The organism is Octadecabacter sp. R77987 (assembly GCF_042466115.1).
In the GTDB taxonomy this organism is placed as follows: Bacteria; Pseudomonadota; Alphaproteobacteria; order Rhodobacterales; family Rhodobacteraceae; genus SW4.
Genome location: NZ_JAXHBQ010000001.1, coordinates 1700450 through 1755615 on the forward strand (window position 1 = coordinate 1700450; position 55166 = coordinate 1755615).

Genomic DNA, 55166 nt, shown 5'->3' on the forward strand with positions numbered 1-55166 from the left:
GTCATATGTTCCGCCCATGGCTTCGATTGTGCGCCTCTTTGTAAACGCCCCGCTGGATAGGGGGCAAGGCATCACGCTGACGGATCAGGCGCATTACCTCGCCAACGTCATGCGGCTGGGTGCTGGCGATGTCATTCATGTCTTTAACGGGCGTGACGGCGAATGGGCGGCGCGCATAGATGCCGCCAGCCGCAAGCGGGTTGAACTGACGGTCGAGGCGCAGACCAAGCCGCTGCAAATGCCCCCCGATCTTTGGCTGCTGTTTGCCCCGATCAAGAAAGCGCGCACCGATTTCATCGTCGAAAAGGCGGCGGAAATGGGCGCGGCGCGCATCTGCCCGGTGCAGACCGATTTCACCAATTCCGAGCGCATCCGGCAGGACCGCCTTCAGGCCCACGCGATCGAGGCGGCGGAACAATGCGGCGGCACCTATGTCCCCGAAGTCACTAAGTTGCAGAAACTGGGCAAGCTGCTGGATGATTGGCCCGCTGATCGTCAGTTGATGTTTTGCGACGAAAGGATGGTGGGTCAAAGCCCCGCCCTACCGGAAAACGGCGGCCCTTGGGCGATCCTGATTGGTCCCGAGGGCGGCTTTTCCGATACGGAACGCAAGCGCCTGCATGCCCTGCCCTATGCGCACGCGGTCAGCCTTGGCCCACGCATCCTGCGCGCCGATACGGCTGCGGTGGCCGCGCTGACCGTGTGGCAACAACAGTTGGGCGACTGGTGATGCGCCCCGCCAAGCAGGCCGAACTGCCCGCGATCACCGCGTTTCTGACAGATCACATCGCCACCGCGATGTTCCCGCTGTCCAACCTTGCTCGGTATGGCTGGGGCAGTGCTGCCCCGCGCGGGCCGCGGTTCTGGGTCGCTGAACACAACGGGCAAATCACCGATGTCCTGACGATCACCAACGAAGGTATGGTCATGCCCAACTGCCCGTCGGGCGACTGGTCCGAAATTGCGCAAATCTGCGCGGATCGCCCGCTGATCGGGCTTACGGGTGGCAGTGACCAATGCGATGCCGTCCTCGTGGCGCTCAAGCTTACGGAGGCTCCTGCGGGCATCAACGGGCGCGAACCGCTGATGCAGCTTGATCTGGCCGATCTTGTCACGCCTGACGGTAACGGACAGCTTGAGCCGCTGGCGGAAACTAACAAATCACAAATGGCTGACTGGCGCGCCGCATTTGTCACCGAGGCGATGGGCGCTGACCCTGACAAGGCCGCCTCAATCGGCGCGCGTGACGTAGCGACCTATATCACCAACGACAGCCACCGTGTGCTGGTTGTCAATGACGCCCCTGTCGCACTGACCGGTTTCAATGCGACCCTGCCCGACACCGTGCAAATCGGTGGCGTTTATACCCCGCCCGACTTGCGGGGGCGTGGATATGCACGCCGCGCGGTTGCCTTGCATCTGGCCGAGGCGCGCGATGACGGCGCGCGCAACGCCATCCTTGCTGCTGCCAACCCTGCTGCACGGCGCGCCTATGCAGCTTTGGGGTTTCAGCGCACCGGCGATTTCACGCTTCATATCTTCAAGACCCCACAGGTGGCGCATGGCTGATTTTATCCGCCCCGAAGCCCGCGCAGGTCTGCTGCGCTGGGCCGAAACCGCGGTCTGGATCGGTATCACCCTGTTCGGCGTCTGGCTGTTCCTGCGCGGCGGGTTGTTCTGGCAAGTCATCGGCGCGCTGGTCACGGTAACGGGCATCGCCCTGACCCTGATCGCGGCACGCAACGCCCGTTTCCCCCAAGGGCACGATGGCCCCGGCGTTGTCGAAGTTGACGAACGCCAGATCACCTATTTCGGACCGTCTGGCGGCGGCTCGGTGTCGATTGATCACCTGACCCGCGTTGAAATCGAAACCACGGATCAGGGACCGTTGGGCAGTGACCTGATCTGGACTTTCTTTATGGATGGCGCGGCGCCGCTGATGATTCCCGGCAATGCGGCAGGGGCGGATACGCTATTTGATGCATTGGCGGCCTTGCAGGGCGTAAACTATGAAAAAGCGATCAGCGCCGCGCAATCGACCGAAAACGCGCGCTTTACCATCTGGCAAAAACCGCACCGCCAGTTGCATTAAGTTGACCCGCGCCGCATTGACACTGGCGCGCGTTACGATCACCCCTAGAAACCTGAAACACCCCAAAGCGAGGCCAAACCCATGTCCATTCCACAGTCCGGCGGCGGCCCCATTGAAAGCCATGATCAACTTGCCGAACTGCTGGCCAAGGGCTGCAAGCCCAAGGACAAATGGCGCATCGGAACCGAGCATGAAAAGTTTGGCTATTGCAAAGACACACTCAAGCCCCTGCCCTATGAAGGTGATCGGTCCGTCAAGGCGGTGCTGACAGCCCTGCGCGACACTTACAACTGGGCCGAGGTGCTGGAAGGCGGCAATATCATCGGCCTTGAAAAGGACGGCGCAAATGTCAGCCTTGAACCGGGCGGGCAGCTGGAGCTGTCAGGCGCACCACTGGAAACCATCCACCAGACTTGCGACGAGGTGAACGAACACCTGCGCGAGGTCAAGGATGTGGCCGACAAGATCGGCGTGGGGTTCATCGGCCTTGGGGCAGCCCCGATCTGGACCCATGACCAGATGGATATGATGCCCAAGGGCCGCTACAAACTGATGACCGATTACATGGGCCGTGTCGGCAGCCATGGCACGCAGATGATGTATCGGACCTGCACCGTGCAGGTGAACCTCGACTTTGGCAGCGAGGCGGACATGGTGCAGAAACTGCGCGTCGCGTTGGCCCTGCAACCCGTCGCCACCGCCTTGTTCGCCAACTCGCCGTTTTTCGAGGGCAAGCCGAACGGCCATAAATCATGGCGCAGCCGCATCTGGCGCGATCTTGATCCCGACCGCACCGGCATGCTGCCATGGGTGTTCGAGGACGGCATGGGGTTTGAACGCTGGGCGGAATGGGTGCTGGATGTGCCGATGTATTTTGTTTACCGCGACGGCAAATACATCGACGCGTTGGGCCAGTCATTCCGCGACTTTCTGAAAGGCGAACTGCCCGCCCTGCCCGGCGAAAAGCCGACCCTGTCTGATTGGGCCGACCACCTGACAACCGTCTTCCCCGAAGCGCGGATCAAGCAATTCATCGAAATGCGCGGGGCCGATGGTGGCCCGTGGCGGCGTTTGTGTGCCCTCCCCGCGTTCTGGGTCGGGCTGACCTATGACCAAGAGGCGCTGGATGCCGCTTGGGATCTGGTCAAGGGTTGGGACGCTGAAACCCGCGAGGCCCTGCGCGTGGCCGCATCCGTGGACGGGTTGCAGGCCAGGGTGGGCAACATTTCCATGCACGACCTTGCCCGCGAGGCCGTGGCGATTTCCGAAACCGGGTTGCGCAATCGCGCCAAACCGGGCGCGGGCGGGATGCTACCCGATGAAACCCACTTTCTGAATGCGCTTCACGAAACTATCGAGACAGGCAAGACGCCCGCCGATGAACTGTTGGACCGCTACAATGGCGATTGGAACGGCGATCTGACGCGGATTTACGGCGAATACAGCTACTGACGCAAAAGGCGCGCCAAATGGGCGCGCCTTTAAATAATCCTGCGGACCGGATCAGGCCAGCGGGTCTTCGCCAAACCGGTTCGGGCCTTTTGTGCCTTCGGTCACGAACCAGACCAGCAGCAAGATGATACCCACGATTGGCACCAGACCTATCAGGAACCACCAGCCGGACTTGTCCTTGTCGTGCAGACGACGAATGCCCGCAGTGATGATCGGGATTATCAGTGCAAGCGAAATCAGCCCGCCGATGATCATGATCACATTGGATTGCATGGCCGCGCCAAGCTGGGTCGGAAGTGTCCCGACCAGAACAACAAACAGATAAAACCACCAATACTCCGCGCGCCGCGCGCGCCCCTGAATTGTGAAATACTTGTTAAGGCAGGTGCGAATTGCGTCCCCAAACCCCATAATACTTTCCTTTCAAATCAAATAGACATACTTACGTGCGCGCAGCATCGTCTATTTTGTTATGAAAGCAAAAGACTTTTTCAGGTCAGGATTTCGCGCCGATCTTGGTCTCGGTTCCGGCACGCAACCGGGCGATGTTGCCCCAATGACGTGCATAGACCAGCACGGCCAGCCCGATCCCAAGGAAAAAGAAATCGCCGTGTCCTAGCAGGCTGGCCCAAAGTGGCCCCAAGCCCGCAGCCATGAGGGCGGCAAGCGACGAATACCGCAGCAAAATTGCGATAAACAACCACGTGGCGCAAACCGCCAGACCAACCGGCCAAGCCAGCGCTAGCACAATGCCGATATAGGTCGCGACACCCTTGCCGCCACGAAAGCCCAGCCAGATGGGAAAACAGTGGCCGACAAAAGCCGCAAGGGCTGCAATCTGCGCTGCGTCCTCGCCAGCCATGGCCCGCGCCAGCAATACGACAACCGCGCCCTTGCCCGCATCAAACAGCAGGGTCAGCGCGGCCGCTTTCTTGTTGCCCGTGCGCAGAACGTTGGTTGCACCAATGTTGCCTGACCCGATCTCGCGCAGGTTGCCCAGCCCCATAACCCGTGCAAGAATCACACCAAACGGCACCGACCCGAGCAGATAGCCAATCGTCGCCCAAAGGGTCAGCACGATCGCGGTGTTTTCGATCAATGGCATCTAGGCCTCCTCGGTCACGTCTTGGCCCGCGACCCATGTTCCCAGCACCCGCCCCTGAAGGCGCGCGCCGTCAAAGGGAGTGTTCTTGGATTTGGAGCGCAGCTTAGCACGATCCAGCAGAAACGGCGCATCCGGATCGAACAGCACCAGATCAGCAGGCGCGCCGACAGCCAGCCGCCCCGTATCAAGGCCCAAGCGGCGCGACGGGTTCAGCGACATGGCGCGGAACAGCGTCGGCAGGTCCAACTGCCCCGCATGATAAAGGCGCAAGGCAGCGGGCAGCAAAGTTTCAAGGGCGACCGCCCCGCTCGCCGCTTCCTCGTAGGGCAGGCGTTTGCTTTCCTCGTCTTGCGGCGTGTGCATGGAACTGATGATGTCGATCAACCCGCTGGCAACTGCCGCCACCACGGCCAGCCGGTCATCCTCGCTGCGCAGGGGCGGTTTGAGTTTGAAAAAGGTCCGGTAATCGGCCACGTCCAATTCGTTCAGCGTCAGGTGGTGGATGCCCACACCGGCGGTAATATCCAGCCCGTTCGCCTTGGCCCGTTCCAGCGCAGGCAGGGCGCGGGCGGTGGTGATCTGGTCCGCGTGATAGCGCGCGCCGGTCATTTCCAGCAGGGCGATATCGCGGTCCAATCCCATGCGTTCGGCCATCGGGCTGACGCCGGGAAGGCCGCGCAGGGAGGCAAACTTGCCGCTTGTCACGGCGGCACCATGCGACAGGTTCGGTTCCTGCACATGGGCGATCACCAGTGCACCCAGACTGCGCGCATAGGTCAGTGCGCGGGTGTAAACCTTGGTGTCGGTGACAACGCGGTCGCAATCGGTAAACGCCACCGCGCCCGCGTCTTTCAGAAAGCCGATCTCGACCATCTCGCGGCCCTCGCGCCCTTTGGTGAGCGCCGACATGGGCAGCACCCGCACGGGGCTGTCGGCAAGCGCGCGCTTGGCGACGAATTCCAACACCTCGGGTGTGTCAATCGCGGGGGCCGTATCAGGACGCGTGACCATCGTCGTGACACCACCCGCCGCCGCCGCGCGCCCTGCACTGCGGAAACTTTCCTTGTGGCGTTCACCCGGTTCGCTGACCTTGACGCCGATATCGACGATACCGGGGGCAAGGCATTTCCCGCCACAATCAAGGCCGGCCTTGGGCGCGTCACCGGCTCCGACCTCGGCAATCACGCCTTCACTGACACGCAGCCAGCCGATGCTGTCGGTGCCCGCTTCGGGATCAATCAACCGTGCGTTGGTGAAATACTGATCAGCCATCCCTAGCCCCCTTGCCGCATCGCCGCGCGAATGTCCGCGATCACCGCCTGTTTGTCCGCCTGAAACTTGAGCAAGTGTTTGTCGCCTGCGCTGGTGACAACCTGCACGGCACTCCCAAACGTCTTGAGGGCGGTAATCTGGTCCAGCCGCGCGATCCTCTGCCCCGGTCCCAACAGGCGGCGGTTCGTCAAATCCCAGCGCACCTGCATCTCGTCCGAGGCCACATAGAATGCCCGCACCGCCACAGCCGCCAGGCCACCCACAGCCCCCGTCCAGATATGCGGATTGCCCATGAAAAACAGCACGGCCATGCCAATCGCCATGGCCACAGCGGCCAGCACGATATGGTCTTTCCAATAAGTGCCACGGTCAGGGTGGAAACTGGTGATGACGGTCTCGCCCTCATCCAGTGCGGCGGTCGGGGTCAGGTCATACATCGCTAGCCCCCGATCCAGATCATCGCCACGACCAGCAAGGCCAGCACGATCAAAACAATCGTCGCAACGCGCCCTGACATAGCCGCGTCAGACGGTTTTGGCCGCCCGCCCGCCATGACGCCTGTCGCGCTTTCGGCGCGCAGGGGGATCATCTGCGGGATGTCGACATTGTCTTGGTATGTTGCAACCCAACGCAAGGGCGCGCGCGGCGTGAGCGTTTGTTCAAACCCGCCAAAGGCAGCGGAAAAGACGATCACGACCGTGCCTTTGATGCCGTCCAGCAAGGCGCGGTCCTGTTGCACCGCCGCGCTTGGCATGCCCAACCCTTCTTCGACGTATCCGGCCAGCCCGACCCCATCCAGTTCGTCAACGTCGATCACTTCAACGAAGTCTTCATCAAATAAAGTCGCGCCCAACGCCGACTTGAGCAACCAATGCGCATCGCCGTCAACATCGTGGGTCTGCCGTGCAAACGCGTCCACCTCATCCGCAGGGAGATCGAGGGCGAAAATCCGTACGACCCCGTGTTCCGTCGCGGTGATGTTCATGGTGTCACTCACACCATCACCCCGCCCGTTTTGGCCTGCCGCGCGGCGCGCAGATTGCGGGCCAGAAGGTCCATCGCGGCCATGCGCACAGCGACACCCATTTCTACCTGTTTCTGGATAACCGAGCGGTTGATGTTGTCTGCAATCGTTCCATCAATTTCCACACCACGGTTCATCGGGCCGGGGTGCATGACGATGGCGTCATCCTTGGCAAAGCCCAGTTTTTCAGCGTCCAGCCCATAGCGGTGATAATACTCGCGTTCGGACGGGATGAAACCGCCATCCATGCGTTCCTTTTGCAGACGTAGCATCATGACCACATCCACATCAGCCAACCCTTCGCGCATGTCCTCGTAAACCTCGACACCGAATTCACTGATCCCCGATGGCATCAGGGTCGGTGGGCCGATCAGGCGGATGCGGTTTTCCATCTTGCCCAAAAGCAGGATGTTGGACCGTGCCACGCGCGAATGGGCGATATCGCCGCAAATCGCGATATTCAGCCGGTGCAGCCGCTTTTTCTCGCGCCGGATCGTCAAGGCGTCAAGCAAGGCCTGCGTCGGGTGTTCGTGCCGCCCGTCACCGGCGTTCAGCACGGCGCAATTCACCTTTTGCGCCAGCAGGTCCACAGCCCCGGAATGCGGATGGCGCACGACCAGCAGGTCAGGGTGCATCGCGTTCAGGGTCAGGGCGGTATCAATCAGGGTCTCGCCCTTTTTGATGCTGGACGCCTGCATGCCCATGTTCATCACATCTGCGCCAAGGCGTTTGCCCGCCAGTTCGAAACTGGCCTGCGTGCGGGTCGAGTTTTCAAAGAACATGTTGATCTGGGTCAGGCCTGCCAGCACATCGGAATGTTTGTTTTCGTTCCGGTTCAGATCAACATATTGATCCGCCAGATCCAGCAATGTGGTGATTTCATCGGGGGCAAGGTTTTCGATGCCCAGCAGATGCGTCGCGCGGAATGTCATGTGGCCTCCTGCCCGAATTTGATGGGTTATAGGAAGGCTGGGGCGCGGCGGCAAGGCGTGAGCGCAGAATCCGCTGCACATTCCGGCGCGGCGCACTTAAACTTGGCGCATGGATTCGCAGCAATCATATTGGACGAACCGCGCCCTTCTGGAATGGCAGGTTGAAATGGGCGCGACCGAGGCGATGCTTGACGCGCCTGTGAACCGCTATGACCTGCCCGATCAGGTTGCCAAACCCGTGGCAAAACCTGCGGAAACGTCAAAGTCAGGCGTGCCTGACCTGCCCGTCGCACCCAAGGTCGATACGGTGGCCGAAGCCTTGCGCGTGACCCATGCCGCACCTGACATCCCCGCGTTGCAAGCGGCCCTCGCGGCGTTTGATCACTGTGGCCTGAAGAAGGGTGCGCGCAATCTTGTCTTTGCCGATGGTGATCCGACCGCGCGTGTGATGATCATCACCGATCCGCCCGAAAAAGACGAAGATCGCGCCGGATTGCCCTTTGCGGGTTGCAACAAGGCGCTGCTGGACAAGATGCTGGCGGCGATTGACCTTGGGTTTGCTGATGCAGTGACACCGGTTTACGCAACATCCGTCATCCCGTGGCGCCCCGCCCAAGACCGCCCGCCCGATGACGTCGACCGCGAGATGCTGCTGCCCTTCCTGCACCGCCACATCACGCTGGCCGATCCCGATGTGCTGGTGCTGATGGGTAGCGTGGCCTGTCATGCCCTTCTGGGCGAATCCGGCATAACGCGTTTGCGCGGCCACTGGGCCGAAGTGCTGGGCCGCCCCGCCTTGCCCATGTTCCACCCCGCCCACCTGCTGCGCACGCCCGCCGCCAAGCGCGAGGCCTGGGCGGATTTATTGGCGTTGAAGGCGCGGCTGGATGGTTGATCCGCTGACACTGGTGGCCTTTGTGCCCGCCGCGCTGGCACTGAACCTCACGCCGGGCGCGGATATGATGTTTTGCCTTGGTCAGGGGGTGCGATCCGGGCCACGCGCCGCAATTGCCGCAAGTGCGGGTATTTCGGTTGGCGGGATGGTCCATGTGACGCTTGCGGGCGTGGGCTTGGGGGCCGTGATTGCCGCCGTGCCGTGGTCCTTTGATGTAATCCGCTGGATCGGCGTGGCCTATCTGCTGTTTCTGGCCTATCGCGCACTGCACCAGACGGGTGCTGACCGCGATACGACCCCGCCAATGACAATCGCGCGTGCCTTCTCGACCGGTTTCATCGTCAACCTGACCAACCCCAAGGTAATTCTGTTCGTGTTGGCCTTTGTGCCGCAGTTTGTTGCCCCCGAGGCGGGGCCGGTCTTGGCCCAGTTCCTGATTTTCGGCGCGGTGCTGGCGATTGGCGGTTTCCTCGTCAACGGGGCAGTTGGCGTCTTTGCCGGTGGGATTGGACGCCGCTTTGCCCGTGGCGCGCGCGCGCTGGGCTGGATAACATCCGCTATCTTCATCACACTAGCCGCCCGCTTGGCCATACTGGAGCGCACATGAGCCGTATCGACGAAACCCTTGAATTCCACCCCGTCCGCATCGCCATCCTGACGGTCAGCGATACCCGCACCTTGGCCGAAGATAAATCGGGCCAAACGCTGGTGGATCGCCTGACCGGTGCTGGTCATACCCTTGCCGCGCGCATGATCCTTCGGGATGAACGGGCCGAGATCGCCGCACAACTGCGCGCTTGGTGCGACAACCCTGATATCGACGTGATCATTTCCACCGGCGGCACCGGCCTGACGGGGCGTGACGTCACCGTCGAAGCACACCGCGACGTCTATGAAAAAGAGATCGACGCATTCGGCACGGTGTTCACCATCGTGTCATTGCAAAAGATCGGCACGAGTGCTGTGCAAAGCCGCGCAACGGGGGGCGTTGCCAATGGCACATATCTGTTTGCCCTGCCCGGTAGCACAGGCGCTTGCAAGGACGCGTGGGATGACATCCTGTCGCTGCAACTGGATTACCGGCACCGGCCATGCAACTTTGTCGAAATTTTCCCGCGATTGGACGAACACAAGCGACGGAAATAGATTGCAGGGCCGTAATATGGCCGGGATTGCATCCAAAACATGTGAAACCACGTATATTTATCGTGAACACAAAACGCGCGGAGACGGCACCACATGAGATTTTTGCGCCGAAGCATGATTGGCATCTTTCTGTTGTCCATGACACTCGCCCTGTTCGCATGGGCGGGACAGATGGTTTACAGCGCCGTGCAAACCCGCATCAACGCCGAGCCGCGCAGTTTTCCGCAGCGCGAAAGGGTGCTTTCCGTCAATGTCGCCACAATCACGCCAGAAACCATCACGCCGGAACTGACCGTGTTTGGCGAATTGCGCAGCCGGAAAACCCTTGATCTGCGCCCGTCTGTTGGCGGCACCGTGCTTGAAACGGCAGATGCCTTTGTCGAAGGTGGCGCTGTGCAGGCGGGCGACATGCTGTTGCGGATTGATCCGGTTGATGCGCAAGCCGCACTTGACCGTCTTGCCGCCGACCTAAGTGACGCCGAAGCCGAAAGCCGTGATGCGGCCCGCGCCCTGACTCTGGCCCGCGACGAACTTGCCGCCGCCGAGCAACAAACCGCATTGCGCGAAACCGCCCTGACCCGCCAGCGTGACCTGCTGCAACGGGGTGTCGGTTCGACCGCCGCCGTGGAAGCCGCCGAACTGGCCGTGTCGTCCGCACGGCAGGCGGTATTGTCGCGCCGCCAGGCCATTGCAAGTGCCGAGGCGCGCATTGACCTTGCAGCGACCCGTCTGGCGCGCGTCCGCATTAACCTTGCCGAGGCCGAGCGCGCGCTGGCTGACACCGAAATTCGTGCCGCATTTGACGGCACATTGGCAGATGTCACTGTCACTGATGGTGGCCGCGTCACCGCAAACGAACGGATCGCGCAACTGATCGACCCCTCCCAACTTGAGGTCACGTTTCGCGTGTCCACCTCGCAATACGCGCGTCTGTTGAATGCCGATGGCACATTGATGCGCGCACCGGTTCGCGTGACCTTGGATGTGTCGGGCGTTGACCTCTCTGCGACGGGCACAATCACCCGCGAAGGGGCCGCCGTGGGTGACGGGCTTACAGGGCGGATCATCTTTGCGACGCTTGACACCGCATTGGGCTTTCGCCCCGGCGATTTTGTGACTGTCGCGATTGATGAACCCGCGCTTGAGAACGTAGCGCGGCTGCCCGCCACGGCGCTTGCTGCGGACGGATCACTGCTGTTGGTTGGCGAAGAAAACCGCCTCCAACAGGTGCCGGTCACATTGCTGCGCCGTCAGGGAAACGATGTGATCGTCAGCGCGCCGCAGTTGACCGGACAGTCTGTTGTTGCTGAACGCTCGCCACTTTTGGGCGCTGGAATTCGTGTGAACCCGATTGTTCCCGGTGGCGCAACCGCGGCCCCTGCTCTGCCCGAAACCATCGCCCTGGATGCGGATCGTCGCGCGCGACTTGTTGCCTTTGTTACCGAAAGCCGCATGCCCGACGAGGCAAAGACACGCATCCTGTCGCAACTTGAACAAGACGAAGTGCCCTCTGAAGTCGTCACCCGTCTTGAAAGCCGGATGGGAAGCTGACGATGGCACGCGCTGGCGGCATTCTATCCTATTTCACGCGTCACCGCACGGCGGCCAACCTGCTGCTTGTGGTGCTGATCGCCGCAGGAATCGCCGCGATGCCAAAGATGCGCGCGCAGTTCTTTCCCGATGTGATCATCGACACGGTCAGCGTATCAGTCACCTGGTCGGGCGCGGGGGCCGAGGACGTGGACGCCGCGATCGTGCAGGTCCTGGAACCGGCTTTGCTATCGGTTGACGGGGTTACGGCCAGTTCAGCGCGCTCCAGCGAAGGGCGCGCCTCGGTCACGCTTGAGTTCGAGCCGGGCTATGACATGGCGCAGGCCGCTGAAGACGTGCAAATCGCAGTCGATGCAACCAGCAATCTGCCCGAAGAATCCGAAGATCCCATCGTGCGCCGTGGTGCCTGGAGCGACCGTGTCACCGATGTGATCATCACTGGCCCCGTGGGCACAGAACAACTGGGCCGCTTTGCCGATGAACTGGTAACGCGCCTGTTTGCGGCAGGTGTCACACGATCCACGATCCAAGGTGTCGCCGCCCCCAGCACCGTGATCGAAGTGCCATCGCTTTCGCTGATCCGTCATGACGTCACCATGTCAGAGATCGCCACCGCCATCGGCCAGGAAGTCAACGCCGATCCAGCCGGTGACGTCAGTGGCGCATCGCGTGTGCGCACGGGTGTCGAGAAACGTTCGGCTGATGAAATCGCAGGGATCGTGCTGCGCACCAATGCCGATGGGTCAACGCTGACGGTCGGCGATGTCGCACGTATCACTGTTGAAGGGGTCGACCGCGAACGCGCCTATTATGTGGGCGACGACCCGGCCATTTCCATCCGTGTTGACCGGTCCGACAAGGGCGATGCGATTGACCTGCAAGCGCGCGTCGAAGACGTCGCCGCCGCCATGCAGGCGACCCTACCCGCAGGCGTTACCGTTGAACTGATCCGCACGCGCGCCGACTATATCACCGGGCGCTTGAACATCTTGCTTGAGAACGGCGCGATGGGCCTTGCACTGGTGGTTGGCCTGCTGTTCTTGTTCCTGAATGCGCGCACCGCGTTCTGGGTCGCCGCCGGTATTCCAGTGGCGATGTTTGCTGCGATTGCGCTGATGTATCTGGCGGGGCTGACGATCAACATGATCAGCCTTTTCGCGCTGATCATCACGCTTGGGATTGTGGTGGATGATGCGATCGTTGTCGGCGAACACGCCGATTACAGGGTCAGGCGATTGGGCGAACACCCCGTCGAAGCTGCTGAAAACGCCGCGCGCCGCATGTTCAGCCCTGTCTTTTCCGCCACGATCACCACCGTGATTGCCTTTTTCGGGCTGGTGGTGATTGGCGGGCGCTTTGGCGATCTGATTTCCGACATTCCCTTTACGGTGATCGTGGTTCTGATTGCCTCGCTGGTGGAATGTTTTTTGATCCTGCCACACCACATGTCCCATGCCCTGTCGCCCGGCGCGCGTGGCAAGTGGTATGACGCGCCTTCGCGCTTTGTGAACCGCCGCTTTGACTGGGTGCGTGAAAACTTGTTCCGGCCGATGATGGCAGGTGTCATTTGGGCGCGTTATCCAGTGATGGCGGGCGTCTTCGTGGTCCTTGCCAGCCAAGTGTCCCTGTTCGTCAAAGGTGACGTTCAATGGCGGTTCTTCAACTCGCCCGAACAGGGTTCGGTGACAGGCAATTTCGCGATGCTTCCCGGAGCGACGCGCGAGGACACGCTGGCAATGATGCGCGAACTGCAGCGCGCCGCAACCGATCTGGGCGTCGAATACGAGGCCGAGTATGGCACCAACCCAATCGACTACGTGATTGCCGAAATCGGTGGCAATTCGGGCCGTGGCCTTTCGGGCGCCGATACCAAGGACGCCGACCAGCTTGGCGCCATTTCCATCGAACTGATCGACGCCGATCTGCGCCCCTATTCCAGTTTTGCATTTGTCGCGGCCCTGCAAGACGCGGTTGTGCAACACCCGATGGCCGAAACTGTCAGCTTTCGCAGTTGGGCAAGCGGGCCGGGTGGCGACGATATCGACATCCAGCTTTACGGCGCGACGGCCGAAACCCTGAAATCCGCCTCCGAGGCCTTGAAAACCGCGCTTGCGCAATTCCCCGAAGTATCCGCCGTCGAAGACACGCTGGCCTATGACAAAGAAGAGCTGATCCTTGACCTGACAGCGCAGGGACAGGCGCTTGGTTTCACGATTGACGGCTTGGGCCGCGTGTTGCGCGATCACCTGAACGGGATCGAGGCGGCAACCTATCCCGATGGCCCACGCAGCGCGACAATCCGCGTCGAACTACCTGCAGGCGAACTCACGGCCGATTTTCTGGAACGGACCCAGATGCGCACGCCAGCAGGTGATTATGTGCCGCTGGCCGATATCGTATCTGTGGATCGCCGCACCGGATTTTCCACCGTGCGGCGCGAAAACGGCATCATGTTGATTTCCGTCACGGGTGATCTGACGGATGATGACGCCGACCGCGCCGCCGAGGTTACAAAGCAGATCAACGAAACCATCCTGCCACAGATCGAACAGGATTACGGGGTCAGCACCAACCTGTCGGGTCTGAGCGAGCAGGAAAACGAGTTTCTGAATGACGCGCGCACCGGTCTGATCTTTGTGCTGACAGGGATATTCCTGACGCTCGCCTGGATTTTCTCAAGCTGGACACGTCCGCTGGTGGTCATGGCGATCATTCCCTTTGGTCTGATCGGAACTATCTACGGGCATAACCTGTGGGGCCTGCCGATGAGCATGTTTTCCATTGTCGGCATGATCGGCATGACAGGGATTATCATCAACGATTCCATCGTGCTGGTGACGACAATTGACGACTATGCCAAGACCCGCGGGCTTATACCGGCGATCATCGACGGGGCATGTGACCGTCTGCGCCCTGTCTTGCTGACGACGCTGACAACGGTGCTGGGCCTTGCGCCGCTGCTTTATGAAGGGTCCAGTCAGGCGGAATTTCTGAAACCGACAGTGATCACGCTGGTTTATGGCCTTGGGTTCGGGATGGTGATTGTGCTGCTGGTGGTTCCCGCGCTGATGGCGATGCAACAAGACATCCACAAGCAGATCCGCGCCGCGCGCCGTGCGTTGCGCAGCGGTGATGCCGGTGCGCGATTGCCTGCCGGTGTTGCTGCACTTGGGGCTGCCGCTTTGTTTGCATTTCTGATGGCGCCCATGATCATCACCGGCGCGCCGCTACCAGCCCTTGCCAGCGCACTACCGATGTTGAACGGTGGTATGAGCGTGGCTTTCGGATTGTTCGCGGTCAGTGTCGCGCTTTGGATAGTTTTGGTCTATTTCGCATCAGTCGCGCTTGCGCTGACCCTGCGCAAAACGGCCTAGCCGCCCGCAACGCAACCGCGAATGTCAACGGCACTCCCCCGCGACAGCAGGGTGATCCGCACCGCGGAGCGGTCAAGCGCGAACGCGCCGCCATCCATGTGGATCATATCGGCCTGCGAGACGATCATGCCGCCTTCGCGTGTCATGCTGGGTTCGGATACCCAAACCGCATCATTGCCCGCTTCGATCACCACCGCATCTGCCTGCGCAAATGGCACCCGAGTGGTGATCTGCAATCCATTGGCAAGCGGCGCTATTGCACAGCTGACCGTGCCCACACCTGCTTCGCCCTGCGTTTGCGGGCGATCCGCAAGGGCCGCCAGAATGGCAACATCGCGTGTGCCGTCGACGGGCAAGATCGCATCAAAGTCGAATGTCATCGGCACGCAGATATCTTCGCACACACCGATCTGCACGGCGCCGCGCATCTGCACAGGCGCGCCCGAATCCGGCACCGTAAGTTCAACCGGAATGACAACGTCACCATGATAGCCGATGCTGCGCATCCCGTTCTGGTCCATCACTTCGGGGATCGGCCAGTGAAACTGTGCAGCGGCGATGTTCTGTGACCCGTCCCACTGAAACTGCGGCGGGATCCCCGCATCACCGGGTGCGCGCCAATAGGTCTTCCAACCGGGCGCAAGGCTGATCCGCACCCCCGCCATATGCGTGCCGTGGTCGGTGCGCCAACCGGGCAGGATTTCGAACGCCGCGACGCCATCCATCGGGTCGGCATCAGCAGGCGCGGAAAATGCGACAAGCGCGGCAAGGGTCAGGGCAACGGGTTTCATTATGCCTTAGTTATGCATGATCCATGCAATGGGAAGTCACGTTTGGGCGAGAATGCTGTCACACACCCCTTGCGCGTGGCTGCCCTGCACCACATCATTAGGGGTATGGAACCCGTCACCGATACCCTTACAGGCCAGTTGCTGATTGCCATGCCGGGCATGGGCGATCCGCGTTTTGCCCATAGCGTCATCTATGTCTGCGCCCATTCCGATGATGGCGCGATGGGCTTGATCGTGAACAAACCCGCGCCCGAAGTGCGATTTGCCGACCTTCTGGAACAGTTGAACATCCCCACGGGCCACGGCACCCGCGACATTCGTGTGCATTTCGGCGGCCCCGTGGAAAACGGGCGTGGGTTCGTGCTGCATTCGGGTGATTATCAGTCGGGCGCAGGCACACTCGAAGTAGACGACGCAATCAGCATGACCGCAACACAGGACATTCTGGAAGACATCGCCGCAGGCAACGGACCAGAACGGTCCATGCTCGCGTTGGGGTATTCCGGTTGGGGACCGGGCCAGCTTGAAGGGGAAATTGCCCAGAACGGTTGGCTGACCGCCTCTGCCCCTGCGGACATCCTGTTCGGGCGCGCCAACGAACACAAGTGGAGCGCCGCCCTCAAGGTGTTGGGAATTGATCCGCTACTGCTGTCATCCGAGGCCGGTCACGCCTGATCGCGCGGGGCCGCCGCGCGCGCCAAACGGTCATTGATCGCAGCGCCCAGCCCGTGCATCGGGATCGGCGACACCGCAATCCGCTGCGCGCCCATCGCATCAAGTTCATGCAACATCGCAAAGAGGTTCGCCGCCGCCTCGACCAGATCACCGCTATGCGACAGGTTCAGCGGCGCATCGACAGGGCCAAAGCCCAACAGAACCTCACCATCGTGAACATCGGTCGCGTTCAGCCGCACTTTGCCTTGCGGCGCGTAATGCGACTCCATCTGGCCGGGAGCCGTCAGCACGCCGCCATCCGGCCCTTCGGCCGGATCACCTCCCAAACATGCCGCAATCGCCTCGCGCGGGAGGCCGCCCGCGCGCAGCAGCACTGGTGAACCGTCGCAGCCGACAATCGTGGATTCCACGCCGACACCGCAGTTTCCGCCATCCACAACCGCATCAATACGTCCGTTCAGCCCTGCGATCACGTGATCGGGCGATGTCGGGCTAATACGTCCCGATGGATTGGCGGATGGGGCGGCAACAGGCCCGCCAAATTCATGCAACAACGCTTGGGCCACCGGATGGTCGGGCACACGCACGGCCAGTGTCGACAGACCCGCAATCACGAGCGGGGCAATGCCGGCATCGGCACGGATCGGCAGCACCAAAGTCAGCGCACCTGGCCAGAAGGCCTGCGCAAGCGCGCGCGCCTCATGGGAAAAATCACACAGGGTTTGGGCTGTTTCCAGATCGGCCACATGCACGATCAACGGGTTGAACGTTGGCCGCCCCTTGGCAGCAAAAACCTGCGCCACGGCGCGATCATCGCGCGCATCCGCCCCCAGCCCATAAACGGTTTCCGTCGGAAAGGCGACCAACCCGCCCGCGCGCAATACATCTGCTGCTGCCGCGATGCCGGCAGCGTCTGACGCAAGGATATCGGTCGTTTTCAAAGTCATGACGCTGCGTTCAGGTTGCGGGGCGGGATGTCAGGCGTAGTTTTACCCTATTGCAAACCTCATAGCGGCGCCCGTCGGGATTTCCAAGCTGCGCAAACGTCTCGGAGTATGTCATGGCTTATCAATCCCCCATCAACGATCTGCGCTTCCTGATGGATCATGTGGTTGGTTTTGATGCCGTGGCCGCCACCGACCGTTACGCCGAGGCAACGCCGGATATGGTTGACGCAATCCTGACCGAAGCGGCCAAGATGTGTGACGCGGTTTTGGCCCCCCTGCAGCGCAATGGCGATTTGCATCCCGCCGTGTTGGAAAACGGCGTTGTGCGCACCTCGCCCGGATTTGCGGACGGGTATCGCGCGATCGCCGAAGGGGGTTGGATCGGCATGTCGGCCGATCCTGAAAACGGCGGCATGGGCCTGCCGATGACCCTCACAACCGCCGTCAACGACATGATGTCGGGCGCCTGTCTGTCGCTGCAACTGAACCCGCTGATGTGCCAAGGCCAGATCGAGGCACTGGAACATCACGCCAATGACGCGATCAAGGCACTGTATCTGCCCAAGCTGATCAGCGGTGAATGGTGCGGCACGATGAACCTGACCGAACCGCAGGCGGGCAGCGATGTGGGTGCCCTGCGCAGCAAGGCCGAACCCAACGGTGACGGGTCTTATGCAATCAGCGGCCAGAAGATCTACATCAGCTGGGGCGATAACGATTTTACCGAAAACGTCTGCCACCTTGTGCTGGCCCGCCTGCCTGATGGTGTGCCCGGCACCAAGGGGATCAGCCTGTTCATGGTCCCTAAATTCATTCCCGACGGCGATGGCAACCCCGGCGAACGCAACAGCCTGCGTGTGGTCAGCCTGGAACACAAACTGGGCCTGCACGGATCGCCTACCGCCGTGATGGAATATGACGGCGCAACCGGCTGGCTGGTCGGGCCGGAACATGGCGGCATGGCCGCGATGTTCACGATGATGAACAACGCCCGCCTTGGGGTCGGCGTGCAGGGGATCGGTGTGGCCGAAGGCGCCTATCAACACGCGCTCGCCTATGCCCAGGACCGCAAACAGGGCCGCGCTGGCGGCACAGGTGCAATCATCGAACATGCCGATGTGCGCCGGATGCTGGCGACGATGAAGGCTGACACTTACGCCGCCCGCGCCATCGCGATGGCCTGCGCCGTGGCGATTGATTTGTCTGATGATCCGGCATGGCAGGCGCGCGCGGCCTTCCTGACCCCCATCGCCAAGGCATTTGGCACCGACACAGGCATCGCCGTAGCCGAATCCGGCGTGCAGGTGCATGGCGGCATGGGCTTCATCGAGGAAACGGGCGCGGCGCAATATGCCCGCGATGTCCGTGTCACCGCGATTTACGAAGGCACGAACGGCATTCAGGCGATGGACCTTGTCGCGCGCAAGATGATGGACGGGGGCGATGCGGCTTCGGCGCTGTTGGACGAAATCGAAGCCGGATCAGAGGCCGCCAAGGCCACCCACCCCGCATTGGCCGAGGCCGTCTGGCAAGCCGCCGAAACCCTGCGCGAGACGACCGAATGGCTGACCGCGCAGGATGATCTGAACGACCGTTTTGCCGGCGCCGTGCCCTATTTGCGCGCCTTTGCGCGGGTCTTGGGCGGGCACTACCACCTGGCCGCCGCCATGACAGGTGACACGGCACGCGCGCGCCTTGCCACCTTTTATATCGAACGCCTGTTGCCCGAACATATCGGCCTGCTGGCCCATGTGCGCCAAGGGGCCGGCACGCTGTTGGCGATCACGCCGGATGATCTTGTCGCGTGATCAATTACCCGTGGAATGACCCACCTGCCGAAGGTGACGCGACCGAAGTGGCGAAAGGCATCCTTTGGATGCGCCTGCCCCTGCCAATGGCGCTGGATCATGTGAATGTCTATGCGCTGGACGATGGCGATGGCTGGAGCGTGATCGACACCGGCTTTGCATCGAACCGCAGCCGCGCGATCTGGCAAAAGCTGCTGGATGGGCCACTGGCCGGAAAGCCTGTGACCCGCGTTGTCATCACCCATCACCACCCTGATCATGTGGGCCTTGCCGGTTGGTTCGTCGATCAAGGCGCTGAACTGGTCATGCCGCGCACGCCCTATCTGATGGCACGGATGCTGACACTGGACGAACAGCCCGCCTATCCTGCCCGCACTGTTGATTTCTATCGCCGTGCGGGGATGGCCAGCGACGTTCTGGCCAAGCGGATGACCGAACGCCCCTTCAACTTTGCCGATTGTGTTGCGCCACTGCCGCTGGGTTTCACCCGCCTGCAAGAGGGTGGCACGATCACCATGGGCGGGCGTGACTGGATCGTGCGGATGGGCAACGGCCACGCGCCGGAACATGCGACTTTCTGGTGCGGTGATCTGGTGATCGGCGGCGATCAGCTTCTGCCCTCGATCAGCCCCAATATCGGCGTTTACCCGACCGAGCCAAACGCCGACCCGCTGGCCGAATGGCTTGAGGCTTGCGAACGGCTGGCGCAATTCGCCACACCGGATCAACTGGTGCTGGGCGGGCATAAGTTACCATTCACGGGCCTGCCCACGCGGATGCGCCAGTTGATCGACAATCACCATGGCGCGTTGGATCGGCTGGTCGCGCATATTGCCACGCCGCAGCGCGCAGGCGACTGTTTCGCGCCGCTGTTCAAGCGCAGTATCGGCGCGAGCGAATACGGGTTGGCGCTGGTGGAATCGCTGGCGCATCTGAACCACCTGCATCAGGCGGGGCGCGCAACGCGGTCCCTTGGCGATGACGGGGCATATTGGTTTCAGGCACGATAATAAGGCGTTAAACCCGCGCCCCTAATGTGGCGCTATGTCGTTCACCCGATTCTACCAACGCGACCGGCCCGCGCCTGCTGATCTACGCCTTGCCGATCTGCTGGGGATGCTAAGCCGCGCGCTTGATATCACCGAAGGGCAGCCCGAGGGGCACTGTATCCGTTGCGCCTATATCGGCACGCGACTGGGGCAGAATATCGGCATGAACGGCACCGACCTAGCTGACCTATATTTCACGCTTCTGCTCAAAGATCTGGGCTGTTCCAGCAACGCCGCGCGGATTTGCAGCCTGTATCTGGCCGACGATATTTCCTTCAAGCGCGACTTCAAAACCATCGACGATAGCCTTGGCGCGGCCCTGCGGTTTGTGTTCGCCAAAACGGGGTTGGAAAGCGGGCTGTCGGAACGGTTTCGCGCACTCGTGAACATCTTGCAAAACGGCCAAAAGATCAGCCGCGACCTGATCGAAACGCGCTGCCAGCGCGGTGCGGATATCGCCGGGCAGATGCGGTTTTCAATGGCAGTGCAGGATGGCATTCGCGCGCTGGATGAACACTGGAACGGCGGCGGGAAACCGGACGGGCTGGCCGGTGCCGCGATCCCGCGCAATGCCAACATCGCCCTTCTGGCGCAGGTCGTTGATGTATTCCACACCGAGGCGGGACCGGACGCCGCAATGGCCGAAGTTACCGCGCGGGCGTGCAAATGGTTTGCGCCTGATCTGGCGCAGGCGATGGCCGAACTGGGCGCAGAACCTGCATTCTGGGCCACCCTGTCGCGGCCCGATATTGCCGACATCGTTTTCGCCTTGCCGCCTGCCCACCAAGGCGCACCTGTCACCGAGGACTATCTGGATGATATCGCCCAGGCTTTCGCCGCCGTGATTGATGCCAAAAGCCCGTTCACCGCTGACCATTCCAGTCGCGTCACCCTTTACACCGATATCATCGCCGAGGAATTGGGCCTGAAGCCTGATCACCGCCGCTGGCTGCGCCGCGCGGCGTTGTTGCATGATCTGGGCAAACTGGCAGTCAGTAACCAAATCCTTGATAAGCCCGGAAAACTTGATCCTGATGAATGGGCCGCGATCAAATCCCACTCTCTCCACAGCGAACGCCTGCTGGCGCAAGTCGCCGCCTTTGCCGATATCGCACCGATTGCGGGGGCGCATCACGAGCGGCTGGACGGCAAGGGCTATCCATACGGACTTGTGGGCGATCAAATCTGCCTTGAAACACGCATTGTGACCACGGCAGACGTGTTCGATGCATTATCGGCCGAACGCCCCTATCGCGCGGCGATGCCGCTGGCCAAGGTATTTGAAATCATGGAAGGCGATATCGGCACGGCCTTTGACGGGGCCTGCGTTGTCGCGCTGCAACGTGGCCTTGCGCGGCTTAACGCGCGCGCGGCCTAATGGGCGTGTCGGTTCGCGATCCGGGCGTGCAGGCGTTTCAGGATACGGCTGGCCGTGGTTTCGCACAGGGTCGGAATGATTGCATGGACCAGTGCAGCAGCAGCGGCCAATCCCAGCCAGAACGCGAAGGTGAACGCAAAGCGCATGTGCTGCAAATACGTTTCATCGACAGATGCCGGATGATCAAGAAACACGGCTGCAAAGGCATTGCTTTTCGCGGGGGTCTGGCTGGTGTCTGACATGGGTCACTCCTGTTGTTGACAGGACACTACAGTGAAGGCACGCATGTGCGGTCCCAATAAGCATTGCCAAAACAACAAATATCGGGACATCATCCCAACATGAGCCAGAAACTTGACGAAATTGACAAGCGCATACTGTCACAACTGCAACGTGACACCACGCTTAGTGTGGATGACATCAGTGAACAGGTGGGCCTTTCGCGCAATGCCTGCTGGCGCCGCATCAAGGTGATGGAACAGGCTGGCGTGATACATGGCCGCGTTGCCCTGCTTGACGCGTCCATGATCGGCTGCCCCTTGCATGTGCTGGTCATGATCCGCACCCATAGCCATGATGCGAACTGGCTTGATACCTTTCACCGCACCGTGCGCACGATGCCCGAAGTGGTCAGTGCCTATCGCATGACCGGTGATCTGGACTATGTCCTTCGGGTGCGGGTCGCGGACGTTCCCGCCTATGACGCATTCTACAAACGGCTGACATCACGGATTTCTTTATCGGATGTGTCCGCAAGTTTCGTTATGGAGGAAATCAAGGAAACCACCGCCCTGCCGCTATGACCCGAAAGGACCACCATGGACGACACAATCGCCACCGCCGCCGAAGCCGCTGAAAACCATGCAATGCCCCGCGTGCACGAGGTGCATACCGATCCTGACAAATGCGCGCCGAAAACGGAAAACCTGCCCGACTCGGTCAGATCTTCGGCGAAAAGCAAAAGCGCGGCGCAATGGGCCTATGAACGCCTGATCATCTATATCAAGAATTTCGAAGAACAGCTTGATGCGCAGCACGAGATCGCCATGGGCTTTACAGGCGGCGATGCGGGCGTAATCCGGATCGAGGGCATGGGCTTTTTCGACCCCGATATCGTGACGTTTTATGGCACCGATCCCACCGGCGCGAAAACCCAACTGATCCAGCACGTCAGCCAGTTGAACGTGATGCTGCGCGCCCTTCCCAAACAGGTGGATCAGGCCGAACCCAACCGGATCGGCTTTCGTCTGGCACGTGATCTCGACAAATCGGACCAAGATGCGGGTGAGGCGTGACAGCCCCGCGTGAATCGTCTATCTGATCTCAAACATTTACAAAGGAACAGCACGATGGCTGAACACAAGCACGGTGAAATGGACACGTCGGTCCAGGAAAAAACCTTTGACGGCTTTATGAAAATGGTAACGCGCACGTCGATCGCGATCATTTTGCTGCTGATTTTCATTTATCTGGTTAATGGCTAACCCGCCACGTTTTCGAGGGGCAGAGCCTTATGCGTCGATTTCTGATCGTTTTGTTCTTCCCTGTTTTCTTGGCGGCTTGTGGCGCCGAATCCGTTTGGGCGCCTGATGAACTTGTTGCGCGCAATGTGTATCGCCACCCCGGACCAACGACGCTGACCCTGATCACGATGAAAAACACCGGGTCGGGCAACGGCGCGCACACCGGTCTGATGATCAATGCCAGCCAGCGTGTTCTGTGGGATCCGGCAGGAACCTTCGCCCATTCGTCCATTCCGGAACGTAACGATGTGATCTTTGGTGTCACGCCACGGATTGAACAGTTCTACTTGTCCTATCATTCGCGCGAGACGTATTACACGGTTCAGCAAACCGTCGAAGTATCACCGGACGTCGCGGAAATGGCCCTGCGCGCCGTGATGGCCTATGGTGCCGTGCCCAAGGCAAACTGCACACGCTCTACTGCGGAAATCCTGCGTGGCTTGCCGGGGTTTGAAGGGTTTTCTGTATCGTTTTTCCCCAACAATCTGCACGATCAGTTTGCGGAAATCCCCGGTGTTGTGACAATCGAATACCGCGAAACCGATGCCGATGACAAAGACATCGCCGCCGCCGAGATCGACGCCGCGATCAGAGCTGGCCAGTAAGAAACAAGCCCAGATACAACGTTGCCGCACCGCTGCCGATCGCCGCGAAGAACGACTTGCGCCAATAACCGACCGCAAGCGTCACAAGGCCCGCGATCAGGCGAACCGGTTCGATTTCGCCAGCATTCGCGTTTGGCCATAGCACCAAAGGCGCAACAAGCGCGGGCAACACAGCAACGGGTGTGTAGCGCAGCATCCGCAATATCCAGTCAGGCAAGGGGCGATTGCCAATCAACCCAAGAAACGAAAAGCGGATGATGAACGTGCCGGTCGCAAGCAGTGCTATCAGCATCCAGATTTCGGTGTTCGAATATGTCATAGCACGGCCCGCCCCATGCGCGTTTCGACGACTGCACCTGTGATCATCGCCGACAACGCCGCGATCAGCAGGCCCGCGCCCGAAGGCAAATCGATCAACGCCAGCGCGACCACGACAGACACAACTGCCGCCGCAATATGCGCAGGTGTTTTCAGCGCGGGGCCGACCAACCCCAAAAACGTAATCGGCACCGCAAAATCAAGCGCCCACTCGGGCGGGATCGCTTTGCCGATCAACGCGCCAACCAGCGTGAACACGATCCAGACGGGCACGATGGGTGTCGATAACCCAAAGAAAAACTGCGCCCGTTGGGTTACGTTCCAGTCCGGGCTTGTCTCATACTTGGCGACGCTGGCGGCATAGGTTTGATCGAAATTCATGTAAGATATCAGTGCACGCTGCCACAACGGCGCACTTCCCAGATAGGGGACCAAGGCCGCCGAATACATCGCCATGCGCAAGTTCACCGCCAAAGCAGCCAGCAACACCATGCCAAGAGATGCGTTTTCAACCATCATCTGCAAGGCAGCAAACTGTGCCGCGCCCGCAATGACCATCACCGTAAACCCCATGACATGGGCCAGTGCCATACCAGCCTCGCTTGCTACAACGCCGAACAGCAGGGCAAAGGGGCCGACGACAACGACAAAAGGCAGCCCGTTGCGCAGCCCTTCCCAATAGGGAGATTTCAAGGTGGTCTTGGTCATGGCGAACGCCTAATCTGTTTGCGCATCGGGATAGTCCCGCGCACGGCGATTGGCAATCAACCAGATGGACCGGACAATGCAGCAACCCCTTGGCGTGATCCTTGCAGGTGGACAGGCCCGCCGCATGGGCGGGCAGGCCAAGCCGTTAATGCTGCTTGGCGGGCGCCCACTTGTGGCGCATGTCGTTGACCGTTTTGCGCCGCAGGTCGCGCAGGTGGCGCTGAATCTGAATGGTGATGCGTCACCCTATGCCCCTTTCAACCTTCCTGTCGTTACCGACAGTATCGGCGGATTTGTCGGCCCCCTTGCGGGTATCCTGGCCGCGCTTGATTGGGCCGCGACCGTTGGTGCGGACCATGTGGTAAGCGTCCCTGCCGATACGCCTTTCCTGCCGCCCGACCTTGTGCCGCAGCTTTTGCTGGCGGTTGCCAATGCGCCAATCGCCATGGCCGAAACCGCGTCAGGGCAACACCCGACCTGCGCAATCTGGCCTGTGGATCTGCGTGACCAACTGCGCGCCGACATCATCGCCGGGCAACGCCGTCTTGGCGATTGGGCAATGGATCGGGGCGCCGCAAGCGCGCGCTTTCCCGACACGCAACCGGACGCGTTTTTCAATATCAACACAGCCCAAGACCTTGCGTTGGCGAACACATGGGTCTGAACGGTCGCGACACCTGCACCGCCATGGTAAGGCGCTGCACATGATAATCTCGGCTGGCTTTCCAGAACGTGACCGCGCCCGGATCGCCGCCCTCTACTGGGAGGCATTTGGCCAGAAACTGGGCCGCGTCATGGGGCCCCGTGATCGTGCACTGCAGTTCTTTGAAGGTGTTCTTGATCCCGCGCATGCGATTTGCGCCCATGATGATAGCGGCGGCTTGCTTGGCGTTGCAGGTTTCAAGACCCACACCGGTGCGCTGGTCGGGGGCGGGATGCGTGATATGGCGCACGTTTATGGCTGGTTCGGGTCACTGTGGCGGATCGCCCTGCTGGCGCTACTGGAACGCGACACCGAAAACGACCGGTTTCTGATGGACGGTATATTCGTGGCACCCGCCGCACGCGGGCAAGGGGTGGGAACGGCCCTCCTTGACGCGATTGCGGACAAGGCCCGCACCCGCGGCCATGGTGAAGTGCGTCTTGATGTTATTGACACCAATCCGCGCGCGCGCAGGCTTTATGAAAGGCAGGGGTTTGTCGCGATCAACACGCAACAGCTTGGGGTGCTGCGCCATGTGTTTCGTTTCAAGTGCGCGACAACGATGGTGCGCAAGCTGAACTAGTCAAATGCGCCTGTCACGCGCCCCAGCAACATGAACGCCCGCGATGTGCGGGTTTCCGACAGGGCAGCGATGTCTTCGTCCGTGGCCTCGGCCTCGAATGTGATCAGGGTCTGGTCGAACTTGCGCAGAAAGTGGTGCGCGGCGTCGCGAAAAATCGCATCTTCCCGCATCCGCCCGGCCGTCAGGGCAAGGCAGGACCGGTCGCGCACCCCGCCCAGCGCAGCCACCGCACGCCCGCGTTCGCCCTTGGCAAAACGGCGCCAGATTTCAGGGCGGGCGCGATCGGGGCGCAGGTCGTCCATGTAAATCCCGTCTTGCGACAGCAGCGTCAAGATATCCTGACTGGCCTGCACCAACTGGCGCGCCTGACGATCTTTCAGCGCACGGCGTAGCGCCGCAAACCCCACTTCGTCGCTTTCGGTATCGGGAAAGTTCAGCGCGCGGATCAGATCGGGGCGCGCAATGGGCGGGGCCATCTCATCAGCCGAGGTTCCCAGAGCAAGGGCCGCCTGATCATCTGACGCATCATCAGCCTTGACCGGAGCCGCGGCAACGCGCGCACGCACAGCCTCGCGCGAGGTTGTGAAGGTGGCCAGCGCGGTTTCGGTCTTTTGCGTAGCCTTGGCGATTTCGTTCAACTTGCGCTCGACTGATGGTTCGATTCCCGCGCCGCGTGCCTGACGGTCGGCGACGTAGGTCTGGCGCATCCCGTCGATTGCCGCCTGCAAACGGCGCGATTCCTCACGCACGATACGGGCGGAACGGGCCGCTGCGGCAGCCACCCAAATCATCGCCACGGGCAAAAAAATCGCCATCAGGGTCATCACGAACCGCAGGCTATCCAGACCATCACCAACCACAGCAGGGTCAGTCGCGGGCATCGACATGAAATAGACACCCGCCGCCACGAGCCATAGCACGCTTAGCCCAAGCGCAATCATTTCGGTCGCGGTAAAACGTGCCCGATCAGGGGCTGCGGTCGAACCCAGCGCTGCGTCTGCTTTCTGTTGGCTACTGGCCATCGTCAAAAGCCCCCCAAGACCCGCCTAGATATAGCTGATCTTCAAAATCTCGTAGCTGCGATCACCGCCCGGCGTGCGGACTTCGACGCTATCGCCCTCCTCCTTGCCGATCATGGCGCGGGCCAAGGGCGATTTGATGTTCAGCTTGCCGTTTTCGATGTCGGCCTCGTATTCGCCGACAATCTGATAGGTCTTTTCTTCGTCGGTGTCTTCGTCGACCAAATGGATCGTCGCGCCAAACTTGATCGCGCCAGACATCTTGGTCGGGTCAATCACGTCGGCCAGTGAAATCGCGCCTTCCAGTTCCTTCACGCGCCCTTCGATGAACGACTGTTTTTCCTTGGCGGAATGATATTCGGCGTTTTCTGACAGGTCGCCGTGTTCGCGCGCTTCGGAAATCGCACGGATAATCGCTGGCCGCTCAACAGACTTGAGATGCTTGAGTTCACTGTCCAGCTTGTCGAACCCTGCGCGGGTCATCGGTATCTTTTCCATATCGGTGCCTGAAATCTGCCCTAATTGAGTAACATTCTTACACTAGGTCCATAACGTGAACCACAGATCGATTGTCAATAGGCGCACAAATAGCGGCAAACCGCAAAGCGCAATGCAGTAGCAGGCTGAACCGATGCATAATTTCTTGCGCTTTGCGCTGATTTACTTTGTGAGCGCCATCGCCATCGTCATGGTTTTCCGCGACGACGGCGTGTCCATTATCGGTCATCTGACATCATCGTCACAGGTGTTTTTCATCGTCATGGGACAATTTGCGCTGGGTTTGGCGCTTTTGGCCGGTTTGACGACACTCGCCGTTGGCCCCAAGGTCATGCTGGCGCGGATGCGCATCGTGGCCACGGCGATGATCGCTTGCATGTTCTTTCAGGCGGCCTTCACCCTGATCAAGACATCCTTGCCCTATATCGTGCCATTCTTTGCCGATCCGTATTTCGCGCAGATCGACCAAACCCTGCATTTTGGCCATGATCCGTGGGTCCTGACCCATGCGCTGGCCGAAAGCTTTGCTGCCAATCAACTGGTGTGGGTTTATGTGTCGGTCTGGGGTCTTCCCGCGATGGCCTTGCCCGTGATCATTGCCGCGATTGACGGCAACACCGCCCGCGTGAACCGCTTTCTGGTGCTTTACGTTGTGGGTTGGGTCGTTCTGGGCAACATCATCGCGCTGGCAGGCATGTCTGCCGGACCCGTCTATTACGACCGCCTGTTGGGTGGTGAACGGTTTGCCGAGCTTGCACCTGCGCTGGTTGACAGCGGTTTGAAATCCACATGGATCGGCAACCTGCAAGAAAGCCTGTGGAACGTCTATGTTGACCGCGGCCAGGCGATCGGATCGGGCATTTCGGCCTTCCCGTCCGTGCATGTCGCCATGGCCTTTGTCACAGCCCTTTACCTCGGCGAACGCAGCCGCCTGCTGATCCCGCTTGGGGCGGCATTTGTTGCGGCGATCCTGTTTATGTCGGTCTATTCCGGCTACCACTACGCCATTGACGGCTATGCCTCGATCATCGTGGTGGGGGCGGCCTGGGCATTTTTGCGCCGCCGCGCGCCGCAACTGCGCGGGTTTCAACCTGCAATGGCGTAACAAGGTCGCGCGACGGCATTTTAACGTCGTGTCGTGATTGCCCCTTTTTGCTCTCTCCTATAATCACAGACGAAAGATAATTACCCTGTGACCGGGAGGATACCCAAATGGCCGAGACGACGCGCGAAGCGATGGACTGTGATGTGGTGATCGTGGGTGCTGGCCCTGCGGGTCTGTCTGCCGCGATCCGCCTGAAACAGCTTGATGCCGACCTGAACGTCGTGGTCCTTGAAAAAGGGTCCGAAGTGGGCGCGCATATCCTGTCGGGTGCTGTCCTTGATCCGAGCGGCCTTGATGCGCTGATCCCCGATTGGAAAGCCAAGGGCGCGCCGCTGAATACGCCTGTCACCGCTGACAACTTCTATATGATGGGCGAGGCTGGCCAGATCCGTATCCCCAACTTCGCGATGCCGCCGCTGATGAACAACCACGGCAACTACATCGTTTCCATGGGCAATGTCTGCCGCTGGATGGCCGAGCAAGCCGAAGAACTGGGTGTCGAGATTTTCCCCGGCATGGCCTGTTCCGAACTGGTCTATGGTGACACGGGCCAAGTCACAGGCGTGGTCGCCGGTGAATTTGGCAAGAACCCTGATGGCACCCCCGGTGATTCATATGAACCCGGCATGATCCTGAACGGCAAATACGTGTTCCTGTCCGAAGGCGTGCGCGGGTCGCTCTCAAAAGAGGTGATCGCGAAATACGACCTCGCCAAAGACAGCCAGCCACAGAAATACGGCCTTGGCATGAAGGAAATCTGGGAGATCGACCCCGACAAACACCGCGAAGGCACAGTCACACACACGATGGGCTGGCCATTGGGTGGCAATGCCGGTGGCGGGTCGTTCATCTATCATCTTGAAAACAATCAGGTTTACGTGGGCTTTGTCGTCCACCTGAACTACAAAAACCCCTATCTGTTCCCCTACATGGAATTCCAGCGTTTCAAGCATCACCCGATGGTCGCTGACCTGCTGAAGGGTGGCAAGCGGGTGGCATATGGCGCGCGCGCAATCACCGAAGGGGGCTATCAGTCCCTGCCCAAAACCGTCTTTCCGGGCGGTGCGCTGTTGGGCTGTTCGGCGGGTATGGTCAACGTGCCACGCATCAAGGGCAACCATAACGCGATGTTGTCGGGCAAGGCCGCAGCCGAGGCCGCATTTGCCGCCATCCAAGGCGGGCGCAGCGGTGATACGCTGGATGCCTACAACACCGAGGTCCACGAAGGCGCGATCGGCAAAGACCTGCGCCAAGTGCGCAACGTCAAACCGCTCTGGTCGAAATTCGGCCTGCTCGCCTCGCTTGGCCTTGGCGGGTTCGATATGTGGACAAACAACCTGTTCGGGTTTTCGCTGCTCGGCACCCTCAAGCACGGCAAGTCGGATGCCGACGCCACCGAAGAAGCATCCAAACACACGCCGATTGATTACCCCAAACCCGATGGCAAACTGTCGTTCGACCGGCTGACCAATGTGTCATTCAGCATGACAAACCACGAAGAAAGCCAGCCAGCACACCTGCACCTGAAAGACCCGTCAGTGCCGATCGGGATCAACCTGCCCAAATACGCAGAGCCCGCCCAGCGCTATTGCCCTGCAGGCGTTTACGAAGTGGTCGATGACAAGTTCGTCATCAACTTCCAGAACTGCGTGCACTGCAAAACCTGCGACATCAAAGACCCCAGCCAGAATATCAACTGGACGGTTCCGCAGGGCGGTGACGGGCCGAACTACCCGAACATGTAAGCGCAACGGGGCGGGCAGATTGCGCGCCTCATACGCGACATCCTGCCATATCCGCGTCACTGCATTGCCCCGCCTGACCGTGGGCACTAGGTTCTGCACGAATACCCTGATCTAGGAATTGCCACGTGCCGCGCAAACCAATCCAAGCCCTTTTGATTTCAACAGCCGTTTCATTGGCCCCCGCCCTAAGCGCTGACCCGAACCCCGGCGCATATCTGGCGGCACGTCAGGCCGGAATCAACAATGACTATCTGCCCGCCGCCGAATACTTCATGACCGCATTGGCCGCGGACCCCGGCAACCCGCTGTTGCTGGAAAACGCGCTGGCGTCGCAACTTGGCCTTGGCAATATCCAGGCCGCACGCGCCTTGTCTCAACAGATGATCGACATAGAAATCGACAGTCAGATTGCGCATATGGTTGAAATGGCCGCTGCCGCCCAGGACAACCGGTGGGACGATATATTTGCCCATTTGGAAACGGGGCGCTCGGTGGGGCCTTTGGTCGACGGGATCGCGCAGGCCTGGGCCTTTATCGGCCAAGGCGACATGAGCGCCGCCCTGACAGCGTTTGACGAAGTGACCGAAGCGCAAGGCCTGCGCGCGTTTGGCCTGTATCACAAGGCGCTTGCGCTGGCGTCGGTCGGCGATTTTGAAGGGGCGGATGCGATCTTTTCCCTGCCCCCGCAGCAGGGGCTGCAACGCACCCGCCGGATTGTCCTGATCCACGCAACGATCCTAAGCCAGCTGGACCGGAACGCGGATGCCGTGACAATGCTGGATGACACCTTTGGCCCGCAAACTGACCCTGCGGTTGCCGGAATACGCGCACGGCTGGATGCAGGTGAAACGGTGCGCTACGGCGCCGTCACGACCCCGACGCAAGGGATTGGGGAGGTCATGTTTTCTGTTGCGGGCGCTCTTCAAGGTGAATCTGGCGATGCCTACACGCTGTTTTATGCCCGCCTTGCCGAATATCTGAATCCGACAAATTCCGATGCGCTGATCTTGTCGGCGCAGCTGCTTGAAGGACTGGAACGCTACGAGTTGGCCAGCGCCACCTATGCGCGCGTGCCACGCGACGATAGCGCCTTCTTTGCTGCCGAACTGGGGCGCGCCGAAGTCCTGCGCCGCGATGGCAAGGTTGATGCCGCAGTCGAAGTTTTGCAGCAACTTGCGCGCAGCTATCCTGACCAGCCATTCGTCAAAACGACCCTTGGCGATGCCCTGCGATCAGACGGCCGCCATCAGGACGCCAACACCGCCTATACCGAAGCCCTTGCGCTTTATGGTGCGGATCATCCGGATCGGTGGTGGCCGCTTTACACGCGCGGGATCACCTTTGAGCGGATGGGAAACTGGCCTTCAGCCGAGGCTGATTTGCGCGCTGCCCTCGACTTGCAACCCGACAACCCCAACATCCTGAACTATCTTGGCTATACGATGGTCGAAGAACAGGTGAACCTCGATGAAGCGCTTGCGATGATCGAGAAAGCCGCCGCCGCCCGCCCCGATAGTGGCGCGATCACCGATAGTCTGGGTTGGGTGCTCTATCGCCTTGGCCGCTTTGACGAAGCCGTTGAACCCATGGAGCGCGCCGCCGCGCTGGAACCGGTTGACCCGATCATCAACGATCACTTGGGCGATGTATTCTGGGCCGTTGGCCGCGATGTCGAAGCACGCTTTCAGTGGCAGCGCGCCCTGTCATTTGACCCCGAAGCAGAAGACGCCAACCGCATCCGCCGCAAGCTGGAAATCGGGCTGGACGCCGTCCTGATCGAAGAAGGTGCCGATCCGATCCGTGTTGCAAATGACGACGGCTGAAGAATACGCGCCCGCCAAGGTTAACCTGACCCTGCATGTGACAGGGCAACGCGACGACGGGTATCACCTGCTCGACAGCCTTGTGGTGTTTGGCGGCCATCAGGATCGCCTGATCGCGCGCCCGTCCCGCGACCTGTCGCTAGACGTATCGGGGCCTTTTTCCGCTGGTGTTCCAGGTGACGAAAGCAATCTGGTGTTGCAAGCCGCCCATGCCCTGCGGATGCGCCACAACGTGCCTGTGGGGGCTGCGCTGCATCTGGACAAGTATCTGCCGCACGCTGCCGGAATTGGCAGCGGGTCATCAGATGCGGCTGCCGCATTGCGACTGCTGGCGCGTTTGTGGAACGTGCCCGTGCCTGACGCGCGTGACCCGCTTGCGCTAGCACTTGGGGCCGATGTTCCGGTCTGTCTGCGCGCGCCTTCGCCCACCCGCGTCACGGGTATCGGCGAAGGGCTGCTGGATGTGCCGCGCCTGCCAAGCTGCGCAATGGTGATGGTCAATCCGAACGTTTCGGTGCCAACGGGCCGTGTCTTCAGCGCGATGAAGTCAAGGAACAATCCACCCATGCCGGACGTGCCCGCGGGCATGTCATTCGCAGACTTCATTGCCTGGCTTGGACAGCAACGCAATGACATGCATCCCGCTGCAGAAGCGATTGCGCCTGAAATCACGGCCGTTCTGGCACGTCTGCGCAAAACCCCCGGCGTCGAATTTGCAACGATGTCGGGATCAGGTGCAACTTGTGTCGGGTTGGTTGCCGATATGGATCGCGCTGTGTCGATTGCACGCGCCATTCAGGTTGCGGAAATGGGCTGGTGGGTTGCGCCAGCGCTTTTGCTTAGCTGATCCGCGCGACCACATAGTCGGCCAGCTCAACCAACATCGACCTGATCGGATGATCGGGGAGTGGTGCAAGTGCCGCTTTGGCCTTTTCGCTCCATGCCAATGCCTCGACGCGGGTGGCTTCAAGGGTATCGTGGCGTGCAAGGATCGCCATGGCCGTCTCAAGATCGCCGCTCGCCTGCTTGCCCTTGGCAATCGTGCGCTCCCAAAAGGCGCGTTCCTCGGCGTCGGCCATTGCCACAGCCTTGATCACCGGCAGCGTCAACTTGCGTTCACGGAAATCATCGCCGACGTTTTTTCCCGTGGCGTCGGTGCCGCGATAGTCAAGCAAATCGTCAACAATCTGGAACGCCACACCCAGCGCGTCACCGTAAGCATAAAGCGCTTTGACGCGATCCTCGGACACACCGGCAATCACGCCGCCAACTTCCATCGCGGCAGAAAACAGCGCCGCCGTTTTGCCACGAACGACTTGCAGATAAATCGCCTCGGTCGTGGCCAGATTGCTGGCGGCGGTCAGTTGCAACACTTCGCCCTCGGCAATCGTCGCAGACGCGTTTGCCAGAATATCAAGCACCCGCAACGACCCCGTTTCGACCATCAACTGAAACGAGCGCGCAAAAAGATAATCCCCCACCAACACAGAACTGGTGTTGTCCCACAACAGGTTCGCGGTGGGGCGCCCGCGCCGCTGGCTGCTTTCATCAACGACATCATCGTGCAGCAGGGTGGCGGTGTGAATAAATTCAACCGTGGCGGCCAGATGGACATGGTAGGGGCCATCGTAGCCACACATCTTGGCCGCCGCCAATGTCATCATCGGGCGCAGACGCTTGCCCCCTGCCTCGACCAGATGCGCGGTCACTTCGGGGATGCGCGGCGCGTGCTCCGATGCCATGCGTTCACGGATCAGACCGTTGACAGCCTCCATCTCGGTGGCCAATTCCGTGGCAAGGCGTTCGTGCGGTTTGGTGGCTGCGGTATCAAGGCTCATCACGGGTCCGTCAGTTGCTCGACTTGGGACAGGTTTGCCCTTAGATCGAGAGGATGAAAGAACTTTTGCGCACCAACGACCCAACGGTCATCGCCTTTGCAAAAGCCCTGTTAGACGGCGAAGGTATAGACGTGTTCGAATTGGACGTAAATATGAGCATCCTTGACGGCAGCCTTGGCATTTTGCCGCGGCGTTTGATGGTGGCAGACCGGGATCATTTCATGGCCGTCGCCACAATGCGCGACAACGGGATCGATCTGGGGCAATGACCGATGGGCTGACGCATGATGCCTTTCTGGGTGGACGCCTGACAATTTCACAACCCGCAGACGGCTTTCGCGCGGGCGTGGATGCGGTGCTGCTTGCAGCCGCGATCCCGGCCAAAACAGGCGATCACGTGCTTGAACTGGGATGCGGTGTTGGCACGGCGCTGCTTTGCCTTGGGGCGCGCGTGCCGGGTCTGGACATCACCGGTCTTGAACTGCAACCCGCCTATGCGGACCTGGCGCGGTGGAATGTTACATCCAATGGTGCGGACGCCGAAATAGTTACCAGTAACCTCTCGGATATGCCTGCGGATCTGCGCAATCGCAGCTTTGATCATGTGATGGCAAATCCTCCTTACTACCGGCCCGGTGTCGGCCATGCCTCGGCTGACAAGGGGCGCGATACGGCGCTGCGCGGCGAAACTGATCTGGCAGTTTGGGTTGACGTGGCGATACGCCGCCTTCGTCCACGTGGCTGCCTGACGATCATCCAGCGTATGGATCGCCTGCCTGATCTATTGCGGGCCTATGACACGCGCCTTGGGGCGATCACGGTGCGCGCGTTTACACCGCGCCACGACCGCAATGCCCATCTGGTTATCGTGCAGGCCACCAAGGGCGCGCGCGCGCCCTTTCGTATGGCCGCGCCGATTGTCATGCATGTCGATGAAACAGATGGGTCAGGGCGCAAGAAATTCACGCCCGAACTCACTGCGATATTGCGGGATGGCGCTCCGCTTGCACCCCTGATCGGTTAACACTTTGGCAATGAGTCCTGTGGCAAACTTGGCGTAGGCAAATTGCTGCCATGCGGCGTGACAGCGCCGGAAATCTGTGGTGCAATATGCCTGCTTAAAACCCAAACACAGGAGGACGACCATGACCTTGAGTTCGCATTTGCAGGAACTGAAGCGGAAACATGAATCCCTGTCCGAGGCCGTCGAATTGGCCCAGCGGAGCCCAGCAACAGACGATCTTGAGATCGCGCGGATGAAGAAAGAAAAACTCCACCTGAAGGAAGAAATTTCACGGCTTAGCACCGTCTAACCCGTTGATATCGTGGTGCTGGCAAGGGGTTGCCAGCGCCACAGCCGCCGCAGGAAACCCAGCGGTCATCCCCAGCAGAAATCACCATGACAACTACTGCGGTGCCGCCACGAAACACCGTTGCGTGGCGGCCAGTGCATGATGTCACCGCAGGACCCGTCAGGTCATGTATTGGCCACCGTTCGCGGATATCGTCGAGCCCGTGATAAACGCCGCGTCGTCCGAGGCAAGGAACACCACCGCCCGTGCGATTTCTTCGGGTTCGCCCAGCCGCCCAACAGGAATTTGCGGCAAGATCACTTCGTTCATCACCTTTTCGGGGATCGTGCTCATCATTTCGGTGTTGATATAGCCGGGGCAGATCACATTGACTGTAATGCCTGCCCGCGCGCCTTCCTGTGCAAGCGCCTTGGAAAACCCGATGTCACCTGACTTGGCCGCGGCATAGTTGGCTTGGGCGAACTGGCCCTTCTGACCATTGATTGAACTGATCGAGATCACCCGCCCGAACTTTCGCTCGCGCATGCCGCCCCAAACGTTATGAGTCATGTTGAAAAGGCCCGACAGGTTGGTGTCGATCACCTCTTGCCACTGCTGCGGGGTCATCCGATGGAAAGGCGCGTCGCGGGTGATGCCCGCGTTGTTCACCAAAATCTCGACCGGGCCAAGATCGGCCTCGACCTGCGCGATTCCGGCCTGACAGGCCTCGTAATTCCCCACGTCCCATTTGTAGGTCTTGATACCTGTCTCTTTGGTGAATGCAGCGGCTTTTTCGTCGTTTCCGGCATAGGTCGCGGCAACAGTGCAACCCGCGGCGGCCAGTGATTTTGAAATCGCCGCGCCAATTCCGCGCGATCCTCCGGTAACAAGTGCAACGCGTGACATGTGGTATCCTCCTGAATTCTGTTCGTAATGATATTATGCGGCGATAATTCTAAGCGCAACTTTATTGCGGGGCCATATCCTCCCAAACATGACCCCGCTTTCGCACTTAGGGGCGTTCAACGCACAGGGCGACGCCCATGCCACCACCGATACACAGCGTTGCGAGGCCCTTTTTGGCGTCGCGGCGCTTCATCTCGAACAGCAGGGTGTTCAACACGCGGCAGCCGGATGCGCCAATCGGGTGGCCGATGGCGATTGCGCCGCCGTTCACGTTTACGATCGACGGATCCCAGCCCATGTCCTTGTTTACGGCACAAGCCTGCGCGGCGAATGCTTCGTTCGCTTCGACCAAGTCCAGGTCGTCCACGGACCAGCCCGCCTTTTCCAACGCCTTGCGCGAGGCATAGATCGGGCCAACACCCATGATCGTCGGATCCAGACCGGCCGTGGCATAGGATGCAATCCGGGCCAATGGTTCGATGCCCCGCTTTTCCGCTTCGTCAGCGGACATCAGCAATGTGGCGGCCGCGCCATCGTTCAGGCCCGATGCATTGGCCGCAGTGACAGACCCTTCTTTGGCAAAGGCGGGGCGCATTTTGGCCATTGCCTCGATGTTGGCGCCGTGACGGATGTATTCGTCCTGATCCACAACGATATCGCCCTTTCGGGTCTTGACGGTAAAGGCGGCGATTTCATCGGCAAACTTGCCTGCCTTTTGCGCGGCTTCGGCCTTGTTTTGCGATGCGACAGCAAACTCATCCTGCATTTCGCGGGAAATCTGCCATTTTTCAGCGACGTTTTCAGCGGTTTGACCCATGTGGTAATTGTTGAACGCATCCCAAAGGCCGTCTTTGATCATCGTGTCGATCAGCTTCATGTCGCCCATCTTTTGTCCGGCGCGCATGTTTTGCGCATGGGGCGACAGTGTCATGTTTTCCTGACCACCTGCGGCGACAATGCTGGCATCGCCCAGCATGATGTGTTGCGCACCCAGCGCCACGGCGCGCAGACCAGACCCGCACACCTGATTGATTGACCATGCCGCGCTTTCCTGCGGAAAGCCTGCATTGATATGCGCCTGACGCGCGGGATTCTGCCCCTGCGCAGCGGTCAGCACCTGACCCAGAATTGTTTCGCTGACGTCAGAGGGATCAACGCCTGCACGCGCCACCACTTCGGCCAGAACAGCGGCACCCAGATCATGCGCGGGAGTATTTGCAAATGCCCCGCCAAAACTGCCCACGGCGGTGCGTGCTGCGGATGCGATAACTACGTTGGTCATGGAGGACTCCTCTTGAATGCGACCCAAAGGGGCGACGAGGAGGCATGCACAAGCAGCGTGCGGGCCCCACACCCGCCGTTGCAACGTTTCATATGGCTTGGGCGGCCTTAGGGCAACGTGATTCACCGTGGCATCGGCGCGCACCCGCCATAGGCCGGTTCACAAGGTGAATTTTGGAATGCCGATCTGATAGCCCTGCAGGCAGTCCACACCAAAGGAGGCGAGAAACTCCGCCTCGGCCGCGGTTTCGACACCTTGGGCCACGGCGAACATTTCGAACTGGTGGGCAACAGTGATCAACGCCTCGGCCAGGACCTGATTGTCGGGCGAATGGTTGATCCCACTGACGAAGCAGCGATCAAGTTTCACCATGTCAAAGAAGAAATCCTTGAGGTGGCGAAACGCCGTCATGCCACCACCGAAATCATCCAGGGCAAAGGCCACACCGCAAGGCTGCATTTCTTCCATGAAGCGAATGACCATTTCGTGCAATTGCATCGCCGAGGTTTCGCCGATTTCAAGGATCAGGCGGTGCGCAAGTGCGGGATCACGATCAAGCCGTTCATCAAGACGCCGCCGCCACGCGGCATCCCCGATCGACCGGGCCGACACATTCAAAGACAAGCGCAGGGTTGGATTCGCCTGAAGCATATCCAGACCATGGCGCAGCGTTTCGCAATCCACGTCACGGCCAAGCGCGTTTTCGGAAATCTGGCTCATGAACTGCGCCGCGGGCACGATGCGGCCACCTTCATCCAGAACCCTGATCAACCCCTCGTAGAACGCGACCTGTTCGGTGGCATCAGCGCGCACGACCGGCTGAAACGCGAGAACGGTATTGCCCCGTTCAAGTGCGGTGCGCACGGTCGAAAGCACATCACGGTCACGACTGGCCACCGCATATTGCAGCGGGTCCATCGGCGTTTGTGCATCCAGCGCACCCGGAGAAAGATCAAACGTGGCCATCAAGTTGTCCCTTGGTCAGCCACAGTTATCCCCGCCGTGCACTTAACGGCTGGTAAAGGATCACGATTTGCGATGAATTGTAGTCACATTGCAGGAGGGCGGCATGAACGAACGTTGCGGCTGGGCGGGTAGCGAAAAGATCTATACCGACTATCACGATACCGAATGGGGCGTGCCGGAATACGATAGCCGCGCCCTGTGGGAAAAGCTGATCTTGGACGGGTTTCAGGCAGGTCTAAGCTGGATCACGATCCTGAAAAAGCGCGACAACTTCCGCAAGGCATTCGCCGGTTTCGACCCCGAAGCAATTGCGCGCTGGGGCGAGCCCGAAGTGCTGGCCTGCCTTGATAACCCCGGCATCATCCGCCACCGCGGCAAGATCGAGGCGACGATCACCAACGCCCGCGCCTATCTGGAAATGGATGATTTTGCCGCATGGTGCTGGGCCTATACCGGCGGCAAACCGATCCAGAACAGATGGGCGACACTGGCCGAGGTTCCGGCCGCGACACCACTTTCCACACAGATGTCCAAAGACCTGAAAAAAGCGGGCTTCAAGTTTTGCGGCCCGACGATAGTCTATGCGTGGATGCAGGCCTGCGGGTTGATCAATGACCACCTGATTACCTGCCCGCAGCACGACCCCTGCAAGGCAATGGCGCGGTAGTTACCACCGTTTCAACGCATCCTCGTCGGCGTCCTTGGCCGCAACCCAATCGGCCCCATCCGCGGTTTCCTCTTTTTTCCAGAACGGCGCGCGGGACTTCAGGTAGTCCATCAGGAATTCTGCCGCCGCAAAGGCATCGGCGCGGTGCGGTGCGGCAGTCGCGACCATCATGATCGGTTCACCAACGGCAAGCCGCCCAAAGCGATGGATCACCAGCACATCCGCGAGCGCCCAGCGCGTCACGGCCTGTTGCGCGATGTCTGTCAGCGCCTTTTCGGTCATGCCGGGGTAGTGTTCGATGGTCATGGCGCGCAGGCCGCCCGTCACATCGCGCACCAACCCGCTAAAGCTGACAACAGCACCAGCACCTGACGCGCGTGCGGTGAATACGTTGAGTTCCGACCCGCCGTCAAATGCGTCTGCCTGAACACGAATGTCCATCAGCCACCCGTCATCGGCGGAAAAAATGCGACTTCGCGCACACCCTCCAGGGGCGCGTCAAAATCCGTCAAGGTTTGATCAATCGCGACCCGCAGCGCACTTATGTCGGAAAACGCCAGTTCATAACGTTCCTCGCGCGCGCGCAGCTCCGCGATCAGGTCGCTCACAGTCGCGGCCTTGGTCGCGACCTGTTCACGCGGCACGCCAATCCGTTCCCGTACCCAAGCGAAATAGACAACGTCAATCATGCGGCTTCCCTCAGATAGGGCAGTGATTTGCGGAAATAGTCATAGCCCGTGACAACGGTCAGGATCATCGCCGCCCAAAGCAAGATGATACCAATCCACCAGCTATAGAACCCGCCGAACCATTTCCAGACGATGCCCTGCAAATCGGGTTCATCGCCTGCGAAAATTGCCCCGATCATCGCGCCGTCCATGCCCTCGGTCGACATCGCAAAATATGTCTCGAAGGCGCCCGTTGAAAACAGCACGGCGATCGCTGTCATCTGCGCCGCTGTTTTCCATTTGGCCAGCCGGGTCACGGCCAGCGTTCCTGCCGTATCACCCAGAAATTCGCGCAAGCCCGACACAAATGTTTCGCGAAACATGATCAAGGAGGCAGGTAACAATATCCACGGGTCCATGCCGGAAAATCCACAGATGACAAGCAAAGCGATTACCACCATCGCCTTGTCGGCAATCGGGTCAAGCATCGCGCCGAACTTGGTCTGCTGGTTCCATGCGCGTGCCAGATACCCGTCAATCCAGTCGGTCGTGGCCGCGACCACAAACAGGATCAGGGCAAACCAATCGGCCCAGGGGCGCGCGAAATACAGGAACATGATCGCAACGCCAGGGGCCGCCAGCAAGCGCAGCACGGTCAGGATATTTGGCAGGTTCCAAGTCATGTCACAGTCCTAGCGCCGTTTGGCCGTGTGCACCACCTAACCTTTTTCATGAAAGTAGTCATAGATACCCTGCGCCATATTGCCTGAAATCCCGTTGACGGCCTTGAGATCGGCGAGGCCTGCGCGCGATACCGCCTTGGCACTGCCGAAATGTGCCAAAAGCGCCCGTTTGCGCGCAGCCCCAACACCAGGCACGTCATCCAGCGGGGTTGCGCCAAAAGCCTTGCTGCGTTTCGCCCTGTGCGCACCAATTGCAAAGCGGTGCGCCTCGTCACGCAAACGTTGCACGAAATAAAGCACCGGATCGTTGTGGCGCAGGGCCATGACCCGTTTGCCGGTGCGGTGGAATTCTTCCTTGCCCGCGTCGCGGTCCAGCCCCTTGGCGACACCGACCATCGGCACATCACCGACACCCAGTTCGGTCATGATTTCGCGCACTGCACTTACCTGCCCGGCGCCGCCATCAATCAGCAACAGGTCGGGCCACGTGCCGGACTGACGATCAGGGTCTTCTTTCAGCAAGCGTTTGAAACGGCGCGTCAGAACCTCTTTCATCATGCCGAAATCATCACCCGGAGTGATGCCTTCGCCCTTGATGTCGAACTTGCGGTATTGGTTCTTTGCAAACCCGTCCGGCCCCGCAACGATCATCGCACCTACCGCATGCGAGCCTTGGATGTGGCTGTTGTCATAGACCTCGATCCGTTGCGGCGGCGCCACCAGATCAAATGCCTCGGCCAGACCGTGAAGCAGTTTCGCTTGCGTCGCGGTTTCCGACATCTTGCGCGCAAGGCTTTCGCGGGCGTTGCGTGCCGCACCATAGACGATCTCGGCCTTTTCCCCGCGCTGGGGCACGATGACCTCGACCTTGCGCTTGGCCTTTTCCGAAAGTGCCGCCGTTACCAGATCGGTCTCGTCCAGCCCATGCGACAGCAACAACATGCGGGGCGGTTCGCGGTCGGAATAAAACTGGCCGACAAAGGCTTGCATGACTTCGGCCAGATCCTCGTCACCACTGATCCGCGGGTAGTAGTCGCGGTTGCCCCAGTTCTGATTGGCGCGAATAAAGAACACCTGCACGCAGGCCTGACCGCCATCGGTATGCAACGCGATGACATCCGCCTCGGACACGCCCTGGGGGTTGATCCCCTGAGCGGTCTGGACTTGGGCCAGCGCGCGGATGCGGTCGCGCAGGGCCGCCGCGCGCTCGAACTCCATCTCCTCGGACGCGGCAGCCATATCGGCGGCAAGCTGGGCCTGCATCTCGGTCGATTTGCCATCAAGGAACCGCTGCGCATCCTTTACCAACTGGGCGTAGTCCGCTTGCGAAATTTTGTCGGCACATGGTGCCGCGCAACGTTTGATCTGGTGCAATAAACAAGGGCGCGTGCGGCTTTCAAAATCGCTGTCGGTGCAAGTGCGCAGCAGAAACGCACGCTGCAACTGGTTCAACGTCCGGTTCACGGCACCTGCACTGGCAAAGGGGCCATAGTAATCGCCCTTCTCCTTTTTCGCGCCGCGGTGTTTCTTGATTTGCGGATAGGCGTGATCGCCCGTCACAAGGATGTTGGGAAACGATTTATCGTCGCGCAACAGCACATTGTATTTCGGTTTAAGCTGCTTGATCAGGTTCTGTTCCAGCAACAGCGCTTCGGTTTCTGTCACCGTGGTCAGAAACATCATCGAACAGGTTTCGGTTATCATACGCTGGATGCGCTGGCTGTGTCCCGTCAGACGGGCGTAATTGCTGACGCGGGCGCGCAGGTTGCGGGCCTTGCCCACATACAAAACGCGGCTTTCGTGATCCAGCATCCGATACACACCGGGCGATGAATCCAGCGTGCGCAAATAGGACTGGATCAGGGTGTGACCTGTCAGAACTTCCGGCGTTTCACTGGGCATTTTGTCGTGCATGTGGCTGCTTCTGATTCTTCTGTTGGGCTGCAACCATATCGCAGCGGTGACAAGTGGAAACCTATCCACTTTCTGTGTGGATAACTACGGGGGCAAAACTGTTTCGGTCGGAAATTTCCCTTGTTTTTTTGCGGCTTCGTTACGTTGCCCAATTTTTAGGCACTAAAGTAACACACTGATTCACAACAAAACTTTTATCGGCATTGGGCAAGCGACTGAAAACATTAAGGTTTTGTAAATATTTTGTGAAGTCGCGCGATGGCGGTGCACAACTTGTCGCAGGATCACTCAACCCAAGGGTGAACGCGCCGCTAAGAGGTCAGATGCTGTCCGCTGTCCACTGCCAGCATTTGCCCCGTGATCGCCGGTGAATCCAGAAAATATCCAAGCGCACTTGTAATGTCCGACAGGTCCACACCCCGTTTCAAAAGTGTCTTGCTACGTTCGGCCTGAAACTGCGCTGCGGTCTGGTGCGCGCCCTGCAATGTCGGCCCCGGACCGATCGCATTGACCCGCACGCGTGGGGCCAGTGCCTGTGCCGTGGTTTGGGTCATGACCCAAAGGCCCGCCTTTGCAATGGTATAGCTGGCATAGTCGGGCCGCAAATTGCGCACGCGCTGGTCAATCATGTTGACGATCAGCGCCTGCGCGTGCGGTTCGCCGTTTTCGTCGGCAACAGCATCTGGCGCTTGGGCCGCAAATTTCTGCGTCAGGACAAAAGGCGCGCGCAGGTTCGATCCGATGTGACGATCCCAGCTGTCCCGTGTCGCAGTTTCAATCGTGTCATCCTCAAAGATCGACGCATTATTGACCAGACAAGTCAGCGGGCCACCCAATCCTGCAATCGCCGCAGGAACCAGTTCAGCAGTCGCCTCTTCGTCCAAAAGGTCGGCCCTTACCGCAACTGCCTGCCGCCCCTTGGCCGCAATCCTGGCGACAACTGCCTCGGCCTCGTCGCGCGATGCGTGATAATGCACAGCAACGTCAAAGCCGCGATCCGCCAGATAAAGCGCCATCGCCCGTCCAAGACGCGCGCCCGCACCCGTCACAAGCGCACGCATCACAGCACCACAAACAGATAAGTGACATACAGCACGCTGAGCGCGACGCCCCAAATGCGATTGATATCCACCCGAAAGAACACGAAGGGGATCAGGATCAGGGACGCAGCCAGCATTACCCACAGATCAAAGCGCAGGAACTGTGGATCAACAGGGATCGGGCCAACAAGCGATGCAACACCGATGATGCCCAGCAAATTGAACATATTCGACCCGATCACATTCCCGAGCGCCACATCGGCCTGACGGCGCAGCGCTGCCATCACGGTGGTCGCAAGTTCAGGAAGTGACGTGCCAATCGCCACAAGCGTCAGGCCAATCACCGTTTCGGAAATGCCGAAATCGCGCGCGATGTTTGTCGCCCCGTCCACCAGCAGGCTTGCGCCCAGCGGCAGACCGATCAGACCCAGCACCAGAAAGATACCGATCTTGACCCACGGCAGATCAGGGTCCACGCCCTCAAGGTCGTCCAGATCGTCGGCTGCGGCCTTGTCGGCCCTGCGGTGCTTGCGAGCGGCACGCGCGGCGTGGATCAACATCGCCGCCAGGGCAGCCAGCAATATGATACCCGCGACCCAGTCGAAAACCCCGCGATAGGCCAAGCCAATAAACAAGAACGATGCTGCGATCATTTGCAGGAAACTGTTGCGCGTGTCGCATTCGCTGGTGTGCATCACCGCCAGCAAGGCAGGCACCCCCAACACCAGCAACACATTCGCAGTGTTTGACCCAACGACATTCCCAAGGGCCAGCCCCGGCACATCATCAATGATCGCCTGAATGGAAATGAGAAGCTCCGGCGCTGATGTCCCAAAGGCTACAATCGTCAAAGACACGATCAACGCAGGCACACCCAGCCGCAAAGACATGTTCACAGCCCCCTTCACAAGGCTGTCACCCGCAAGCAACAAGATCACAAGCCCAAGGCCTGTATAAAGCCAGTCCATGATCATTTGCGCCCCTTCCCACAGGGGCATGACCCCTTGCCGATCCGGTAGCGTCCGCAGCCTTTGCACTTGGCCGCGGCCAATCGCGCCTGTCCGGGGAACTTGATCTTGCCGAACATCGCGAGCACCGCCATGCCGACAAGAAAGAGGCTGACTATCTTGAAAATCACGTCACAGACCAAACTGCGCGAAAGCTGCGCGTTCTTCGATCGAGGACACGGTATCGTCGATCAGCTGTGCCCCGAACCTTGAAAACAGCGACCGCTTCACGCCGTAGCGGCGCAATTGAACCTTGTCACCAAAGCGTTCCTTGAGGACCGGCACAAGATGGCCAATTTGATCAGCCAACCCCTGTTCCACAGCCTTGTCGCCAACCCAGATTTCACCCGTGAAATGATCGGGGTTATCAACCAGCCGTGCACCGCGTCGCGATTTCACATGGTCAATGAAAAAGACATGCAGATCATCAAGCAGGCCTTTCAAGCGCTTAACGTCCGCGGGCTTTTCGGGCTTGAACGGGTCCATCATGCTTTTTGATTTTCCAGCCGTGTGAACACGCCGTTCCACGCCAATCTTGTCAATTGCGCCTGTCAGGCCAAAGCCAGACGAGATCACCCCGATTGACCCGACGATTGATCCGCGATCCACGAAAATCTCGTCCGCCGCCGTTGCCAGCCAATAGCCACCTGATGCTGCAACATCTTCGACGAATGCGAAAACGGGGATGTCTTTTTCCGCGGCCAGCCGCCGGATACGCGCTGCGATCAGTGACGATTGCACAGCCGACCCGCCGGGCGAATTGATCTCAAGCGCGATGGCCTTGGGCTTGCCTTTGGTGAATGCCTTTTCAATGACGGGCGCGAGGGCCGCATCATTCAATGAACGCGCACCGGTCGCGATTTGCCCTTGCAGGCGGATCACGGCCACGAAGGGCGGCGATTTCATGAATGGGATATAGCGTTTCATAAGGCTTCACTTAGGCTGTCGCACGCCCTGCGACAAGGGACGCGCCCTGCCCCGTGATGCATATTGTTCGCCGCCCCCAAGATCACTGGCGGATCCGCCAACCGGTGCGGAAAATCCACCAGATCACCGCCAGACAAAGCGTTGTAAACAATCCGATCGCGCCAAGGCTCAGCGCGATGGAAACATCCGCCGTGCCAAAGAACGCCCAGCGGAATCCCGAAATCAGATAGACGACCGGATTGAACAGTGTAATCACCTGCCACACAGGCGGCAGCATGGTGATCGAATAAAACGACCCTCCCAAAAAGACGAGCGGCGTGATGATCAGCAACGGGATCAGTTGCAACTGTTCGAAATTCTGCGCCCAGATACCGATGATAAAGCCCAGCAAACTGAACGACAGACAGGTCAGCACCAGAAACGCCATCATCGCGAAAGGATGTGCGATGGTTAGGTCAACGAACAGGAACGCCGTGCCCAGAATGATCAAGCCAATGAACAGCGCCTTGGTCGCGGCCGCCCCCACATAGCCAATCGTGATCTCAAGGAAATTCACTGGTGCGGACAGCAATTCATAGATCGTGCCGATGAATTTCGGGAAATAAATGCCGAATGATGCGTTTGACGTGGCTTGGGTCATCACGCTTAGCATGATCAGCCCCGGCACGATAAAAGCGCCGTAGCTGATGCCTTCGACCTGATCAATCCGGCTGCCGATTGCCGCGCCAAACACCACGAAGTAAAGCGAGGTGGAAATCACTGGCGAAATGAAACTTTGCATCAAGGTGCGAAAAAATCGCGTCATTTCATAGACATATATTGATTTGACGGCCTGAAAGTTCATGATGTTTCCTTCACAAGTCCGACAAATATGTCTTCGAGGCTGCTTTGCTGGGTTTGCAGATCAGCCAAGTGCAAACCCGCCGTTTGCACATCTTGCAGCAACGCGGTTATACCGGTGCGCTCCTTTGTGGCATCAAAGGAATAGATCAGGCTTTGGCCGCCCTCTGCAAGCGTGAGCCCGTGTTTAGCCAGCGCGGCAGGCACCGCATCAAGTGGTTCGGTCAGTTCGATACGCAGGTGCTTTTGCCCCATACGAGCCATCAAGGCATCCTTGCCTTCAACCAACAGGATTTCCCCTTTGTTGATCACGCCGATACGGTCGGCAATCGCCTCGGCTTCCTCGATGTAGTGGGTCGTGAGAATGATCGTCACGCCGGTCTTCTTCAGCTCGGCGACGATTTCCCACATGTCCTTGCGCAGCTCCACATCGACGCCCGCAGTCGGTTCATCCAGAAACAGCACACGCGGTTCGTGCGACAGGGCCTTGGCAATCAGGACTCGGCGCTTCATCCCGCCCGATAGAGCCATGACCTTGCTGTCCTTCTTGTCCCACAAGGACAGTTGGCGCAGCAGTTTTTCAAGATAGGCCTCGTCCGGTGCCTTGCCAAACAAGCCGCGTGAAAACCGCACGGTGTTGATGACTTTTTCAAAGGGCTCAAGGCTGATTTCCTGTGGCACTAGCCCGATCAGATTGCGCGCCCCGCGATAGGCTGTGATGATGTCATGCCCGCCCACGGTGACAGTGCCGCTGGTGGGTCGCGTGATCCCGCAGACCGTGGAAATCAACGTGGTCTTGCCCGCGCCATTGGGGCCAAGCAGGGCAATGATCTCGCCCTCCTCGATATCCAGATCGACAGATTTCAGGGCTTCGAACCCGTTGTCATAGGCTTTCCTGAGGCTTCGCACCTCGACGATCGACGGCATATGAGATCTTCCTTGCAGCGTTCGCGCGACCCTATCCGCCCCTTGGGCAGAGATAAAGAGGCCGCGCTAGGCCGGTGCCTCTGCGCGATTGCGCCGCCCTTCGCCCAGCATCAACATCGCCGGAGTCACCACCAGTGTCAGGATGGTGGCAATCACCAATCCGCCCGCAATTGCGGATGACAATTCAGTCCACCACTGGGTCGAGGGCGCCCCATACACAATGTCACGCGTAAAGAAGTTCAGGTTCAATCCGATGACCATGGGCATCAACCCCAAGGCCGTTGTGACCGACGTCAGCACCACGGGTCGCAAACGCTGCGCGCCGGTGCGCAGGGCTGCTTCAAGCGGGGATTGCCCCTGCGCTTTCAGACCATTGTAGGTATCAATCAGGATGATGTTGTTGTTCACAACGATACCAGCCAGCGCAATCACGCCCAAGCCCCCCATAACGATCCCGAACGGGCGGCCGGTAACGATCAACCCCAACAAGACACCGGCGATCGAAAAGATGATCGCGCTCATCACAACGAACGCCTGATAGAAGTTGTTGAACTGCACGACAAGGATCACGAACATCAAAAAGATCGCCGAAAAGAAGGCACCAATCAGAAAGATCATGCTTTCTTGCTGGTCCTCGGCCTCACCGCCAAAGCTGAATGCGACACCATCGGGAAGGTCGGCGTTTTCAAGTGCGGTGCGAAGCGTGATCACCTGATCATTGACCAGCAGACCGGGGGCCACGTTGGCCTCAATTGACGTGACCCGCTTTTCATCAACGCGGCGGATCACGCCCGTGCGATCCGTGGGCGCAAACGTCACGAAATTTGAAATGGGCACAAGGCCCGCAGTGGTCGGCACCCGCAGACTGCCCAATTCAGACAATGACCTGTCCTCGCGCGGGAACCGCACGCGGATATCAAGCGCGCCATCGGTATCATCGGGGCGGTAATCGGCGACAGTGATCCCTTGGGTCAGCAGTTGCACAGCCTGCCCCAGCAGGCTCACATCGGCACCAAAGCGCGCGGCCTCGGCCCGATTGACGATGATCGACACCTCGACGCCCGGAACGGGGCGGGTATCGGTGACATCCGTAAAGCCGCCAATCGTGTCCATCAGATCACGGACTTGCTGCACGGCATCCTGTTGCGCTTGCGGGTCACGTCCGGTGATTTCCAGATTGACGGGCTTGCCGCTTGACGGCCCACCGCTTTCGGTTTGCACCTGCACATCAATGCCGGCGATGTCGGCGACATCGGCACGAATATCCACGCCGATTTCTTCCGCTGTGCGGCGCGTGTCCCATGATGTCAGCTCAAGCTGCAACGTGCCGATGGTTTCCTCATCGCCCTGTCCTGCGCTCATCATGGAACGGGCATAGATGCTGGCGATTTCATCATAACCCAAAAGACGGTCTTCAACCGCGCGCACCAGCGCATCCCGTTCAAAGATCGAAAAGTTGTCGCGCGCGCGCACCTGAACCTGCATGAAATCAGGTTCGACGGATGGAAAGAATGTAACGCCCTTGCCAAACTGGCCATAAAGACCAAAGCCCCCCAGCAGCAGTGCAAGCGCCAGCAACAGCGTCGCCGCAGGGCGCGTTATTGCCCATTCCAGCACGCGGACATATCCGCCGGTAAACCCGCCCATGTCACGTGGATCGCCGATTTCGGCGGCGTGCAGCGCGGCCTTTGCCGTGGCTGTCTGCGGCTGCCGCTTTCCGATCAGACCGCCGACCACCGGAATAAAGATCAGCGCCATGAACAAGGACGCAAACAGCGTCAGGATCACGGTTATCGGCAGGAATTTCATGAACTCGCCGACCATTCCCGACCAGAACAACAGCGGGAAAAATACACTGAGTGTCGTCGCTGTTGATGCGATGATGGGCCATGCCATTCGTTTGGCGGCAAAGGCGTAAGCCTCTTTGGGTGCTGCGCCCTCTTGCAACTTGCGGTCGGCCAGTTCGGTCGTGACAATCGCCCCGTCCACCAACATCCCGACAACCAGGATCAGGGAGAACAGCACGACGATGTTCATCGTGTAATCCATCACCCACAAGGCGATGACACCGGCCAGAAACGCACCGGGAATGGCAAGCCCGACCAGAATGGCCGAACGCCCCCCAAGGGCCAACACGATCACGATCATCACAAGGATCACGGCAGCGATCACGTTTGCCTCAAGGTCGCTCAGCAGGTCTTTGACCTGTTTGCTTTGATCCTGCAAAAAGGTGACTTCTACGTTTTCGGGCCAGTCCACCTGCATTTCGGCAACCAGCGCTTTGACCGACGCAACGGTTTCAATGATATTGGCGCCCGACCGTTTCGTGACCTCTAGCGCAAGGGCAGGCTGGCCATTGATGCGCGCAAACGAATCCGGGTCCTCGAAGGCGCGGCGCACCGTGGCCACATCGCCAAAGGTTACGACCGCATTGCCACGCACCTTGACGGGCATCGCCATCACATCATCAAGGCCTTCGATCAACCCCGGCACCTTGAGAACGATACGCCCCGAACCGGTTTCAATCGCACCAGCAGCGATAAGTCGATTGTTGCGCTGGATTTGACCGATCAATTCGTCAAACGACAGGTTGTATGTTTCAAACACTGTCGGGTCGATCAACACCTCCAGAAACTCGGTGCGCTCTCCGCCGATGTCTGCCTCAAGGACGCCGGGCAGACCCTCGATCGCTTCCTGCATGTCATCGGCCAGGGCGTTCAATGTGCGTTCAGGCACCGGCCCCGACAAGATTGCGGTTACAATGGGAAACAGCGCCGTGTTTATTTCGGTGACTGTGACGTCATAGGCGTCATCCGGCAATTCACTTTCGGCACGGTCCACAGCCTCGCGGACCTTATCAAGCGCGACCTGGGTGTCAGACCCCGGGCTGAATTCAAGTTGCAGACTGGCAAAGCCTTCGGCAGCATCTGATTTCAGGCTGTCGAGACCGGCAATTGACGAAAACTCGGTTTCAAGCGGGGCAAGCAGCAAGCGTTCGGCGTCACTTGGGCTGATCCCGTCCAGACCTGTGGACACGTAAAACAAAGGCAGTGGAATTTCCGGTGTCAATTCTTTTGGAATCGAAACATAGGCGTAGGCTCCCACCGTCATGACCATGATCAGGGCCATGACAACCACGCGCGACCGCGAAAAGGCCGCGTCGATCAAGGCATGCATCAGTTCACCTCCGCAGGGCTTGGTGCGACGACTTCGCCCTCGCTGACAAACCCCTGACCGACGGTGATCACATCAACGCTTTCGGGAAGGCCCGTGACCCAGATTCCGTCGATCTGTGCATCGACGATCTCGATCGGGAAAAACGTGACCGTTGCATCACCATTGACGGCTTTGATCCCCAAATCGCCAAGCGTGTTCAGCGAAACGATCGAGGGCGGCAGGAAATGCGCGGTGACAACGCCCGTCGGAATGACAACTTCTGCCGAGATGCCGGACGGAATCGCACCATCTGCATTGTCGACCTCGATTTCCGCCAGAAACGTGCGGGTTTCGGCCGCGGCCGACGACCCGACAAAAGTGACTACGCCCTCGCGTGTTTCGCCGGTGATGAATTCGACCGATGCGGGCTGGCCAACCTCAAGCAGCGTCAACGACTGCTGCGGCACCTGAATTTCGACAGTCAGCGGGGTAATATCAACAAGGCGCGCAACCTGCGTGCCCGCGCTGACATATTCACCCACATCAAGATCAAGGGTTTCGATACGGCCGGCGAACGGTGCCGTGATTTCAAGCGCATTGGTGTCCTGCTGCACCTCGATGACCTGCGCCTGTGCTGCCGCCAGTGCCGCGCGCGCCTGCGTCACGCGGTCATTTGTGGCAACACCGCGATCCAAAAGCGCTGTGGCGTTGTCATATTCCCGCTGGGCGGTGGCAAGGTCTTGGGCGGCGCGGTTAACTTCGGCGGCGTTCGCAGCTGGGTCAAAACGGGCGATCACATCACCTGCCGCAACGTCCTGCCCCTTGCGCACCGGCACGTCGATAATGTCACCGGACGTTTCCGCAACAAGGCCTGTATCACGATCTGCAAGCGCTTGGCCTTCGGCGCGATAATACTGCGTCACATCCTCGGACCTCGAGGTTGTGACCGCAACGGCCAAAGGCGCAGGTTCGTCGCGCGCAAGTGTCGGTGTTTCGTCCTCGGAGGGCAGAACAAAACCGCTGCCCATCCACCCCACGATGGCGATGACAAGTACAAGCGCGATCCAGGTCGAGCGCGCGGCACCCTTGTCCGCGTCAAACTGAAGCGCGGGCGCAGGCGCAGGCGCGGGTGCAACGCCAGGGGTTGCGGGCGGCGTTTCAACTGACACCTTTTTGGGTTTGCGCGTCATAGAACTTTTCCTTGGCAGCCCATCGGGCGTTGCAGATTGGGTGAAAGACTTCGATATTTGCTGCAACGCGACCGCGCCGCCAGCGTCAAGCGCGCGCTGGTGCTGACGCTTGCACGGCGAACACCAAGGTTGTCAGCCTGTGTCGCCAGACCAACCCTTTCGATGAACGCCTCGCCGGGCGCCGTTATATCGCGTTCTTCAAGCATCCAGGTCTCCGTTCAAGCGGTGACATAGAGCGTGGAACTGCAAACATCAAGCGCGTTCAGTCAAAACTGAACACACGTCACCCGTGGACGCCATTGAATAAGGTCTGAACGCCAAATGCCGGAACCGTCAGGAACGCGCCTAAACGGTGCCTCCCAAGCTTCCCTCAAGCGCGGCCAGTTCCTGTCCCCCTGCCATCATGTCTTGCAGGGCTTCAGCCGTGATCTCGCCTTTCAAGGCAGTGCCCAGCGTCTTGCCACGGTTCAGAACGGTAAATCTGTCGCCAACAGCCATGGCATGGCGCACGTTGTGGGTGATGAACACAACGGCGATCCCCTGACGGCGCACCTTGTCGATCGTCGCCAGCACATTTGATGTTTGACGCACGCCAAGGGCCGAGGTCGGCTCGTCGAGAATGAGCACCTTTGCACCGAAATGAACCGCCCGGCTGATTGCCACAGTCTGACGTTCGCCCCCTGACAGCGTGCCGACCGCCTGATCAGGACCGCGCAGATTGATACCCATCTCTTGCATGGCTTGCATGGTAATCTTGTTGGCGTGGTCATGGTCAAACAGCTTGATCGGACCGACTTTCTTGATCGGCTCGTTGCCCATAAAGAAGTTGCGACTGACACTCATCAGCGGGATCATCGCCAAGTGCTGGTGCACTGTCGCAATCCCTGCGGCAATGGCATCGCGGGGGTCTGCAAAATCAAGGGGATTTCCCTCAAACACGATCTCACCCGCAGTGGGCTTGTGAACGCCCGACATCGTCTTGATGAATGTGGACTTACCGGCGCCATTGTCCCCCAGCAAGCAGTGGCATTCACCCGCATGGACATCAACTGACACCCCCGCCAGGGCGATCACGCTGCCAAAGTGCTTTTCGATGTTCTTCATCTGGATAATGGGTTGTGACATATCAACGTTCCCCAGTGATGATGCGACGGATGTAGGTGTTCAGGATTACGGCTGCCAAAAGGATCAGCCCAAGAAACACACGGAACAGGCTGGATTCAACGCCCGCAAAGAACAGGCCTTGCTGCACGACGCCAAAGATCAATGCGCCCAATGCGGCGCCGATCACGGACCCGTAGCCACCTGTCAACAATGCGCCGCCGATAACCACCGCAATGATCGCCTCGAACTCCTTGAGCAACCCGCGATCCGCACCAGCAGAGCCAAACTCCATCACCTGACAAACGGCAAAGACCGTCGCGCAGAAGGCGGTGAACATGAACATCTTGATCTTGACCGCATTGACCGGAACACCGGAATTGCGCGCAGCATCCGCATCACCACCGGCAGCGAAAACCCAGTTGCCAAAGCGTGTGCGTGTCAGCAGCCAGTGGCCAAAGACCACCAGACCGATTGCCCAGATCATCAACATCGGGATCCCGTCAACCACGGGTTCGCCCATGCGATTGCCGCGCTCGAAGGTGCCGATCACGCCCATGTCGCCCAACCACTGAAAGATGGGGCGGCCGATCTTTGCGCCAAACAACGGCGCAAGCCAATCGCCTTCGGCCGCTTCACGAATGCCGCCGATAATGGTCTTTCGTTCCACTGTCTGGGGGATGAAAATCGTAAACCCGCGCAGGATGAAGAGTGTCGCAAGTGTGACGATGAAGCTTGGCAGGCCGGTCTTGACGACAATATAGCCGTTCAAGGCGCCAAACGCGATGCAGATGACGAATGTGATCAGAATGGCGATCCACATCGGCCATCCCATGGTAACGCCGAAAATCGCGATCATCATGCCGGCAAAGCCAATCATTGATCCGACAGACAGGTCGAACTCGCCAGAGATCATCAGCAGACATGCCCCAACGGCAATGATCATGAATTGCGCCGAAACGACCGACCAGTTCATGATCCCCTGCGCATTGAACATGCCGCTGTCAAAAGCGAACAGACCAAAAAAGACAAAGACGGCAACGGTGCCGACGATGCCGCCCAGTTCCGGTCGGATCAGCGCTGTTCGTAGCTTTGACTGTTCCTTGATGCGCTCGTCGCCATGTGATGCATCTGACATTGTGCGTGTCCCTACTGTGCCCGCGTTTTGCAGGTCTGTTATGAAAGGGGCGGCCCCGACACACTGCCGAACCGCCCCCATTGATTACGGCAGGAACCTAGCGGAACTCGCCGGCAAATTCTTCAACCTTTCCCAAAGCGTCAGCAGTCACGAAGCCCGGTCCAGAGTTGATGTTGTTGCCCGGCAGAACGCCGTAACGGTCATAATTGGCCAGAACCACAACAGGCAAATAGGCCTGAAGGAAGGGCTGCTGGTCGATGCCCCACTGGATGGTTCCGTCCTTGATGCCCGCGACGATGTTTTCGCCCAGATCAAACGTCCCGAAATAGATATCGCCTGCGATGCCCATTTCTTCGACAGCAAGCAGCGTCGGGTCAGCCGAAGTTGGACCCAATGTCAGAATTGCATCTGTTTCGGGATTTGCCGTCAGGTAGGCGATAACACGGTTCTTGATCTCGGCGGGGTCCTGGCCCGCGTCAATCATGCTGTCGCCCAGATCAATGCCCAGACCATCAGCGAACCCGCGGCAGCGCTCGGCGACAACTGTGTTGGAAATGACGTGGTTCACACAGACGAAGCTTTCAACGCCATCTCCGGCTGCGCGCTGGCCAGCTGCCAGACCCGCATCATATTCGGGCTGGCCTACAAACATCAGCGCGCCCACTTCGCGGGTTTGCTCGGGTGTGCCAGAGTTCATGATGATCACGTCGATACCCTGATCGACGGCTGCCGAGATTGGGCCGGACAACACGTCAAAATCAGCCAGCGTCGTGATGATCCCGTCAGGCTGCGATGCAGCGGCTTGTTCGATGATACGGGCCATATCGGCAAGGTCGCCCGTAGGCGGATTGCGATATTCAACGGTCACACCCATCTGGTCACCTGCCAGTGCGATGCCGTTCTTGACGGTATTCCACCAGCTGTCCGAATCCGGCGCATGGCTGACCAGAATGTAGGTCAGGTCATCGCCGTGCCCCTCTGCCACGGCTGTCGTCGCCATGAACGGAGCGGCAACAATCGCCGCAGTCGCGAATAGTTTGCTCATCGTGGATTTCATGTTTTCCTCCCAAGGAATGTCTAGGAATTCATTGCTGAACTACGAAAGAGAGGTCTTTTGCCCCCCTTCCTTGCCAATCAAAGCATGAGTCGCCACTTTTTGCAACCGGTTGCAAAAATTACTTCGACCTTGCGCGCGTCACACCCTATGAATACGGGAAATTCGCACTGCACCCGATTGCGTCAAGGGACCTAATACTGCCTATGCCTGTTACGCTGAAAGATGTTGCCACCCGTGCCGGGGTATCTCGATCCGCGGTGTCGCGCACGTTTACAGATGGGGCATCGGTGTCGGAAAAAATGCGCCGCAAGGTTGAAAAAGCCGCGGTGGAACTGGGCTATTCACCCAATGCGCTTGCCTCATCATTGACCACCGGTCGCACCAAACTGATCGGGCTGGTATCCAACAACTTTCACAATCCGATCTTTCTGGAAGTCTTTGATCTG

Annotated in this window: 60 protein-coding genes (2 of these 60 running past the window's edge); 28 read left to right on the plus strand and 32 right to left on the minus strand. The window is 59.5% G+C overall.

Annotation, left to right across the window (positions count from 1 at the left end; all coding sequences use genetic code 11):
- A protein-coding gene (gene ubiA / locus SJY21_RS08635) for a 4-hydroxybenzoate octaprenyltransferase (protein ID WP_377509010.1) crosses the window boundary here: on the minus strand, nt 1–5 show its 5' end (the start). 961 nt of this gene lie to the left of the window's left edge; 5 of the gene's 966 nt are visible here — the first part of the coding sequence; the start codon lies at nt 3–5; its stop codon lies beyond the left edge, outside the window.
- 11 nt (nt 6–16) lie between these two features.
- Here ubiA and SJY21_RS08640 point away from each other — a divergent pair, with 11 nt between their 5' ends.
- From SJY21_RS08640 to SJY21_RS08655, 4 genes are all read left to right on the plus strand, one after another.
- The gene (locus SJY21_RS08640; protein ID WP_377509013.1) at nt 17–730 is read left to right on the plus strand and encodes a 16S rRNA (uracil(1498)-N(3))-methyltransferase; all 714 of its coding nucleotides are present in this window, start codon (nt 17–19) and stop codon (nt 728–730) included.
- Nucleotides 703–1569, plus strand: a complete 867-nt coding sequence (locus SJY21_RS08645; protein WP_377509016.1) for a GNAT family N-acetyltransferase — start codon at nt 703–705, stop codon at nt 1567–1569. The genes SJY21_RS08640 and SJY21_RS08645 overlap by 28 nt, the downstream gene beginning before the upstream one ends.
- Nucleotides 1562–2092 carry a hypothetical protein gene (locus SJY21_RS08650; RefSeq protein WP_377509019.1) on the plus strand — a complete coding sequence of 177 codons (531 nt, stop codon included), beginning with the start codon at nt 1562–1564 and terminating at the stop codon, nt 2090–2092. Before SJY21_RS08645 ends, SJY21_RS08650 begins: the two co-directional genes overlap by 8 nt.
- An 81-nt stretch (nt 2093–2173) precedes the next feature.
- Nucleotides 2174–3544 carry a glutamate--cysteine ligase gene (locus SJY21_RS08655; protein WP_377509022.1) on the plus strand — a complete coding sequence of 457 codons (1371 nt, stop codon included), beginning with the start codon at nt 2174–2176 and terminating at the stop codon, nt 3542–3544.
- 51 nt (nt 3545–3595) lie between these two features.
- On the opposite strand, the gene SJY21_RS08660 is transcribed toward SJY21_RS08655, so the two are convergent.
- From SJY21_RS08660 to SJY21_RS08685, 6 genes are all read right to left on the minus strand, one after another.
- Nucleotides 3596–3955, minus strand: coding sequence for a DUF805 domain-containing protein (locus SJY21_RS08660; RefSeq protein WP_377509025.1), 360 nt, complete (start codon nt 3953–3955; stop codon nt 3596–3598).
- An 85-nt stretch (nt 3956–4040) separates the two neighbouring features.
- Nucleotides 4041–4649: a glycerol-3-phosphate 1-O-acyltransferase PlsY gene (plsY, locus tag SJY21_RS08665; protein WP_377509028.1), complete on the minus strand. Its 609-nt coding sequence runs from the start codon at nt 4647–4649 to the stop codon at nt 4041–4043.
- Complete coding sequence (gene pyrC, locus SJY21_RS08670) at nt 4650–5921, minus strand: dihydroorotase (protein WP_377509031.1); 1272 nt, start codon at nt 5919–5921, stop codon at nt 4650–4652.
- Between the two features lie 2 nt (nt 5922–5923).
- A complete protein-coding gene (locus tag SJY21_RS08675; RefSeq protein WP_377509034.1) occupies nt 5924–6358 on the minus strand; it encodes a hypothetical protein in 435 nt (144 codons plus the stop codon).
- A 2-nt stretch (nt 6359–6360) separates the two neighbouring features.
- The gene (locus SJY21_RS08680) at nt 6361–6918 is read right to left on the minus strand and encodes a hypothetical protein (protein WP_377509037.1); all 558 of its coding nucleotides are present in this window, start codon (nt 6916–6918) and stop codon (nt 6361–6363) included.
- A complete protein-coding gene (locus tag SJY21_RS08685; RefSeq protein WP_377509040.1) occupies nt 6915–7877 on the minus strand; it encodes an aspartate carbamoyltransferase catalytic subunit in 963 nt (320 codons plus the stop codon). Before SJY21_RS08685 ends, SJY21_RS08680 begins: the two co-directional genes overlap by 4 nt.
- 109 nt (nt 7878–7986) lie before the next feature.
- On the opposite strand from SJY21_RS08685, the gene SJY21_RS08690 reads away from it, so the two are divergent.
- From SJY21_RS08690 to SJY21_RS08710, 5 genes are all read left to right on the plus strand, one after another.
- A complete protein-coding gene (locus SJY21_RS08690) occupies nt 7987–8772 on the plus strand; it encodes a uracil-DNA glycosylase family protein (RefSeq protein ID WP_377509043.1) in 786 nt (261 codons plus the stop codon).
- Nucleotides 8765–9379 carry a LysE family translocator gene (locus tag SJY21_RS08695; protein WP_377509046.1) on the plus strand — a complete coding sequence of 205 codons (615 nt, stop codon included), beginning with the start codon at nt 8765–8767 and terminating at the stop codon, nt 9377–9379. Before SJY21_RS08690 ends, SJY21_RS08695 begins: the two co-directional genes overlap by 8 nt.
- Complete coding sequence (gene moaB / locus SJY21_RS08700) at nt 9376–9918, plus strand: molybdenum cofactor biosynthesis protein B (RefSeq protein WP_377509049.1); 543 nt, start codon at nt 9376–9378, stop codon at nt 9916–9918. The genes SJY21_RS08695 and moaB overlap by 4 nt, the downstream gene beginning before the upstream one ends.
- A gap of 93 nt (nt 9919–10011) precedes the next feature.
- The gene (locus SJY21_RS08705; RefSeq protein ID WP_377509052.1) at nt 10012–11469 is read left to right on the plus strand and encodes an efflux RND transporter periplasmic adaptor subunit; all 1458 of its coding nucleotides are present in this window, start codon (nt 10012–10014) and stop codon (nt 11467–11469) included.
- A gap of 2 nt (nt 11470–11471) precedes the next feature.
- Nucleotides 11472–14843 carry an efflux RND transporter permease subunit gene (locus tag SJY21_RS08710; RefSeq protein ID WP_377509055.1) on the plus strand — a complete coding sequence of 1124 codons (3372 nt, stop codon included), beginning with the start codon at nt 11472–11474 and terminating at the stop codon, nt 14841–14843.
- On the opposite strand, the gene SJY21_RS08715 is transcribed toward SJY21_RS08710, so the two are convergent.
- A complete protein-coding gene (locus tag SJY21_RS08715; protein WP_377509058.1) occupies nt 14840–15634 on the minus strand; it encodes a protein-disulfide reductase DsbD domain-containing protein in 795 nt (264 codons plus the stop codon). The two genes, SJY21_RS08710 and SJY21_RS08715, sit on opposite strands and share 4 nt — an antisense overlap.
- 105 nt (nt 15635–15739) lie before the next feature.
- Between SJY21_RS08715 and SJY21_RS08720 the strand changes: the two genes are divergently transcribed.
- Entirely contained in the window at nt 15740–16309 is a 570-nt protein-coding gene (locus SJY21_RS08720; protein WP_377509061.1) for a YqgE/AlgH family protein, read from the plus strand.
- Here SJY21_RS08720 and SJY21_RS08725 read toward each other — a convergent pair.
- Nucleotides 16300–17256 (minus strand): L-threonylcarbamoyladenylate synthase, encoded by a 957-nt coding sequence (locus SJY21_RS08725; RefSeq protein ID WP_377509064.1) that lies wholly within the window; start codon nt 17254–17256, stop codon nt 16300–16302. The genes SJY21_RS08720 and SJY21_RS08725 overlap by 10 nt on opposite strands.
- Before the next feature lie 113 nt (nt 17257–17369).
- On the opposite strand from SJY21_RS08725, the gene SJY21_RS08730 reads away from it, so the two are divergent.
- The 3 genes from SJY21_RS08730 to SJY21_RS08740 are packed head-to-tail and all read left to right on the plus strand — an operon-like array spanning nt 17370 to nt 21491.
- Nucleotides 17370–19064 carry an acyl-CoA dehydrogenase gene (locus tag SJY21_RS08730; RefSeq protein ID WP_377509067.1) on the plus strand — a complete coding sequence of 565 codons (1695 nt, stop codon included), beginning with the start codon at nt 17370–17372 and terminating at the stop codon, nt 19062–19064.
- On the plus strand, nt 19061–20074 hold the full coding sequence (locus tag SJY21_RS08735) for an MBL fold metallo-hydrolase (protein ID WP_377509070.1): 1014 nt from the start codon (nt 19061–19063) through the stop codon (nt 20072–20074). Before SJY21_RS08730 ends, SJY21_RS08735 begins: the two co-directional genes overlap by 4 nt.
- A 34-nt stretch (nt 20075–20108) precedes the next feature.
- Nucleotides 20109–21491, plus strand: a complete 1383-nt coding sequence (locus tag SJY21_RS08740; RefSeq protein ID WP_377509073.1) for an HD domain-containing phosphohydrolase — start codon at nt 20109–20111, stop codon at nt 21489–21491.
- Here the strand turns inward: SJY21_RS08740 and SJY21_RS08745 are convergent.
- Nucleotides 21488–21733 carry a DUF6356 family protein gene (locus tag SJY21_RS08745; protein WP_377509076.1) on the minus strand — a complete coding sequence of 82 codons (246 nt, stop codon included), beginning with the start codon at nt 21731–21733 and terminating at the stop codon, nt 21488–21490. The genes SJY21_RS08740 and SJY21_RS08745 overlap by 4 nt on opposite strands.
- Nucleotides 21734–21832: 99 nt before the next feature.
- Here SJY21_RS08745 and SJY21_RS08750 point away from each other — a divergent pair, with 99 nt between their 5' ends.
- Genes SJY21_RS08750 through SJY21_RS08765 form a run of 4 tightly spaced genes read left to right on the plus strand, consistent with a single transcriptional unit; the run spans nt 21833 to nt 23619 of the window.
- Nucleotides 21833–22294: an Lrp/AsnC family transcriptional regulator gene (locus SJY21_RS08750; RefSeq protein ID WP_377509079.1), complete on the plus strand. Its 462-nt coding sequence runs from the start codon at nt 21833–21835 to the stop codon at nt 22292–22294.
- A gap of 15 nt (nt 22295–22309) precedes the next feature.
- On the plus strand, nt 22310–22786 hold the full coding sequence (locus tag SJY21_RS08755) for a DUF6173 family protein (protein WP_377509082.1): 477 nt from the start codon (nt 22310–22312) through the stop codon (nt 22784–22786).
- A 54-nt stretch (nt 22787–22840) separates the two neighbouring features.
- Nucleotides 22841–22975 carry an aa3-type cytochrome c oxidase subunit IV gene (locus tag SJY21_RS08760; protein ID WP_377509086.1) on the plus strand — a complete coding sequence of 45 codons (135 nt, stop codon included), beginning with the start codon at nt 22841–22843 and terminating at the stop codon, nt 22973–22975.
- Nucleotides 22976–23004: 29 nt separating this feature from the next.
- Nucleotides 23005–23619 carry a hypothetical protein gene (locus tag SJY21_RS08765; protein WP_377509089.1) on the plus strand — a complete coding sequence of 205 codons (615 nt, stop codon included), beginning with the start codon at nt 23005–23007 and terminating at the stop codon, nt 23617–23619.
- Here the strand turns inward: SJY21_RS08765 and SJY21_RS08770 are convergent.
- Nucleotides 23603–23938, minus strand: coding sequence for an AzlD domain-containing protein (locus tag SJY21_RS08770; protein ID WP_377509092.1), 336 nt, complete (start codon nt 23936–23938; stop codon nt 23603–23605). The two genes, SJY21_RS08765 and SJY21_RS08770, sit on opposite strands and share 17 nt — an antisense overlap.
- A complete protein-coding gene (locus tag SJY21_RS08775; RefSeq protein WP_377509095.1) occupies nt 23935–24645 on the minus strand; it encodes an AzlC family ABC transporter permease in 711 nt (236 codons plus the stop codon). The genes SJY21_RS08770 and SJY21_RS08775 overlap by 4 nt, the downstream gene beginning before the upstream one ends.
- A gap of 76 nt (nt 24646–24721) precedes the next feature.
- On the opposite strand from SJY21_RS08775, the gene mobA reads away from it, so the two are divergent.
- Nucleotides 24722–25309 (plus strand): molybdenum cofactor guanylyltransferase MobA, encoded by a 588-nt coding sequence (mobA, locus tag SJY21_RS08780; protein WP_377509098.1) that lies wholly within the window; start codon nt 24722–24724, stop codon nt 25307–25309.
- Between the two features lie 40 nt (nt 25310–25349).
- Nucleotides 25350–25931: a GNAT family N-acetyltransferase gene (locus SJY21_RS08785; RefSeq protein ID WP_377509101.1), complete on the plus strand. Its 582-nt coding sequence runs from the start codon at nt 25350–25352 to the stop codon at nt 25929–25931.
- Here the strand turns inward: SJY21_RS08785 and SJY21_RS08790 are convergent.
- Together SJY21_RS08790 and greA are read right to left on the minus strand one after the other, a co-directional pair.
- Complete coding sequence (locus SJY21_RS08790; protein WP_377509104.1) at nt 25928–26953, minus strand: hypothetical protein; 1026 nt, start codon at nt 26951–26953, stop codon at nt 25928–25930. The genes SJY21_RS08785 and SJY21_RS08790 overlap by 4 nt on opposite strands.
- Nucleotides 26954–26977: 24 nt before the next feature.
- A complete protein-coding gene (gene greA, locus SJY21_RS08795) occupies nt 26978–27448 on the minus strand; it encodes a transcription elongation factor GreA (protein WP_377509107.1) in 471 nt (156 codons plus the stop codon).
- Between the two features lie 133 nt (nt 27449–27581).
- On the opposite strand from greA, the gene SJY21_RS08800 reads away from it, so the two are divergent.
- From SJY21_RS08800 to SJY21_RS08815, 4 genes are all read left to right on the plus strand, one after another.
- Nucleotides 27582–28553 carry a phosphatase PAP2 family protein gene (locus SJY21_RS08800; protein WP_377509111.1) on the plus strand — a complete coding sequence of 324 codons (972 nt, stop codon included), beginning with the start codon at nt 27582–27584 and terminating at the stop codon, nt 28551–28553.
- 107 nt (nt 28554–28660) lie between these two features.
- Nucleotides 28661–30298, plus strand: a complete 1638-nt coding sequence (locus tag SJY21_RS08805; RefSeq protein WP_377509114.1) for an electron transfer flavoprotein-ubiquinone oxidoreductase — start codon at nt 28661–28663, stop codon at nt 30296–30298.
- A gap of 125 nt (nt 30299–30423) precedes the next feature.
- The gene (locus SJY21_RS08810) at nt 30424–32121 is read left to right on the plus strand and encodes a tetratricopeptide repeat protein (protein ID WP_377509117.1); all 1698 of its coding nucleotides are present in this window, start codon (nt 30424–30426) and stop codon (nt 32119–32121) included.
- Nucleotides 32108–32968 carry a 4-(cytidine 5'-diphospho)-2-C-methyl-D-erythritol kinase gene (locus SJY21_RS08815; protein WP_377509120.1) on the plus strand — a complete coding sequence of 287 codons (861 nt, stop codon included), beginning with the start codon at nt 32108–32110 and terminating at the stop codon, nt 32966–32968. Before SJY21_RS08810 ends, SJY21_RS08815 begins: the two co-directional genes overlap by 14 nt.
- On the opposite strand, the gene SJY21_RS08820 is transcribed toward SJY21_RS08815, so the two are convergent.
- Complete coding sequence (locus SJY21_RS08820; RefSeq protein WP_377509123.1) at nt 32961–33959, minus strand: polyprenyl synthetase family protein; 999 nt, start codon at nt 33957–33959, stop codon at nt 32961–32963. The genes SJY21_RS08815 and SJY21_RS08820 overlap by 8 nt on opposite strands.
- 53 nt (nt 33960–34012) lie before the next feature.
- Between SJY21_RS08820 and SJY21_RS08825 the strand changes: the two genes are divergently transcribed.
- From SJY21_RS08825 to SJY21_RS08835, 3 genes are all read left to right on the plus strand, one after another.
- Nucleotides 34013–34228, plus strand: a complete 216-nt coding sequence (locus tag SJY21_RS08825) for a DUF2007 domain-containing protein (protein ID WP_377509126.1) — start codon at nt 34013–34015, stop codon at nt 34226–34228.
- Nucleotides 34225–34983: a tRNA1(Val) (adenine(37)-N6)-methyltransferase gene (locus SJY21_RS08830; protein WP_377509129.1), complete on the plus strand. Its 759-nt coding sequence runs from the start codon at nt 34225–34227 to the stop codon at nt 34981–34983. The genes SJY21_RS08825 and SJY21_RS08830 overlap by 4 nt, the downstream gene beginning before the upstream one ends.
- A gap of 121 nt (nt 34984–35104) precedes the next feature.
- Entirely contained in the window at nt 35105–35272 is a 168-nt protein-coding gene (locus SJY21_RS08835; RefSeq protein ID WP_377509132.1) for a YdcH family protein, read from the plus strand.
- Nucleotides 35273–35431: 159 nt separating this feature from the next.
- Here SJY21_RS08835 and phbB read toward each other — a convergent pair whose 3' ends face one another.
- The 3 genes from phbB to SJY21_RS08850 form a co-directional block, all read right to left on the minus strand.
- Complete coding sequence (phbB, locus tag SJY21_RS08840; protein WP_377509135.1) at nt 35432–36157, minus strand: acetoacetyl-CoA reductase; 726 nt, start codon at nt 36155–36157, stop codon at nt 35432–35434.
- Between the two features lie 106 nt (nt 36158–36263).
- Nucleotides 36264–37439, minus strand: coding sequence for an acetyl-CoA C-acetyltransferase (locus SJY21_RS08845; RefSeq protein WP_377509138.1), 1176 nt, complete (start codon nt 37437–37439; stop codon nt 36264–36266).
- Between the two features lie 159 nt (nt 37440–37598).
- Entirely contained in the window at nt 37599–38405 is an 807-nt protein-coding gene (locus SJY21_RS08850; protein WP_377509140.1) for an EAL domain-containing protein, read from the minus strand.
- A 103-nt stretch (nt 38406–38508) separates the two neighbouring features.
- On the opposite strand from SJY21_RS08850, the gene SJY21_RS08855 reads away from it, so the two are divergent.
- Nucleotides 38509–39072, plus strand: coding sequence for a DNA-3-methyladenine glycosylase I (locus SJY21_RS08855; RefSeq protein WP_377509143.1), 564 nt, complete (start codon nt 38509–38511; stop codon nt 39070–39072).
- On the opposite strand, the gene SJY21_RS08860 is transcribed toward SJY21_RS08855, so the two are convergent.
- The 14 genes from SJY21_RS08860 to SJY21_RS08925 form a co-directional block, all read right to left on the minus strand.
- Nucleotides 39073–39513, minus strand: a complete 441-nt coding sequence (locus SJY21_RS08860) for a molybdenum cofactor biosynthesis protein MoaE (protein ID WP_377509146.1) — start codon at nt 39511–39513, stop codon at nt 39073–39075.
- Nucleotides 39513–39761, minus strand: coding sequence for a molybdopterin converting factor subunit 1 (gene moaD / locus SJY21_RS08865; protein WP_377509148.1), 249 nt, complete (start codon nt 39759–39761; stop codon nt 39513–39515). The genes SJY21_RS08860 and moaD overlap by 1 nt, the downstream gene beginning before the upstream one ends.
- Entirely contained in the window at nt 39758–40423 is a 666-nt protein-coding gene (pgsA, locus tag SJY21_RS08870; RefSeq protein WP_377509151.1) for a CDP-diacylglycerol--glycerol-3-phosphate 3-phosphatidyltransferase, read from the minus strand. The genes moaD and pgsA overlap by 4 nt, the downstream gene beginning before the upstream one ends.
- A gap of 36 nt (nt 40424–40459) precedes the next feature.
- On the minus strand, nt 40460–42337 hold the full coding sequence (gene uvrC / locus SJY21_RS08875) for an excinuclease ABC subunit UvrC (RefSeq protein ID WP_377509154.1): 1878 nt from the start codon (nt 42335–42337) through the stop codon (nt 40460–40462).
- A gap of 311 nt (nt 42338–42648) precedes the next feature.
- On the minus strand, nt 42649–43398 hold the full coding sequence (locus tag SJY21_RS08880) for an SDR family oxidoreductase (RefSeq protein ID WP_377509157.1): 750 nt from the start codon (nt 43396–43398) through the stop codon (nt 42649–42651).
- Complete coding sequence (locus SJY21_RS08885) at nt 43398–44375, minus strand: calcium/sodium antiporter (RefSeq protein ID WP_377509160.1); 978 nt, start codon at nt 44373–44375, stop codon at nt 43398–43400. The genes SJY21_RS08880 and SJY21_RS08885 overlap by 1 nt, the downstream gene beginning before the upstream one ends.
- Nucleotides 44376–44516: 141 nt before the next feature.
- The gene (locus tag SJY21_RS08890) at nt 44517–45311 is read right to left on the minus strand and encodes a S49 family peptidase (protein WP_377509163.1); all 795 of its coding nucleotides are present in this window, start codon (nt 45309–45311) and stop codon (nt 44517–44519) included.
- An 82-nt stretch (nt 45312–45393) separates the two neighbouring features.
- Nucleotides 45394–46155: an ABC transporter permease gene (locus SJY21_RS08895; RefSeq protein WP_377509166.1), complete on the minus strand. Its 762-nt coding sequence runs from the start codon at nt 46153–46155 to the stop codon at nt 45394–45396.
- On the minus strand, nt 46152–47078 hold the full coding sequence (locus SJY21_RS08900; protein WP_377509169.1) for an ABC transporter ATP-binding protein: 927 nt from the start codon (nt 47076–47078) through the stop codon (nt 46152–46154). The genes SJY21_RS08895 and SJY21_RS08900 overlap by 4 nt, the downstream gene beginning before the upstream one ends.
- A gap of 66 nt (nt 47079–47144) precedes the next feature.
- Nucleotides 47145–50255 carry an efflux RND transporter permease subunit gene (locus tag SJY21_RS08905; RefSeq protein ID WP_377509172.1) on the minus strand — a complete coding sequence of 1037 codons (3111 nt, stop codon included), beginning with the start codon at nt 50253–50255 and terminating at the stop codon, nt 47145–47147.
- Entirely contained in the window at nt 50255–51424 is a 1170-nt protein-coding gene (locus SJY21_RS08910) for an efflux RND transporter periplasmic adaptor subunit (protein ID WP_377509175.1), read from the minus strand. The genes SJY21_RS08905 and SJY21_RS08910 overlap by 1 nt, the downstream gene beginning before the upstream one ends.
- 345 nt (nt 51425–51769) lie before the next feature.
- Nucleotides 51770–52549, minus strand: coding sequence for an ATP-binding cassette domain-containing protein (locus tag SJY21_RS08915; protein ID WP_377509177.1), 780 nt, complete (start codon nt 52547–52549; stop codon nt 51770–51772).
- A 1-nt stretch (nt 52550) separates the two neighbouring features.
- Nucleotides 52551–53663, minus strand: a complete 1113-nt coding sequence (locus tag SJY21_RS08920; RefSeq protein ID WP_377509180.1) for an ABC transporter permease — start codon at nt 53661–53663, stop codon at nt 52551–52553.
- A 97-nt stretch (nt 53664–53760) separates the two neighbouring features.
- The gene (locus SJY21_RS08925; protein ID WP_377509183.1) at nt 53761–54708 is read right to left on the minus strand and encodes a sugar ABC transporter substrate-binding protein; all 948 of its coding nucleotides are present in this window, start codon (nt 54706–54708) and stop codon (nt 53761–53763) included.
- A gap of 215 nt (nt 54709–54923) precedes the next feature.
- On the opposite strand from SJY21_RS08925, the gene SJY21_RS08930 reads away from it, so the two are divergent.
- Nucleotides 54924–55166: the beginning of a LacI family DNA-binding transcriptional regulator gene (locus SJY21_RS08930; protein ID WP_377509186.1), read on the plus strand. It continues 759 nt past the right edge of the window; 243 of the gene's 1002 nt are visible here — the first part of the coding sequence; the start codon lies at nt 54924–54926; the stop codon falls past the right edge of the window.

Coding starts and splice junctions, on each gene's coding strand:
- SJY21_RS08640 (WP_377509013.1), top strand. CDS start 17: ATGGCTTCGATTGTGCGCCTCTTTGTAAACGCCCCGCTGGATAGGGGG.
- SJY21_RS08650 (WP_377509019.1), top strand. CDS start 1,562: ATGGCTGATTTTATCCGCCCCGAAGCCCGCGCAGGTCTGCTGCGCTGG.
- SJY21_RS08655 (WP_377509022.1), top strand. CDS start 2,174: ATGTCCATTCCACAGTCCGGCGGCGGCCCCATTGAAAGCCATGATCAA.
- SJY21_RS08660 (WP_377509025.1), bottom strand. CDS start 3,955: ATGGGGTTTGGGGACGCAATTCGCACCTGCCTTAACAAGTATTTCACA.
- plsY (WP_377509028.1), bottom strand. CDS start 4,649: ATGCCATTGATCGAAAACACCGCGATCGTGCTGACCCTTTGGGCGACG.
- pyrC (WP_377509031.1), bottom strand. CDS start 5,921: ATGGCTGATCAGTATTTCACCAACGCACGGTTGATTGATCCCGAAGCG.
- SJY21_RS08675 (WP_377509034.1), bottom strand. CDS start 6,358: ATGTATGACCTGACCCCGACCGCCGCACTGGATGAGGGCGAGACCGTC.
- SJY21_RS08685 (WP_377509040.1), bottom strand. CDS start 7,877: ATGACATTCCGCGCGACGCATCTGCTGGGCATCGAAAACCTTGCCCCC.
- SJY21_RS08690 (WP_377509043.1), top strand. CDS start 7,987: ATGGATTCGCAGCAATCATATTGGACGAACCGCGCCCTTCTGGAATGG.
- SJY21_RS08695 (WP_377509046.1), top strand. CDS start 8,765: ATGGTTGATCCGCTGACACTGGTGGCCTTTGTGCCCGCCGCGCTGGCA.
- moaB (WP_377509049.1), top strand. CDS start 9,376: ATGAGCCGTATCGACGAAACCCTTGAATTCCACCCCGTCCGCATCGCC.
- SJY21_RS08705 (WP_377509052.1), top strand. CDS start 10,012: ATGAGATTTTTGCGCCGAAGCATGATTGGCATCTTTCTGTTGTCCATG.
- SJY21_RS08710 (WP_377509055.1), top strand. CDS start 11,472: ATGGCACGCGCTGGCGGCATTCTATCCTATTTCACGCGTCACCGCACG.
- SJY21_RS08715 (WP_377509058.1), bottom strand. CDS start 15,634: ATGAAACCCGTTGCCCTGACCCTTGCCGCGCTTGTCGCATTTTCCGCG.
- SJY21_RS08720 (WP_377509061.1), top strand. CDS start 15,740: ATGGAACCCGTCACCGATACCCTTACAGGCCAGTTGCTGATTGCCATG.
- SJY21_RS08725 (WP_377509064.1), bottom strand. CDS start 17,256: ATGACTTTGAAAACGACCGATATCCTTGCGTCAGACGCTGCCGGCATC.
- SJY21_RS08730 (WP_377509067.1), top strand. CDS start 17,370: ATGGCTTATCAATCCCCCATCAACGATCTGCGCTTCCTGATGGATCAT.
- SJY21_RS08740 (WP_377509073.1), top strand. CDS start 20,109: ATGTCGTTCACCCGATTCTACCAACGCGACCGGCCCGCGCCTGCTGAT.
- SJY21_RS08745 (WP_377509076.1), bottom strand. CDS start 21,733: ATGTCAGACACCAGCCAGACCCCCGCGAAAAGCAATGCCTTTGCAGCC.
- SJY21_RS08750 (WP_377509079.1), top strand. CDS start 21,833: ATGAGCCAGAAACTTGACGAAATTGACAAGCGCATACTGTCACAACTG.
- SJY21_RS08755 (WP_377509082.1), top strand. CDS start 22,310: ATGGACGACACAATCGCCACCGCCGCCGAAGCCGCTGAAAACCATGCA.
- SJY21_RS08760 (WP_377509086.1), top strand. CDS start 22,841: ATGGCTGAACACAAGCACGGTGAAATGGACACGTCGGTCCAGGAAAAA.
- SJY21_RS08765 (WP_377509089.1), top strand. CDS start 23,005: ATGCGTCGATTTCTGATCGTTTTGTTCTTCCCTGTTTTCTTGGCGGCT.
- SJY21_RS08770 (WP_377509092.1), bottom strand. CDS start 23,938: ATGACATATTCGAACACCGAAATCTGGATGCTGATAGCACTGCTTGCG.
- SJY21_RS08775 (WP_377509095.1), bottom strand. CDS start 24,645: ATGACCAAGACCACCTTGAAATCTCCCTATTGGGAAGGGCTGCGCAAC.
- mobA (WP_377509098.1), top strand. CDS start 24,722: ATGCAGCAACCCCTTGGCGTGATCCTTGCAGGTGGACAGGCCCGCCGC.
- SJY21_RS08785 (WP_377509101.1), top strand. CDS start 25,350: ATGATAATCTCGGCTGGCTTTCCAGAACGTGACCGCGCCCGGATCGCC.
- SJY21_RS08790 (WP_377509104.1), bottom strand. CDS start 26,953: ATGGCCAGTAGCCAACAGAAAGCAGACGCAGCGCTGGGTTCGACCGCA.
- greA (WP_377509107.1), bottom strand. CDS start 27,448: ATGGAAAAGATACCGATGACCCGCGCAGGGTTCGACAAGCTGGACAGT.
- SJY21_RS08800 (WP_377509111.1), top strand. CDS start 27,582: ATGCATAATTTCTTGCGCTTTGCGCTGATTTACTTTGTGAGCGCCATC.
- SJY21_RS08805 (WP_377509114.1), top strand. CDS start 28,661: ATGGCCGAGACGACGCGCGAAGCGATGGACTGTGATGTGGTGATCGTG.
- SJY21_RS08815 (WP_377509120.1), top strand. CDS start 32,108: ATGACGACGGCTGAAGAATACGCGCCCGCCAAGGTTAACCTGACCCTG.
- SJY21_RS08820 (WP_377509123.1), bottom strand. CDS start 33,959: ATGAGCCTTGATACCGCAGCCACCAAACCGCACGAACGCCTTGCCACG.
- SJY21_RS08825 (WP_377509126.1), top strand. CDS start 34,013: ATGAAAGAACTTTTGCGCACCAACGACCCAACGGTCATCGCCTTTGCA.
- SJY21_RS08830 (WP_377509129.1), top strand. CDS start 34,225: ATGACCGATGGGCTGACGCATGATGCCTTTCTGGGTGGACGCCTGACA.
- SJY21_RS08835 (WP_377509132.1), top strand. CDS start 35,105: ATGACCTTGAGTTCGCATTTGCAGGAACTGAAGCGGAAACATGAATCC.
- phbB (WP_377509135.1), bottom strand. CDS start 36,157: ATGTCACGCGTTGCACTTGTTACCGGAGGATCGCGCGGAATTGGCGCG.
- SJY21_RS08845 (WP_377509138.1), bottom strand. CDS start 37,439: ATGACCAACGTAGTTATCGCATCCGCAGCACGCACCGCCGTGGGCAGT.
- SJY21_RS08850 (WP_377509140.1), bottom strand. CDS start 38,405: ATGGCCACGTTTGATCTTTCTCCGGGTGCGCTGGATGCACAAACGCCG.
- SJY21_RS08855 (WP_377509143.1), top strand. CDS start 38,509: ATGAACGAACGTTGCGGCTGGGCGGGTAGCGAAAAGATCTATACCGAC.
- SJY21_RS08860 (WP_377509146.1), bottom strand. CDS start 39,513: ATGGACATTCGTGTTCAGGCAGACGCATTTGACGGCGGGTCGGAACTC.
- moaD (WP_377509148.1), bottom strand. CDS start 39,761: ATGATTGACGTTGTCTATTTCGCTTGGGTACGGGAACGGATTGGCGTG.
- pgsA (WP_377509151.1), bottom strand. CDS start 40,423: ATGACTTGGAACCTGCCAAATATCCTGACCGTGCTGCGCTTGCTGGCG.
- uvrC (WP_377509154.1), bottom strand. CDS start 42,337: ATGCACGACAAAATGCCCAGTGAAACGCCGGAAGTTCTGACAGGTCAC.
- SJY21_RS08880 (WP_377509157.1), bottom strand. CDS start 43,398: ATGCGTGCGCTTGTGACGGGTGCGGGCGCGCGTCTTGGACGGGCGATG.
- SJY21_RS08885 (WP_377509160.1), bottom strand. CDS start 44,375: ATGCCCCTGTGGGAAGGGGCGCAAATGATCATGGACTGGCTTTATACA.
- SJY21_RS08890 (WP_377509163.1), bottom strand. CDS start 45,311: ATGAAACGCTATATCCCATTCATGAAATCGCCGCCCTTCGTGGCCGTG.
- SJY21_RS08895 (WP_377509166.1), bottom strand. CDS start 46,155: ATGAACTTTCAGGCCGTCAAATCAATATATGTCTATGAAATGACGCGA.
- SJY21_RS08900 (WP_377509169.1), bottom strand. CDS start 47,078: ATGCCGTCGATCGTCGAGGTGCGAAGCCTCAGGAAAGCCTATGACAAC.
- SJY21_RS08905 (WP_377509172.1), bottom strand. CDS start 50,255: ATGCATGCCTTGATCGACGCGGCCTTTTCGCGGTCGCGCGTGGTTGTC.
- SJY21_RS08910 (WP_377509175.1), bottom strand. CDS start 51,424: ATGACGCGCAAACCCAAAAAGGTGTCAGTTGAAACGCCGCCCGCAACC.
- SJY21_RS08915 (WP_377509177.1), bottom strand. CDS start 52,549: ATGTCACAACCCATTATCCAGATGAAGAACATCGAAAAGCACTTTGGC.
- SJY21_RS08920 (WP_377509180.1), bottom strand. CDS start 53,663: ATGTCAGATGCATCACATGGCGACGAGCGCATCAAGGAACAGTCAAAG.
- SJY21_RS08925 (WP_377509183.1), bottom strand. CDS start 54,708: ATGAGCAAACTATTCGCGACTGCGGCGATTGTTGCCGCTCCGTTCATG.